Source organism: Weissella muntiaci, from assembly GCF_008107635.1.
GTDB lineage: Bacteria > Bacillota > Bacilli > Lactobacillales > Lactobacillaceae > Weissella > Weissella muntiaci.
Map to the genome: position 1 here is coordinate 1 of NZ_SDGZ01000022.1, position 44,742 is coordinate 44,742.

Genomic DNA, 44,742 nt, shown 5'->3' on the forward strand with positions numbered 1-44,742 from the left:
CAACGTCAGAATCAGAATCAGAATCAGAGTCAGAATCTAATTCTGAGTCAAACACGACAAGCGTGAGTCCTTCTGAATCAGAATCAGAATCAGAAAGTGCGTCAATATCTGAATCGGAGAGCACATCAGAGTCAGAATCAACTTCTGAGTCAAACACGACGAGCGTGAGTCCTTCCGAATCAGCATCAGAATCAGAAAGTGCGTCAACATCTGAATCTACAGACCAGACAGAGGGTGGTACATCAAACGTAGCATCTGCGACGGCCTCAAACGGCAGTGGTGAATCAACTGAGACACCGCTTGTGTATCATACGTCATCAAATCAATCTATAAGTAGCAACTTAGGTGCTACTGAAGAATCAGGAACATCAGAAAGTGAACAAGTAAATAATGCTGAAACTGCAAAGATTGAGAACGGAAAAGAGAATAGCAAGAATGATAAGACAACTAAGAAGGGCGAATTTGACACTGAAGAGAAGGATGTGACACATTCAAGCTTTGCGGGAGTTGAATTAGTATTAATTGCAATGTATGCAATTCTACGCAAGAAGAGGCGTGAAGAATAAGACATTCGGGCAAAGGAGAACGATGGTCCAAAAGGCCATCGTTCATACATACAAGTGAACATCTAAAGCGAATTCACCGATGATGATCATAATAGGCTTGGTAAGAGATTATTTAGATATGAATATTGTGAAGGTCGATGATGGATGTTTTAGGAAATACGGACATACTCTTTAAGTCCAAAAACAATATGAAATAAAATACGCCACTGAAATTATTTGAATAATTTCAGTGGCGTATTTTATTATGATTGACTTGATAACTGCAGCTATCTAAGGAGGCAGTTTCAAGTCAATTCTATATCGTTACTTGAGTTTCTTTAGCTGATTGATTTGATTAATTTGTTCATTAGAACCGTTAATGTCGCCCATTCGTCATCTGAAAGGTCACTACTTTCCGTTAATACATCTGGGAGTTTAGACATCAATTTCCGCGTTTCAACACCTTTTTGAGTTAAAGTAATATCTACAATTCGTTCGTCTGAAACGCGTCGGACACGTTGAATTAACTCAGCAGCTTCCATGCGCTTTAGCAATGGTGTTAAGGTGCCACTACCAAGATCGAGATAAACGCCGATCTCGTTCACCGTTAAATGTTGTTTTTCAAAAAGAATTATAAGCACCAAGTACTGAGGATAGGTCAGATTGTGCTCTTTAAGTAATGGTTGATATAGACGCTGAATTGAACGTGAAGCTACATACGTCGAAAAACAGACATGATCATCAAGTGATCGCATTGAATCGTTCATGAAAGACCTCCCAAAAGGGTTACTAAGGTTAATTTGTAAATCGATCACGATACTATTGATTTATTATCTAATCGTTGACGTGATTTACTTGATTGTAAAGCATTTTTACCGTTTAGGTCAATATGAGGATACCAATTGTGAAACCTAAGATTATTTTGAAATTGATTTATCAGAACTAAAAAGATGTATCAGTAGGTGTATAGATATTTATTGGAGGGTGGTTTGTTGAATTATATTCATTGATAGGTCTGCTGATCTTTCAACGTAATTCAAAAAAATAATAAGTTATAATACTGATATTGATAATATTTTTGTATATAAGAATAAAGTAGAATTAAAGTCGAATGAATTGTGAATCAATTGTGAATTTGGTTACGAAAATTGAATTATTTTGTTAACATTAATTATGTTAGGAAGTCATATATGGAACGTTTATGAATTGTAAGACTAAACGGTGTTCTTATATTATTTGCCCTAGAATTAATGATATTTAGATTTTTGAGTAGGGAAACTTTATAAATCTTTGTTCATTTACTGAATTAAAGCAGTATCAGTTTTAATCCGGTTTTGAGATCCTCTTAGAAAAGAATTAAGAAATATTCATATTGAATATTGTAGAACGGAGTAGTTTTTCTGCTTGTATGATTGCGCGGAGAGAGAGGTATTGAATGTACGTAAAATAATTAATGAATAGTTTACCTACCAATATGTTCATGTTGATAATCAGCAAATTACCTGTTAAGAGTAAGACCTTAAATGATTGAAGAGTGGGGCCACTTTGAAAAGAGTATTATCATTTGTGGGCGGTAAAAAGGACTTGAAGCATAACATGAGATCGGAATGTGAATTGAATTCAATAATTATATTTACAGATGTTTTAAAACGAGTGGTAATGAGAGCCGGATAAATCGTTAGTTCGTTTACTGATACTTACCAAATGAAGAATCAAAGATATCAAGTTGATGAATTAAACTAGTTATTTTGTGAGAATCACCCAATTAAAGAAAGCCTGAGTAGATTAATTTTTCGTCGAAGTAGAAAACTTCTTTCTAATTTCGGCGAAAAAAATTTACATGCCACCGATCGAACGGTCGTTAAAGTGATTGAAAGGACTATCGAAAATGAAATTCAAAAAATTACTATCAAACATGGATAACAAATATAAACTTCGCAAAAAAATGTACAAGTCAGGTAAGACATGGTTAGTCGCCGGAATGATATTTATGGGTGGTGTCGGTGCAATCGGGGTTGGCTCAGTAATTGCAGATAATATCCAACAGACAAGTGCGGCTAAATCAGACGATATTTCAGGACTATCTGCATTTGAGAAACAGAAGTATCAATTAGTCGGTGGTGAAACTGTTAATTTGGCATCGGATACGGCAGTTGTTTCAAGCGGTAACGAAGCAGGAAGTTGGTTTAATGCTAACGGTGATGCCACTGCTGTTGGTGATGGTGAATATTCCTTGATTGGGAGTGGCAAAAATCTTTCTGGACAAGCAATCTTTGATGGTCATCTCGATATGTCGGAAAGTTGGGAAATTTCAGGTAGTTTTGATTTTGCTGATGTATGGGGATCGGGATATAACGGATGGGAGATTGGTGATGGTGCTGGTCTAGTTATATCTGGAGCATCTCCAGCTGAATTGGCAAAGGGTGGATCGGGAAGTTCATTTGGTATTGGTGGGGTTGGTGATTCGATTGTCGCAGCTATTGATACTCACGTAAATTCTAAGAAGGAAACAGCAACTGCCGCTAATGGCGTTAAATATACGGTACCTGCTGATGGTAGTTTAAAAGCTGGTAACAACAATCCTGGAACGCTGGCACGAGCAAGCACTCTTAATAGTACTCAAGTTCTTGACGCTGGTAAATCAGCAAGTGGCGATAGTATATATAGTCGTGGTGGTAATCCGACGAATAATTCTTCTGGACAATCTGTTGTCAAGTTTATGTCTACAGATTCATCTGGATCGACGGTATCAAATAATATTGGATTAAAAGCTTACGCACCATCAACTGGAAAAGATTCTTATACATCAGGTACTGGTGAGCGATATGAGGCCAGTTGGACACCTAACGGAACAGTCACTTCTGATGGACATTTGCAAGGAACATTGAGTGTAACTTACTATGGACACTCAAACTATGCTGATGGGTTCACTATTTCAACAATTTACAATGCGCCTGCGAGTGCGTCTGTTGGAATGACCGCATCAAGTGGGGACAGTACCGGTGCAGTTACCGGAAAGATTTCCAAAATGTCTGGTACTTTGAAGAAAACGGATGTTCACGTGACTTACGAGGGATTACCTGACTCTAAGAAACTAGCAGAATCAACTGTTACTGCCAACGTTGGTCAAACTCTTGAGGCCACAGAAACTGGTGAGGGAGACTTAGATGTTGAGTTAGAGACACCTAAGATTCCTGGTTATCACGTTGAAAAAGTTACTGGATTAAAGGACAATGAAGTTTCGTCAAGTGAAGATGGAAATAATATGGTTGTTCAATACGTTGCTAATGGTCAAAGTGCCCAATTATCGGCAACTGGTGATTACAATGGTAAATATCCAATCGGTGATGAAATTGAAGAAGTGACAGGTGTATCTGATGGAGATATTGCGTTTGCAACAACTGATGATGATTTAACAATTGCGGGCTTTACTTATACGGTCGAAGGACCAGATGGTGAAGTGTATGACACCTTAGCGGATGCAGTTGCGGCTAATCCAACATTTGATTCAAATTCATTTGATGCGGAGGAATCTGAAGATCCTATTCCACAGAACTTTACGGTAAATTACGTTGCTAATATTCAAAAGGCAATTGTGAACTATGAGGAAGAAGATACTGGTAAGATTGTTGATACTGTAGCAATTAGTGGAAAATCATTGTCAAATATTTCAGATGTGTTTACGGCAGATGGTGAGACATATACGATTGTCACCGATGGAACTTTGTACATGAAGTTTAATCAGGACGATGAGACTGATCAAGAATTTACCGTCATTGTGGAACCAGATACGACATCAGAATCAGAAAGTGTGTCAATATCAGAATCGGAGAGCGCATCTGAGTCAGAAGCGTCAGAATCAGAAAGCGCCTCAACATCCGAATCGACAAGTACATCGGAGAGTACATCAACATCGGAATCAGTAAGTACATCAGAATCGGAAAGTGCATCTGAGTCAGAAGCATCAGAATCAGAAAGCACCTCAACATCCGAATCAACAAGTACATCAGAGAGTACATCAACGTCGGAGTCAGTAAGTACATCAGAATCGTTGAGTGCGTCTGAATCAGAAGCCTCAGAGTCAGAAAGTGCCTCAACATCCGAATCAACAAGTACATCAGAGAGTACATCAACATCGGAGTCAGTAAGTACATCAGAATCGGAGAGTGCATCTGAGTCAGAAGCCTCAGAGTCAGAAAGCGCCTCAACATCCGAATCAACAAGTACATCAGAGAGTACATCAACGTCGGAGTCGGTAAGTACATCCGAATCGGAGAGTGCATCTGAGTCAGAAGCGTCAGAATCAGAAAGCGCCTCAACATCCGAATCAACAAGTACATCAGAGAGTACATCAACATCGGAGTCAGTAAGTACATCAGAATCGGAAAGTGCATCTGAGTCAGAAGCATCAGAATCAGAAAGCGCCTCAACATCCGAATCAACAAGTACATCAGAGAGTACATCAACGTCGGAGTCAGTAAGTACATCGGAATCAGAGAGTGCATCTGAGTCAGAAGCGTCAGAATCAGAAAGCGCCTCAACATCCGAATCGACAAGCACATCAGAGAGTACATCGACATCAGAGTCAGAAAGTGCATCAACATCAGAGTCAATTAGCACATCAATATCAGAAAGCACTTCAAATTCTGAATCAAACACAACAAGTACAAGTGCCTCAGAATCAGAGAGTGCATCTATTTCTGAATCGATATCTACTTCGAGCTCAGAAAGTACATCGACCTCAGAGTCAGAGAGTACTTCAATATCGGAAAGCACATCAAACTCGGATTCAAATACAACAAGTTTGAGTCCGTCTGAATCGGAGAGTACGTCGACATCAATGTCTGAGTCAGAAAGTACATCAACGTCCGAATCATTGTCAATATCAGAAAGTACGTCAATATCGGAAGCAAACTCGAGCTCAGAATCAAATACTGCAAGTACAAGTTCTTCAGATGCTGAGACTACGGGGAATATAGCTTCGGAGACGGCTTCAAATAGTGGAAATGGATCAGCAGCTGGGACACCACTTGTCTATCGTACATCTGCTAATCAGGGTGCAAGTACGAGTTCTGTTGAAACTGTTGCAGATTCTTCTCCAGTGACATCAACGGAGGATTCGAGTGATAATTCTGAAACTACAGCGGATAAGAAAGATACAACAAATAAAAATCAGACCACTAAGAAGAGTGAATCTAAGGCAGATGATAAGAAAGCCAAGCATTCAAGCTTTGCGGGAGTTGAGTTAATATTGTTTGTATTGTATACAATTTTGCGTAGAAGAAGAGATGAATAAAGTATTAAGCAAATCGAGCAATGACATAATTTGTCATTGCTCATACATATAATTGATGAAGTACTGTTTTTGAAGAAAGTTTTACTGAGTAAGTTAAAAAAGCGGGACTGAAAATGAGAAAGCAAGCAGATATCTCAAAAGTCGCAAATTTATTTAGATAGCCGGTTTTTGGTGATTCTTTTGGGCTTGAAATCTAAAAAGCATTTAGTATTATAACGACCGGTAATCCTGCCTCTAAATTATATATTTATGGTTATATTTCGGATCAAAATCTTAATAAGAGATTATAAGAGCAGATAAAGGAGTTAAACCTTGCAGATAATATAACCTTTAAGGAGTATACTCTGTCTAAGGATGAAATCTATCAGGATGCACAATTGTTAATTATGACGGGTCGCAATGAAGGATGGGTACATTGTAGATTTCGGTGATTAAGAGAAGTTAGCTAAAAAAGTTAGGAATTATTATCCGATGATAATAAACGGATAAGCTTCTCTCGATATGGAATGAATGCAATCATTCGATCTTAATGCAAACAAGCTCCGCTGGGGGAGAATTGCTAGAAAAATTGTAAAAAATAGGTGGGGAAATGCATTACTTTTTGACGAATAAATTTGAGTATAACTTGTCTGGGATTGAACATGCCCAATTATATCGGTGGCGTATGTTTACTGACCTAAAGGTAGAATCCAAAATAATTACCTTTGATTTTACTCCGGAACTCGATCGATTTCTATTTAGACACGGCATCGGCCGATCGTTATCTTTGAATATGTTTGATTGCTGGCAGAATGTTTTACAATCGGCTATCCAAGAGAATGAGTTTGAAAATGATTTTCCAAATTTGAGACTTCGTTTTGAATATTACGGACCTAGAACAACGCCTAATTATTTGCTAAGTAAGAATAAGATAAAGCTAGTTCAATATTTTGATGATAATCAACAACTTATGACCGAGGATCACTGGGATATTCGTGGGTTTCGTTCACTAAGGCTTGATTTCTCGGATGGTAACATAATTAAACGAAGCTGGTATGATCTCGATGGGAACGTTGTATTAACTGAGATCAATGGGCAATTGACGATTACCGAACATAATCCACAATTTGCAAGTACTGGTAATAATACTTTTACAAGCTGGCAACAACTGAAAGTTGCATGGTTAGACTTCTTGGTAAGTCGTGATAACGATGCAGTATTGTATATTGATCGAGCTGAATATGTTACACCGATCGTACTTGCCATGGAAAATAAGGCTGTGCCGGTATATATTATTTTGCATAGTGCACATACTAAAGATCGCAATGATCCAATGGGTGCCCCCTTTAATGAGATTCGTCAATTAGAGATAGATCGTAAAGAACGATGGTCTGCATACATTGCATCAACGCCACAACAAGCTAAAGACTTCGAAGTAAGAAGTGGCATAAAGACTTACACGATTCCTGTAAGTCAGGTTTCACAAACGGCGATTCCACTAGCACAAAAACCAAAATCAATTCGAAATTTGGTGTATACTTCCCGAATATCTCGAGAAAAGCGTATTGAAGATGCCATTTATGCAGTGGAAAAGTTAGTAAAGAAATATCCAGATATAAAATTACGCATTTATGGCTATGTGACTGATGGTGAATACAATAAAGAACTTTACACGATGATTAAAAGATTGCAACTTGAGGAAAACGTTTATTTACTTCCATACCAAGTTGATCGAACGGATATTTTTTCCCAGGCGGATATTTTTATTCTTACAAGTGAATATGAAGGCTTCAATATGTCGATGTTGGAGGCGGCCGCTTATGGCGTTCCAACGGTTGCGTATGACGTGAAATACGGTCCAGCACATTTGAATGAACAGCTAAAGACTGGCGCTTTGGTTGAATCGGGAAACATTGATGCCTTGGCTAAGCAAATAAATGCATTGATTGAAGATGATGAAGGCTATAAAATTCAGCAAAGTCAGAGTCAAGCACAAGCAATTAAACAATTTGGAAGTAAAGTTGTTGGTCAAAAATGGCAAAATTTTCTTGAGAAAGAAGCATTAATTAGAGAATCTAGACGGTGGGTCTATGATTTTGATTTTTCATCGAATCATAATGCATTGGCACCTGCCAATTTGGCGATTGGACAATATGCACAAGATGAAGGTTTCAGTCCGCTCTCATATCCTGAGGTAATTAATATGGATCGAGATAGTAAGCTAGAGAATATTAATATGGGCGACATTGTTCTAACTGGTTACCCAAGTTTTTATAAAACAATGCCTACGGTCTTACAATATGATTTGGATTTGGCTCGGAAAATTAAGCAAATGGGTGCAAAGCTGATCATGTTGGTGGAAGATAGTCTTAGTCTTCGTGAATTAACAAATTTTGTGGAAAATGAATTAGCGACTTTGAATGTCGCAGACATTTTAATGGTTTTGACTGAGCAAATGAAAGGTGAGCTTATATCATTAGGTATTAAAACACCAATTTTAGTGCAAAGCCCTTATCCTCTACCAAAGGGGAATATAAGCGCAAGTAGTAATTATAGTGGTATTAGAACAAAAGAGATTTTATATTCTGGGAACTTGACGAAAGCTCCCTTTCTGGAAAGCATTGCGGTAGAGGTCGATGTTTTTGGTCCACGTATTAGTGAAAAAATGAGACAGAATTATAAAATAAGGTACCATGGGAGTGTACCATTCTCTCAATTGATGGCAAAGCTACGTGATTTTAGAGGCTTTGGTTTGGTTTGGGATGGTGGGGATGTTCCGATTAAGACAGATACGGGTCGCTACACTAGGTATAATTTTCCATATAAAGCGAGCCAATATCTGGCACTTGAGATGCCTTTGATTGCATGGTCAGGGTCTGCTATTAGTGGATTTATTCTGGAGCATAATTGTGGAATATTAATCAATAACATGTCTGAATTGAAAAACCGGATGGAACAGTTATCACAACAAGAAATATCAAATATGGCTATGAACGCAAAAAGATTGTCAAAGATGGTAACAGAAGGAACCAGTTTCAAGAGTGATCTAAATCGAGCCATAAGCTGGGTACAGGACTGATGGCTGGAACTTTATATAAATAGAATATCGTAAAAATAGCTAGCACATCTTGATGGATGTGCTTTTTGATTATCATCAAAAATACAATTTATGGAGCTAATCTGCTTGAGTTAGCTTTATCAGTTAAGAAGCGAACACCAAGCTAATTATTTGTAGGTAAGATGTCAATCTAATAAAATGAGCTTTGTAAACGGTTACTTTAAAAAATGTTTTATAGAGGGGGCTCAAAGTGATGAAGACTAAGTTACAAGATCCACGCAAATACTACTCAACGAAAGAATTTATAGAACAGGAGCAAAAGGCACCTGCACTACAGAAGAACATGACTCCTCAACCTGATTGTGGAGAGGAAACATATGTAGGGAATGGCGAGCTAGAAAATCGAAGTGTTCTGATAACCGGTGGGGATTCTGGCATTGGACGAGCTGTTGCAATTGCCTGTGCACGTGAGGGTGCCAATGTAGCGATTCAATTTTTACCTGGAGAAGAGCCAGATGCAATTGAGGTTAGAGAGTTGATTGAAAAAGCGGGTAGAAAGGCTGTTTTGCTACCATATGATTTAAAAGATGAAATGCAAGCACATGCAATGGTGGATATGGCTGTGAAAGGCTTGGGTAGCCTAGATACATTAATATTAAACGCAGCCCAACAAAAGGCCACAGAAAATATACAAGATTTAAGTTTAGCTCAGATTCACGATACTTTTGCGGTTAATTTTTTCTCGATGATCGAGGCGGTTAAAGCAGCTGAGAAGTATTTGCCTGCTGGTGCATCAATTATTACAACTACTTCTGTGCAAAGCTTTAATCCGACTGCGTATTTGATTGATTATGCCGCAACTAAGGCGGCGATTACTAACTTTACGATTAATTTATCTCAGATTATGATTGATAAAGGAATTCGAGTAAATGGTGTTGCTCCTGGTCCGATTTGGACGCCCCTTCAGTTGGACCACGGACAGCCAGCAGGGAAAATCTCAAAATTTGGGCAGTCATCAATTATAGGGCGTGCAGGACAACCGGCAGAATTAGCTAGTGTTTATGTGTTCTTAGCTTCAAATAATGCTAGTTATGTTACAGGGCAAATATATGGTGTAACAGGTGGCGAAGCGATCAATCCTTGACGATTAGATCTTGTATGAGTTCTGGTAAAGCATGAGCTTGATCTATTCATTAGACAGATGATAGGGTAATTGACTTTTACTTACTTTTATTCTATAATCAGATAGCTAAAGTGAAACGGGGTAAGAACGTGATGAAAAAATTTGAACGTGCAATTAAGAACCCAGGTAACGAAGCAATTCTTACTAAATGGTATGAGGAGAACGGCTACACAGTATCAAATATGATCCGCAAGACTGGTGCTAAGAATGGTACAACGCTTGAAGAACATTATTTGCTTGTTTCTGCTGGTTAATAAATATTGAATGGATTTAAAAGGCGTTGGGGTGATTTAACGCCTTTTTTTGTGGAGTTGAGGTTGTGTTCTTTCAAAAAGCGTTTGATTGGCTTGGTCTTTGATACTCCAAAATTGAAGGTTATTGAAATGTTGTTTGTAGAATATATTATTGGTCAGCCTGCTCTATCGGTTTAATATCACGTTGCTTTATCTGAACAATTAAGGCATTTGGGAAACTTAATCGGTAGCTCAGAAAAAGAGTTTGACGAATAGGTTATTCTTGATAGAAATATCGAATTTGGATCGTAGTTTAACTCATGGTATGAGATCATAAAGGTTCTTTAAATAGGAGAAGAGGTTAACAATGTCTTTGAATTCAGTTCAACGAGAAAATACAAAAATGGAATTTGCTCAAAATATCAGATTGGCAGGTATAGAAAAGGTTCAGATTGCTAGTGAGCTAGGTATTAGTATGGTCAAACTTGATCGAATCCTAAAACTTGACCAAAGTTCGCTGAATGATCCGTGGATTTTACGGAATTATTTGATAAATAAAATTCAGGAGGTTGGTGAAGAACCGGTTCCTTTTACCGCTCTAGTGGGGGACTGGCATGATTACTGGTTTCTGGATTCAGATATAATTGATCAAGGTAAAATAACACGGTGAGGTTTTTGATAGATAGGAATTTTATCATTAAAATAAAATATGAACCGAAGAAAAAAACTTCTGAAATTTTTAAACATTTCGGAAGTTTTTTTGTTCTTAAAAATATGGCTTGAGTTATTCGTGTAGTGCACGTTTGGCCTTTAGTATTTCACGGCATTTATTATAGATTTGTTGATGATCGCTATCAGTCATATGAACATGCGTATATATTCGCTGTGCGGTAGCACTGCCCGTGTCGTTGACAGCCAGATTGACATTGATAATTAGGTCGCAGGACGATGTAACCAGTTTCTTTTGTTGTCTGATGTTGAAAGAGCGGCCCAATAATTCTTCTAATTCATGCCAAATTTGGACTTCAATATAGATCGGGAAATCGGTTTCCAGATATATAGATATAAGCGGTTCAAAGGTATTGATTGGTAGTACTAGCGCCAAGGAATTTGAATAGCGGAAAGCTAAGGTACTCCGTTGAAGTGGGGTTAGTGAACTATCTTGCTCTAATAAGGTGCTAATCGTTGGTATTAAGGCTGGAGCGAAACGACGTTTGTATTCGTTGATGTTCACACTAGATACAATGAATGTCAAATGTGGAAACAAATCGACAGAAATACGTGAGCTAATCACTGTTGATAGGAACAGAGTATTTCTAATTAATTCGTTGTTTGAAGATTGCTCTTGAACGGCATTCACAAAAAGATTGATGCCACCAAAAACTTGAGCATTTGCTGATCGAATTGAGTCATACATGGCAAAGATTGAATTATCGAATAGATAAAAGTCGGATAATGATAGCAACCACATGAACATGAAAGTAATGTCATTACCACCAGGCCTAATCACGTTCCTTAACGCCTGTTCAAAGTGGATATAGATATCAGGAAAAGTATCATTGATAATAGCCATGGAATATTCTGGAATCTCACCATCTGCAATTGCTTTCATACCATTTGATCGAGAAATATTTACGGCGAGCATATACATTAGTTTAGCGCGTTTGCCATCGTTAATGCTTACCCCAAGATAATTGATAAGCGTATCAATTATTACTCGGACACTGCTCTTTGATACGTTAGTGAAAGGCCAAGTTGTTCCACGATAGACGCGCCATAGGAATCCTGTGATTATATATCTTATTTCGCCTTCATTACCATCAATTGTGAGCATACCTTGTTTACTTCGTAAATGAATACCATAAGAGACAAAGTAAGCGTTTAACTTGTTGATCATTTTGAAAAAATATGTGCTACTGATGTAATTCTCAGAAACAAAGGTTTCGATTTCAACAATGTCTTGGTTGACAATGCTGAGACTGAGTCTTACCACGCTAGATTTGCTAAGTAAATGCAAAATCATTTTTTGTGCATCAAAACTATCTCCATTGAAGAAGTGTTGATTTCTGACTGTCGAGATTCCATTGACAGCCATATTTGACTCAGTTAAATAATCATTAATATTATTTATATGTTTTACCACCGTCCGTTTATCAATTGATAACAGATTGCTAATACCAGCAGTGCTAATACCATTCTTTTCAGATTGTATCATATCAACAATTGCTACCTGGGTAATAATATCTTTGTTAAAAAGGTTTTCCATTCGTGCATCAAAAACTGTATTGAAAAAGTCCATATTCTCGTACCCCCCTTGATTATTAATTAATAGTAATTTATTTTTAAAAACTATTTGACCCATAAAATGCTTAAATCTTAAGCAAAAATTGGGAAGATGAAAATTTGATGATATTTCTCCATATGTAATGTGTATTACTTGAATATGATATATAAAGATCTTCACTAGGGCATTGAATTTTTAATAGACTTGGAAAAGAAGTATTAGAATTTGATATAAATCAATTTTTAAATAAATATGGTTGTGCTTTAGTTATTGAGCGTTACGACTAAGGTGTTAGAAATACCCATGAAAAGTTATTTGAATGAATCGTCAGACTATGGCGGCATTAATAATGTGAAGGAGTCAATTGTATGGTGATTGTGCTACCAATATATGCTTAGGACGAAATGAATTCTTGAATATGATGAGATGGATGCTAGTTGATCTTTTTTACAGAATAAAAGCCACACTTGTTGTGGAGTCGGCTTTGTTAAATAAGGAATGTATAATCAGGTGCTATGAGAAATATTTGATGATTTTTTGAATTCTGTGTAACCCTAAATAATTAATGGTGAAGGAAGTTTAGATTCAGCTCTGATAGCTGAAAATGTTATTTTCTTGAAGAAATCTAAAAATTTTATTGGTTAACAAAATTGTATTCTACTTGCCGAAGAATTAGACTCTAGGTGTGAGAATTTAGGCTTGGATTTAGATCTGAATTGTTTTTTCTTATGAAAGCAGGTTAACTTATTAGTCAATTTTGAAGGAGAGAGAATATGAAAATTGCAATTATAGGTGCATCGCATGGTGGACACGAGGCAGCGCTGGAACTGCTAACACAATATGATGATGTGGATCTCACAATTTATGAAGCAAGTGATTTTATTTCATTCATGTCTTGTGGAATGCAACTTTATCTGATGAATAAGGTAAAAGATGATACTATTGTCAGAAATTTTAAGGCGGAAGATATCGAAAAACTAGGTGGCAGAGTATTATCGAATAGCGCGGTGAATAATATTGATGCAGATCATCATCAGCTGACATTTGCTGATTCTGCCGGTGAGAATCATCAAGACGGCTATGACAAATTGATTCTCAGTGTTGGCGTTTCACCCGCTAGGTTAAATATTCAGGGTTGTAACCTTGATAACATTTTTCTAATGCGAGGGCATGATTGGGCGCTTTCACTTAAGGATAAGATTAATGATCCTTTAGTGAAGGATGTGGTTGTGGTAGGTGCAGGTTATATCGGTATCGAAGCGGTTGAGGCATTTGTGAAAGCCGGCAAAAATGTTACAGTTTTGGATCTGTTGCCTCGGGTGCTGGGATCCTATCTTGATGCTGATATGACTAACTTGCTTACAAAGGAGTTGATTGATAACGGTGTCCATGTGGCAGTCGGCGAACAGCTGGAAGAATATATTTCAAAGGACGGTAAAGAAGTTAGTGCGGTCAGAACTGATCAGGGAAATTATCAGGCAGACCTAGTAATTGAGGGGATTGGCGTTAAACCCAATACCGAATGGTTGAAAGATATTGTTGCATTGGACGATCGTGGTTGGATTAAGACAGATGAGTACCTTCGGACTAATCAAAAGGACATTTTTGCGATTGGTGATGCAATTTTGCCGTACAGTATTCCAGCAAACAAGCCACTGCCAATCGCATTAGCGACAACAGCGCGACGCGAAGCACAGTATGTTGTTCAGACCATGTTCAACGACATCATCCGACCATTTAAAGGTGTCGTGGGTACTTCGGCACTGCAAGTATTCGATTATTCTTTTGCAACTGCTGGACTTAATGAGACAACCGCCAGGCGAGCGGGAATTGAGATAGCGTCAGTAAGTTACAATGATACACGACGGCCAGCATTTGTTTCAAGAGCAACAGGAAATGGTGATATTTTCGTACGGCTTGCATTTGCTCCAATGACTCACGTAATTTTGGGTGGTGCTATCATGGCGAAGAATTTTGATATAACACCACATGGCAATACTTTGGCACTTGCGATTGCCCAAAGATTAACGATTGAAGATCTAGCGGAAGCTGATTTCTTCTTCCAACCGGGATTTGATCGGCAATGGAGCGCGCTGAATTTGGCGGCACAGAAAGCACTTAGTTTCGGAACTTTTACAAAATAAATTGAATATAGAGCAGTTATTAATTTTATTAAATGGAAGCAAGGACGTTGAATGACGGGCCTATTGCTTCCTTTTTGTTTTGGTTCACCAAATTATGACGATTTGTGCGCACTAGTGACAACGATAAAACTGTTTCGAGTAGATGAACTCTTGAAATCGCCTGTTTACCTAATTGATACTTCCATTCTGCGATGTAAATTGTGAAGGTAATTTGAAAATGATATATTTGCATTAGGATACGCCTGTACAGCTATGAATAATTCTTAGTTGATTGAGTTCGGATTTACCGCAAAAGACTTACACTGATTAATTTATGCCTTCCCCTCCATTTCAACTGCAATTAAAGGCAATTGTAATGATTGGAGTCGAGTGAATATTGGTTGGCGCCATTGAGGTATGATCCAGATGCGGTAACGATTTTAACTTACAGAATAATTATTATGAAACGTGAAAGACTCCGGAAATTATCAGATTCCCGGAGCCTTTTTAAGTTGAAAGAAGCTAATAGGAGTAAATGTTGACATTAACTGTATCAGAAGGATATCTATTTTTGTTTGAATTTATTACAAAAATAAAGTATTTATTTAATAAATTGTCAGCTCTTAGCTATGACAAATCGTTCAGGGATGGTTATAGAACCGAATTAAAGAGGAGGTTGTACACTACGACTTTTAATTCTTATATGTTATATGGAAATTGCTTGAGAGGTCAATTTGAATAGCAAAGAATGAATATCTAGATATATTGGGTGTTCGAAAGTTGGCAAGCTAGAAAAGGAAGATTATTCAAGAAATGGTCGAATATCCCATGCTGGAGAAGAACAAAGATAAGGTAATAGCATTATTGGAGCTCATGGTAGTCGGTTGTTTCTTCTCAAATGAACTGAATGACTTCAATCTCACGTTATTGGCAAATGTATTTTTTTCCAGTTAATGTTACTACGGTAAGTATGGATCATTGACTAATATTGGAATCAATTAGTTAATGTCGGATATCAGTACGAGCTAGGTATACCTAACTAAAAGTTGACCATTGATCAAATAGGAGTAATGGTAACTTTTAGCCTATCTGCCGTAAAAAAATTATAACTGTTATATTTTGAATCAATAAAGGATTCAGATGAAATGACAATGAAGGATGATACGTTTCCGTAAACGACTGCCTTACCATAATATAAATTGACTTTTTTAAGTTAGGTCGGTACTATAAATTACTAAGTAAACTGAGGGTTTGAGTCGATACGAGGGGAGTAACTCGTGAGATATGGTTTGGGGCTCTGATATTGGTTTAGAAAATGGGGTAGGGTAAAGTTATATGGATCCTGAAAATTGGGAGAATGAAGCTGTATTGGCAGCCTTAGCAGCGTACCAAGAGGATGAAAATGCTGAGAATGAGCAAGAGTTATTCGACATGATACAACGGGCTATTTTTATAGCGCCTGTACAGATTTCGAATATGCAGAAGGAAATATTAGAAAATAAGATGGAGCTTACATCAGATTTGCTTCCCAATTTAATAACGTTTGAAACCAAAGATGGAAATAAAGTTTTTCCAATCTTCACTGATATCAACGCAATGAAGGAACGTGGGTTTGATAATGAAGATGTTGTTTATAGTTGGCCGATAACCATTTTTGAATACGGGTTGATCTTATTACTGTCTAGTAATGTGGAAGGGCTGGTACTAAACCCATTTTCTGACGGCTTTGTTTTGACTAAGGATGAATTATTAACGATGCTTCAGCATTTAAACGGTAGTATTGCACGAACTACTGAAAGAACCGCGATTCAAGGAGCTGAGAACTCACAACTAGTGTTGGAAGATATTAAGGCGAATAAGTTACCGATCTCGCTCTTTATTAATCTGATTGCAATCGCTGATGATAAGCGCGGCTTGGTTCAAACTGTGTATATTGTGTGGTTAACCAATAAGACTACAGGAGTCTCCAACTATTTAGTGGTGCTAGATGGGACGGATGATGAAAAACTTGAAGCGTCTTATAATGAGTTTGCACTTGTCTTTGAACGTTATGCTGACATTCTACAAACGACTGTTGACATTGTGACTCTACAAAAATCCGGATTAGACATGTCAAGTTTCACACCACAATATACGTTTTACGTCTAAGATATTGAAGTAGCCGTTAAAATAAATATTCCCTATTATTGGGCGGTCAGCTATTGGTATCAAATCGATAATTGATCGTCTATTTTTAGTGATATTTGTTGGCCTTTGTGTAACTGATTCAGTATGTGTGAATACACAAGATTAGCTCTGTCTGAACGAGAGATATATAGCCAGCTCAATTCTAAATAGAAAATTATTAAAGTGAGATTCTCGATAACTGCAATATCTAAGGGCAACCTTGGAAATTGCAGTTTTTTTGGCTTTCAAGGCTATGTTCTAAATTGGCTAGAGCTTTTTGAACAGTAGGTTCGTGGTTTTCTAAAGATTTTGATCTCAAATAGATTGATAATAGCTTTTATTGATTTAGATCTTTAAATTTGAATATGGAATTATATTTATTCTGTCGAGCATTGAAAAACACGTAGATTAAACTAACCTTAAGCATAATGGGAATGTTTGTGACTTTTTTATATCCTTTTTAGGTCCTTAAACGATCTAAGAGAAATATATTCATGATATTAAAAAGTTATTTCCTTTCGATGTTTGTATGGATTTGTATTTCGAATATTTTGGTTAGGAAATTTGTGCACAAAATAAATATATTATTTGCGAGATACAAAAGAGATGCCTAAAAATTTCTAATTATGTACTAATTAGATACAAAACAATACATTGAATTCCGAAATTGGTTGTATTAAATTTTCTTATGTAGATGTTGAATGTAATCTACTGGTATAGAACTTATTTTTTGTGCTTAAAGAATTAATTTAAGAGGGAATTCGGGAATGCAAAATTATAACGGTAAAGAGAAAGACGTTGAAATTAAACGTACAAATTTCAAAAGTTATAAAGCTGGTAAACGCTGGCTTTATACCTCAAGCATTATTGCGGCGATTGTTGGAGGCGTTTCACTAACGCAGACGACTGCTTCGGCGGATGTCAAAGCTGACAGTACAACCAATACTGAGCAAGCAACAGAAACCGAGGCAGGTAGCATTAGTTCTAAAGTTGCGGCCTCTGAAGTATCTGTTGGTTCTACTGTTGCCAGCTCGGATGAAGCAAACGTACAGAATGCTAGTTCAGAAGTTGCAACAGCACAAGTGCAATCAGCAACCAGCTCGGAGGATACGGTCAGTTCAAATGTGGCGATCACATCAGCTGATACAAATACGGTACAAGAATCAACCGATTCAATGACGACTAATGTAGTTGATACGGTTAATGCACCAGAATCTGTGGCTACTTCAGAGACGGGATCATCAGAGACTTTGGCCGCAATTGCGGATTCGACTTCACAAAACTGGCCTGATGTTCTCGGTGATGGCAACGTTAATATGAATGCTGTTAACGTTACTATTAAGACCGGTGATACGTCATTGAATGAACTGGGAACAGATGGATTTATGGTTGCCGGGAGTGGTACTCCTGGGGCTGCAACCTTCGTACCTGCTCCTGGTCTTTCGATCGTTCTTGCTACAAAGAGTAACGACATTGACTACACTAAGCCATATACAGGAACTCAGCTCACAGGACCTGTATGGTTTGTGAACGCTGGTAGTGATAAAACGTTGCCAAACAACATGATTGTTGACGGTCACGGAGCTGGGGTACCCATTTGGAATGGTACTCAATATAATAAGCCAGGAACTTATGCGGTTGAGTATCAGATTACTGGAAATCAACCAAGTATTGCAGGCAGTATTGATGCCTTTATCCCAGGATACTTTTTGATTACTGTGACAGATGATACTGAAGCAACTTCTTCAGAAGCAAGCTCAGCAAGTAGTGCTGCTAGCTCAGCGAATGTAGTTGCTAATTCGGCCAGCACCGTTGCTAACTCAGCAAGTAGCATTGCAAGTTCAGCAAGCAGTACTGCTAGTTCAGCAAACGTAGTTGCTAGCTCAGCAGCTAATGCCTATCCATCAAACAGTGCTTTGCAAAGTATCGCTTCGAATGCATCAAGCGCTAACAGTGTTGCTGGTAGTTATGCTAAGGATGCTAGTTCAGATGCTTCTGCCGCAAGTAGCCATGCGACAACGGTAAGCTCAGCAAATGTTGAGGCGTCAAAGGCTGCCTCGATGGCCAACAGTGCTATTGAGGTTGGAAACCCAGACGCAGCTAAATCGTATGCCGATCAGGCGTCAAATGCGGCCACAAAAGCCAATTCAGAGGCCACTTTGACTAGCTCAGCTGCTAGCCAGGCAATGAGTGAAGCTCTGCAAGCAAGCTCAGCTGCACAAATTGCTGTTTCAAACGGGAACATTGCTGAATCTATTGCTTCAAGTGCCACTAATGAGAGTAGTAATAATTCTCAGGCCAGTTCAGAAGCTAGTTCAGCAAGTAGTGTTGCAAGTTCAGCGAGTGTAGTTGCTAACTCAGCAAGTACCGTAGCTAATTCAGCAAGCAGTATTGCTAGTTCAGCAAGTAGTACGGCTAGTTCAGCAAACGTAATTGCTAGCTCAGCGGCCAGCGCATATCCATCAAACAGTGCTTTGCAAAGCATTGCTTCAAATGCGTCAAGTGCTAACAGTGTTGCTGGTAGTTATGCTAAGGATGCTAGTTCAGATGCCTCTGCAGCAAGTGATCATGCAACAATGGTAAGCTCAGCGAATATTGAGGCGTCAAAGGCCGCCTCAATGGCTAATAGTGCTATTGCAGCTGGAGATCCGGTCGCAGCTAAATCATATGCCGATCAGGCGTCAAGTGCTGCCACAAAGGCCAGTTCAGAGGCTACTTTGACTAGCTCGGCTGCTAGTCAGGCAATGAGTGAAGCATTGCAAGCAAGCTCAGCTGCACAAATTGCTGTTTCGAATGGGAGTGTGGCTGGATCAATAGCCTCAAGCACTGCCAATGAGAGTAACAGTTCACATGCTAGTTCAGAAGCAAGTTCGGCAAGTAGTGTCGCAAGCTCAGCGAATGTGACTGCCAACTCGGCAAGCACTGTGGCTAATTCAGCAAGCAGCATTGCAAGTTCGGCAAGTAGTACAGCCAGCTCAGCCAATTCAGTTGCAAGCTCAGCAGCCAACGCATATCCAGCAAATAGTGCAATTCAAAGTGCTGCAAGTGCCGCTGCAAGTGCTAATACTGTTACATCAAGCTTTGCTAATGATGCAAGTTCACATGCGACAATGGCTAGTTCATATGCTTCAAATGTAAGTTCAGCTAACATTGAAGCATCAGCAAACGCTTCAATGGCTAATAGTGCTAATTCTGCTGGAAATCCGGATGCTGCTAAGTCATATGCCGATAAGGCATCAAGTGCTGCTTCAGTTGCTAGCTCTGGTGCAGTCTTGACAAGTTCAGCTGCCAGTCAAGCAATGAGTGAAGCACTTAAGGCTAGTTCGGCTGCTGCAATTGCTAGTTCATTCGCTAATATTGCTTCAAGTGGTGCTTCAAGTTTGGCAAATGATCATAGCTATGCCAGTCAAGCAAGTTCAAGTGCCTCAACTGCTAGTTCAGCCGCAAGTGAAGCAGGTGTACAGGCAAGTAGCCATTCTAATAACAGCTCTCTATCAAGCTTAGCATCGAATGCCTCAAGTGCTGCTTCGATCGCATCATCAGCCGCTTCAGTTGCATCATCGGCAACGAGCACGGGTGATACTTCGACAGCTTCAAGCGCAGCATCAACAGCTTCAAGCGCAGCTAGTGAAGCCGTTAAGGACAATAGTGCGGCTAGTTCGATTGCTTCAAGCTTGGACAGCGCAACCAGTTCAGCCAGTTCATCCGAAGCTAACTCAGCCAGCAGCGTTGCTAGCTCGGCTAATGTTGTGGCCAGTTCAGCTAGTGCTGTGGCCAACTCAGCTAGCAGCATTGCTAGCTCAGCTAGCTCAGTTGCTAGTTCAGCCAACTCTGTCGCTAGCTCAGCAGCTAGCGCTTATCCAGCAAACAGTGCTATTAAGAGCGCCGCAAGTAATGTGGCCAGTGCTAATAACATCACATCAAGCTACGCCAAGGATGCTAGTTCGCATGCTTCAATGGCAAGTTCATACGCTAACGTTGTAAGTTCTGCTAACAGTGAAGCATCAGCAAATGCTTCAATGGCGAATAGTGCCAATGCGGCTGGTGAACCTGATGTTGCTAAGTCGTATGCTGATAAGGCATCAAGTGCTGCCGTGGTTGCTAGTTCTGAGGCCACATTAACAAGTTCAGCTGCTAGTCAAGCAATGAGTGAAGCAATTCAGGCTAGCTCAGCCGCATCGATTGCTAGTTCCTTTGCTTATATTGCCTCGAGTGGCGCTTCAAGTTTGGCAAATGATCATAGTAGTGCTAGCCAAGCTAGTTCAAGTGCTTCGACTGCTAGCTCAGCGGCTAGCGAAGCTAGTTCACAAGCAAGCAATTATTCTGATAATAGCTCACTTTCAAGTTTGGCATCAAACGCTTCGAGTGCTGCTTCCGTAGCTTCAAGTGCAGCTTCTGTAGCATCATCAGCAATGAGTACAGGTGATACTTCAACAGCTTCAAGTGCAGCTTCAACGGCTTCAAGTGCTGCGAGTGATGCAGTGAAAGATAACAGCGCCGCAAGTTCAATTGCTTCAAGTATCGCTAGTTCAGCGAGTTCAACATCAAGCTCACAGGCCAGCTCAGCAAGCAGCGTTGCTAATTCAGCAAATGTCGTAGCTAGTTCAGCCAGTGTTGTTGCTAATTCAGCAAGTAGCATTGCCAGCTCAGCAAGTAGTGTTGCCAGCTCAGCAAACTCGATGGCTAGCTCAGCGGCTAATGCTTACCCTTCAAACAGTGCTATTAAGAGTGCGGCTTCAACAGCATCAAGTGCTAACAGTATGGCATCAAGCTATGCAAAGGACGCCAGCTCGCATGCTTCAATGGCCAGTTCAATGGCAACGACTGTGAGTTCAGCTAACAATGAAGCTTCGATGAATGCTTCATTGGCTAATAGTGCTAATGCTTCTGGTAATCATGATGCAGCAAAGTCGTACGCTGATAAAGCTTCGAGTGCTGCATCAATTGCTAGCTCAGTTGCAACTATGACGAGTTCAGCCGCTAGCCAAGCAATGAGTGAAGCAATCCAGGCCAGCTCAGCTGCGTCAATTACTAATTCGTTTGCCAACATTGCCTCAAGTGTTGCCTCAAGTTTGGCAAATGATCATAGTTATGCCAGCCAAGCAAGCTCAAATGCTTCAGTTGCCAGTTCAGCCGCTAGTGGAGTTGGATCACAGTCAAGCAAATATCCTGACAATGACTCACTTTCAAGCTTGTCATCGAATGCCTCAAGCGCTGCATCAGTTGCATCGTCAGCCGCATCGGTTGCTAGCTCAGCAACGAACACTGGGGATACGTCAGCTGCTAGTTCAGCCGCATCGGTTGCTAGTTCAGCTGCCAGTGAGGCTGTTAAGGACAGTAAGGCTGCTAGTTCAATTGCGTCTGAGGTTGCCAATTCAGCAAGCTCAAATGGGTCGGTAGCTAGCTCGGCAAGTAGTGTGGCAAGTTCATCAAATGTGAAAGCATCATCAGCAAACGTTGTAGGAAATGAGGCCAGTTCACTAGCTAGTTCAGCTAGTTCAACTGCGTCATCAGCAAACAGCGTTGCTAGTTCAGTTGCTAATAACTACCCATCTAATTCGGCTGTACAAAGCGCTGCAAGCAATGCTTCTAGTGCCAACAGCATTGCTGCAAGTTATGCTAGTTCAGCTAGTTTGCATGCATCAATGGTCGATTCACTTGCTAGTCAAGTTAGCTCAGCTAATACTGACGCGGCTAAGAATGCTTCATTAGCAAATAGTGCCAATGCGACTGGTAATTCAGATGCAGCTAAGTCATATGCTGATAAGGCCGCCAGTGCGGCAGTAATCGCTAGTTCTGATGCTACATTGGCTAGTTCGGCAGCTAATCAAGCAATGAGTGAGGCACAAAAGGCTAGTTCAGCCGCCAAAGATGCTGTGGATAATGCCAACTTAGCTTCGAGCTTAGCTGATAGGGACAATGGTTATGCTAGTGCAGCAAGCTCAAGTGCTTCTGTTGCTAGTTCAGCCGCACACGAAACAGGATCATATGCAAGCAATTACCCTGATAATAGTGCGCTATCAAGCTTAACATCAGACGCTTCAAAGATGGCATCAACTGCCAGCTCAGCTGCTGTAGTGGCATCATCAGCTGCGAAGTCTGGCGATACATCTAAGGCGTCATCAGCTGCATCAACTGCTAGCTCAGCCGCTAGTCAAGCGGTTAAGGACAATAGTGCTGCTGGTTCGATTGCGTCAAGTATTGCTGAATCAAATGCAAATCATGACTATGGTAAGGATGCAAGTTCAAGTGCTTCATTGGCCAGCTCAGCTGCCAGTCATGCTGGTTCGATCGCTAGTCACGCCTCATCAAATAGTCAAATTTCTAGCCTAGTGTCGGATGCTTCAAGTGCTGCTTCAGTTGCCAGTTCAGCCGCCAATGAGGCATCAAAGGCTACTAGCAATGGTGATACTTCTAAGGCTTCAAGTGCTGCTTCAGCTGCCAGTTCAGCCGCCAGTCAAGCAGTTAAGGATGACAGCTTAGCTAGTTCAATTGCCTCTAGTCTTGCCAGCTCAGCATCAAGTAATGGTAGCGGATCTTCAAACTCAAACTCTTCGAATAGCAGTTCGAATAATGGTTCAGGTTCTTCAGTAAACAACGGATCAAATAGTAACGGCTCGAACGGTAATAATGTTGATCCAAACGGCAATTATACTGGCTCAAATGGCTTGAATACAACAAATGGCGGTAGTGCAGGCAACAGCACTGGAGTTAATAAAACAAATGGCTCAGGTGTGACAACAAGTGCTGTTACAGCCGCCAACCAGAACGGTATTAAAAAGTCAGAAGCGGGGGTTCTTCCGGAAACAGGATTCGAGGATTCACCAGAAGCTCTCGTTGGTGGGCTAGCTTTGCTTGGCGGATTGGCCTTGCTCGGTGGAGCTCGTCGACGGAAGCATTTTTAAGAGAATTGGTTATTAGGTAAAGGAAGTATTGATTATGGGTAATTATAAGAATCGCGTAAGCGCGCTCTTTGAGAAAACACAAGTTGAAAAGAAAAATACAAATTTCCGTTCATGGAAGAAGGGTAAGAGCTGGTTGTTCGCATCAGCTTTAGTTGCCTCGGTCATTGGTGGTGGTGCCACAATGATTGGTGGAGCTTCGGATGCCAGTGCGGATACAGTAACGCCAAGTACAAGTGAGACAACACAAGCTGATACAGATAGCACATCGGCCGTTACGAGTGAAGTTGCGGTTGGATCAACTGTTGCGACTAGTAGTGCTGCAATGTCAATTAGTACGTCCGAGTCAGCAATGACTAGTGAGATTAGTTCTGCTTCAAGCGAGAGTACAAGCATTGCTTCAGGGGCTAAGAGTGTTGCTAATGAAAGTTCAACTGCAACCAGCGTAGCCGCAACATCAGTTCAGGCACAGCCAGTAACGTCATCATCTGTTGAAGCTCCAACAGCTCCTGTGGGTACTGAAGCGAGATTTAACACCGCCGCGGCTACTAGTCAAATGACGACAACGCCAGCTTTGATCACGAAAGACGTTACGGTTAATAAAGGGCAAGCCTTCCGACAAGCAGCCGGTTTCGTGGAAGCCACAGACAGTACTGGAAAGACCGTGGACAAATCAGCTATCTCAATTACGGGAGTAGTTAATTCGAATATTGCAGGAACTTACTTTGTTTTGTACAGCTTCGTGGACGTAAACGGGGCGACGGTAACTGGTAAGACGCAGGTTAATGTACGTGATACAACTAGCCCTGTAGTAACGACCTCTGATGTTGCCAATCAAACTACAACAAGTTCGCTAGCCGTTAATGGTGGAGCAGGGATGACTTTGTCATCAAATGCCGCGAACGCCTTGCAAAGTTCAGCGGTTCAATCACTTAGCTCGCAAGTAGCTACAGCTATTTCAAATGGAGATATGAGTTTGGCGTCATCAGCAATGAATTCATTTGCAAATACTGATGCTGGTAAGTCATTTGCATCAAATGCTGTTGATATGATTAATTCAGCAGCTTCATCAATGAACTCATTGGGTTCGTTGATGGCTGACTCGCAAGTTCAAGATTTCAAAAATCAGCTATCAGCGGCAGTTACATCATCTGACACAGCATTAGCTAAATCATTAATTGCATCATTTGCAGCTACTTCTCAAGGATCAATCTTGATGTCAATGGCTTCGAATATGCCAACTACAATCTCCAACGCAACAATTTCGTCTATCATGTCAGTTGCGTCAAGCATGGCAACGACAAGCGGGTCTGCATCTACAAATGACGCAACAAGTGTTGCTAACGCATTCATAGCAACTTCTGAGGGACAAACTCTAATCTCGAATGCTAATTCTGCCGCTATCCTTGCTTCGAATGCTAGTTCCGCAGCAGTTTCAGAATTTGCTCAAACTTCTGAGGGACGAGCAATGATGTCGGCTTTGGATTCCTATGCCTCAAACGCTCAATATAAGGAATTTAATGAGGCAATGTCGGAGGCGGTTGCAGAATCGAATGCTAGTCTTGCATCTTCGTTAGCAAATTCATTCTTTGCAACGTCGCTTGGGGCACAATTTGGGGACGATATGAAGTCTTATGAGGCAACGGATGCTTATAAATCAATGATGGCAAGTATTTCATCTTCTGAGGATGCACTTGGAAATTCCATTAAAGAGTCAATGACACTGGCAGGGCTGTCACTTAATCCATCTGATTTGTTGAGTGGAGCCTCCAAGTTATTCTCTGGTCTAAATCCATTAAGCGGAGCCAACAAATTACTATCTAATTTTAATCCAATGGATGTTTTAAAGAATATTACAGGAACAATTTGGAATGTAGTTAGTGGCGTAGTCCAAACGATTAATCCAATTCGAATATTACCAGATTGGTCAGGGTCAAGTTTCGGTGAATTTGCAGAATCTTGGCTTGGTGGTGTTCTTGGTGCAACGTTCTATGGCACGGCCGGCTCAGCACTTGCTGGATTTGGTGCTAATGCAATTGCAGTTATCCCAGTAGGATTAACTAGTACGTTAATGGGGTTAATTCCAATTCTAGGCTGGGCAGGTGGACTTCATCCTTGGGTAGCTATGGGATGGATCGGTGGAATCTCTGCATGGTTCGGTGGAACTATCTCATCAGGTATGGGTGCTTATTATGGCTCAACTATGGGCAAAGGTCTCTCAAAAGATGGACATGTGGATAATATTGTTAGCGGTACTGCTATTGGTGCAACTCTGGGTGCAATTGCAGGCACGACAATTAATGATTGGTTAGTAGGGTATGTTGGTGCCCATGTTCTAATGATGATTCCAACCGTTATTACGACTATTGTAGGAACAATAGGTACAATTACTGGGGTGATTGCACCATTTACAACGGCGATTGCATCTATTGTTACGCCATTGCTCGTTACAGCGGGAACTTTTATTGGCGCACCAATTGGCGCGGCAATCGGTGGAGCAATCGGTGGAGCAATCGGTGCTCTAACTAAGGCTATGGGAATTAGTTTAACCCTCCCAGATGCCAGTCAACTCGTTAAAGATATTGCAGCCCTACCGGGGATTTCTGATTTGTTGTCAACTATTAAGGAAGTTACTGCAAAGGCGGGTACTGTTGTTACCAAGGCAGTTACTGTTGCCAAGGGTGGTGTATTCAATCTGAAGAGTGGATTTGATAAGGCCACGGATAGTAATGGTAAAGATGTCGCTGCTTCATTGATCACTGCAACTGGATCGGTCAATACAAAGGTCCCAGGTGTTTATATTGTGGATTACAGTTATCCAGATAGTGGCACGAATACGATTACACATGGCTATGCTCAAGTAACTGTTACGGCCTAAATCGTCCAATTTTGAAGCAAATTTAAGTGAGGAAATTATGTTTGGTGAAATTAAATTAAAATCGTTAGAAATAAAAAAAGGAACAGCTTTTCGACTGATATCGCTCCTTGAATCTGCAATTGATTCGCAGGGGCAAACAGTCGATGCTGCTCAAATTTCATCGGTTGGTAATGTACCTGTTAATGTTCCAGGAGATTATCCAATGATGTTTTACTTTATTGATCCTCATTCAAAGATGCGAGTTGAAGGAATGACCGTTATTAAAATAACTGAATAGTACGTTATATCACCAAGATTGTACTTTGAGGGTAGTTGGTTTCTTAACGGGAGGCCAACTACCCTTTTTACAAACTTAATCATAGATGGGTTATGTTAAAGAATTATGGGCTAAATTTGAAGAAATTTAGAATAATTCTGAATAATATATAGGGGTAGGGAAGGCATGAAAAATAGTTTGGTTAAATCGAAAGAAGATTATAAGCATGTAAATTTCCGCCGATGGAAATCGGGAAAGAAATGGTTGTATAGTTCGAGTGTGATTGCGTTTATCGCAGGAGCTGGAATGACAATGGCGGATACGAACCTTGTCGCTCATGCGGACGACGAAAACTCTAATCAAATCCAGTCAGATATTGGTAGCTCGGCACAGACAGTGGCGCCTACACGAATGATGGTTAACGTTCAGAGCGAAACGAGTACCGTGGCTTCAAATAGTATTGAGCCGGACAAAAGTACGCCCCAAAGTGATGCTGTGGTGGCATCAGCTGGGGCTATGGTAGATAACGTAGCTGAAGAAAATTCGAGCAGCGCCGCAGAGGTCGATTCAGCGACTGCGGTAGCTAGCAGTGTTACGGGAAGCACTGTTAGTGTCGCAACAGAAAATTCAAATAACGTACAGAATGTGGATGTCAGTAGTGTTGTCCCAAATAGCGATATGGGCGCCACGTTATCTAGCGTGGCAATAGCATCCGCAGATGACATAACATTAAATATCTCTTCAAGTAGTGATGCATTAAGCTCTGCACCAACTTTTGACGTGCATAGTACGGCTGATAGTAGTGACACTAGCCTAAGTCCAGAAGATTCAGCGATGTTGGAACAATTGGCCGAGCGGCTTAGAACAGACTCAATCTCGCTGGATAGTATGTCTTTGAGCGCTTTACCTACATCTTTGGCTAGTATTGATTTAAATAGTATGGCAAACTCGCTGGGATCATTGTACAACATGAGTTTTGGCAGCGCCATGGCCCAGTTGGTAGGTACTTTTGGCATTAAAAATCTTACCAGTGCACTTTCAACAATCATGAATAAGGCGGGTTCATTAGTGCCCGAAATTAACACGATTGCGCCAGTCGTAAATGGGATTTTAGGTGCAATTTCGGCCGCTCAAAATATGGGTAGCGCAATTGGAATAGATTCAAATAAGATGATTGCGGATATCATTAACAATGGTGTTAATCTACTAGGGAAAACCTTACTTAGAATTACAGAACCAATTGTTAAGCAGATTCCGTTGATTGGTAGCAACATATCAAGTGTCATTACACCAATATTGTCTGATCTATCCAATATTAGCCCCGCTTCAATTGTTAAGACTTTGGCGACGGGTGTAGGTTTGGGCGGATTGCTTGATAAAGTCACTCAAATCACTCAGACGGTAACGCCAGTTGTAATTAATGGCTTGCAAAAAGCCATCAATGCCGCGACTGGCATAATTAATAAGATCAAGCCAATCGTGACGGGAATTGCTGATAAAGTTTCTGGGCCACTATTGACGACGATTAAGAATCTTGCGAATGGAATTTTAGCGCCAATCAAGAATGTAATTAACAATGTGATTGGAAAGCTTACCGGTAAAAATGATTCTAGCTCTAGTGCTGGATCGATGTCATCAAGTGCTAGTTCCGTAGCATCAAACGCCTCTTCAAATGCTAGCTCCACAACATCAAGTGCGACAACAAATGTTTCTGCTCAATTGGTGACGCGAGATGTGACTGTGCAGAGAGGAAACGCTTGGCGACCAATCACCAACTTTGTTAATGCCAATGATTCTACTGGTAAATCGATTTCGGCAAGTGAAATTTCAATTACAGGTACGGTCAACTTGTCGATTCCTGGAGTTTACTATGTGATGTACAAGTTTAATGATTTAACCACAAAGCGTGTAATTCAACAGGTTGCATCAGTGACTGTTTCGAGTAGCAACCTATCAAGCTCAAACGCCAACTCGAAAACCCTAGCAGCAATTTCGCGGGTTACCAGTTCAATTGCTGCTTTGCCAAATTCGAGCAGTAATTTGGCAAGTAAATTCAAGGCAACCTCAAATTACCCAGGGTCAGATACGGTTTATCTAGCGGCCGAGGAAAATTTCACACCTGATATTGAAAAGATTAATGGATACTTTTTAGAGTATGTAAATGAGTTGCGGGCGAATAATAATCTACCGTCATTGACTTATTCGGCAGACGAACAGTTATTTGCTCAGCAGCGGGCGCAAGAAATTGTCAATAACTTTAGCCACAGTGGATCAAATGGCTCAACAGAAAATATTGGTACCACTCAGGGAATTATAAGCAAACTCCAATCAAATCAAGAAATTGCTTACTATATGGTAATGAACTGGTATGACGAATCAGATAACCTGGAGGGACTAGGAGTGGGACATTATGGTCATCGTGCCAATCTATTGTTTGGAGGTCAAAAAATGGGCATAGGCTTGGTGCTGGTAAAATCGCCTGGCGCAAGATTTGATGAATATCATGCCTTTGAAGCTCCACAATATACAGATGAAATAATCTATAAAAAGGCAGATGCAATGGCTAAAAGTATTGTTGATCCAAAGACGGTTCCTCTAGCTAATAAAACTTTTGTTTATGTTAAGTCACCTGAGTTTGCGGCTCTCAATAAACAATTGCAACAATATACGGCTCAGTTAAAAGAGGCATAGTCGGCAAATTTATAAGTGAGACGGGGGAGATTTAGATGCAAAGAAATAAGAAACGAGTTTCAGGATTACAGATTATTATCAAAATTTTCGTGGTGTTGATGTTGTTGCTTTCCTTATCGGGAATCTTGATTACGCTAATTCAAGTAATTGCAAAATAAGTAAGGCAATCTTATTTGAAATAAGTTACTGATATTATTTTTGATTATATAGGGGGCTATAGTGGCAACTACTCAAAGGAAAAAATATGATGAATTTCTCGATCTATCAAACGAGATAGTGACGGATGTATTTGATGTTAGTGAAAGAGAGAAACAGATGAGCCGTGAAGGACAAGATGGTCGACTAAATGGTATTGATATTGCTGAAATAGAGAATATTTTAAGTGCAGGTACGAGCAATTTTAGCCTTAGACGTGAGCAAGACAGCACCGAGGTAACTGAAGATGATATAACCGAATCTACGGACAAAGTTGAGGAGGAGCATGATGATTCGAATCGTGTTGTTACTCATGATGATGAGGAAAGTACCACGGATGAATCGGAAACGGTGACCAAGTTTGAGGAAACGGAGTCAACTGTAGTGAAGGAGAAGGATAACCTTGCGCCAATGAAGGCAGCGAGTCAAGAATTTATTAGCGAGTCACCAAAAACTGCAGAGTCAATGTCTGAAGGAAGTGCAAACCAGATTGACTTAGACCAAAGCTTATCTGAACTAGAGGCCGTTGCCGATAATATTGATGAGACGGTTCCTGATCAAATGCCAATTCTAGACACGACAAAAAATGACCATCAAGTCGAGTTAGCGGGCTCTGACGGAAATGAAAATAGTACTTCAATTAACGTGCTGTTAGCAGAACAATTAAATCGAGTTGTGACGCAGAATAATTTGATGATCGCTCAGGTTGATCAATTACAGAAGTACAACGATGAGTTATACCGCAAGAATAATAAATGGCAAGAATATCGTAACGAGGCCACGGTATACATTCATAATACTAATGAAAAATATGAACAGATAATTAAGGATCTGAAGAATAGTCATGCACAGGAACTCGATACAATTGAAAATGAGTGGGCAAAGCAATTCGAAGATAAATCAACCGAAGTTGAAAAACGATATATGGATTTCGAGCAGAAAACGAAAAGCATCACTGATGCAGGACGTAAAGAGCGTATTTCACTCGAGGCACGGATTAAAACACTGCAGGACAACGAAGCTCAACTTCGACAAAAGTATGATGACGAGAAAATTAATCGACAGCACTTGGAAACTAGACTTCGAAATGCGGAACAAGAAATTGCCAATTTCGACGAAGAGCATGGTCGAATTGAAGAAACTAGCAATAAAAATCTTGTTAAGGTACAACAACAAACCGAACAAGTTGATTTATTAAATGAACGGATTCGTACCTTGATTGAACAAAATAAAGCTTGGGAGCATCAGGTTGATGAGCTAAAGCAAAAGTCAATTGATGATTTTAAAAATACACGTAATCAAATGGATCAGATTATCGCTGATTTGACTGACAAAAACGCGGCTTTAGATGCGCAGAAGCAAACGTTAGAAAATAAATATGCAGCCGTCCTTCAAAGGACGCGTAGCTTGGAATATACCACAAGAAACTTGCAGGAACAAAATAACGATCTTATCAAGAGAGTTAAGCAAAATGATGACCAAGATTTGAAGTTGGATGCCGATGGGGTACCCGACTTTAATAATGATTTCCCCTTTTCGACGCAAGACAGGAGTGACAAGTAAGTATGAATTATTTTGTGAACGAAAATATTTTTACGATGAACTCTGGGACGGAGTTTTCGGCGATTCGCCGACTAAAAATGTTCTTGGATAATCAAATTGAAGCTAAAATTATTACACGTAATTATAATTCACAGCTGGAAGGTGACCTTTTAAATGCAGATGTGAGCCCGGAATACGTCTTAAATATGTATGATTATTTTCAAGATGTTGTAAATGTGCCAAGCAAAGATGTAAATGTGCGTTATACGGAGATCATCGATAAGAATATGTATCATATTGAGGGTGTTGATGCAAATGAAACACTTATCAAACATGCGGGGAAAACGATTGCCAAAGTACATATCGCTCCGGGGACGATTGGGATGATTGGCTCAATGGATTTTCTTAATGATATGAATGAGCTTGTGACTCAAGATATTTGGGATCGACGTGGGTTTAAGTCATCGACAAATTACTTCCATCCTGACGGCACATTGGGCGCGCAAGTTTTCTTTGACCGGAATGGAAGAGTAAAGATTGAAGTGACCCATATGAATGTTGGTGATACGTTACAACCAACAATGTATAAATTATTAGACTACAAGGGACAAAACTACCGTTTTAATACAGAGAATCAACTATTTACTTTCTTTATGAACGAGTTGGCTGCTGAAAAGCCAAGTGTCTTTATCAACGATCGGCCTTCGTTAGTCAGTGCCGTTGTAGCAGTTTCAAATGCCCAAGGTAAGTGGCAAGCGCTACACAATGCACATGCTGAAAATAATCGTCAGGCGGGCGGTGCACCAGGAGTAGTAAGCTACTTGGATGAACTGTTTACCAAATATAATCAAGACTTTGATGGTTTGATTGTGGCAACTAAACAGCAGCGAGATGAGATTATGAAGTTTCATAACTTTAAGCAAGTAGTTGTCTTGCCCGATACATTTGTGGAAAATGTTAGGCTACCTGCTGTTAGCAAGCGGAATAAAAACAAAATTGTCTATGTAGGGCGACTGTCATATGATAAGAAGCCAGCCGATGTCTTAGAGATTTTACGACAAGTTCATCAAAAGAATCCAGCTGTTGAAGTTGACTTCTATGGATACGCGACACCATCAACGGTGCAAGAAGATATGAACAAACTTGTTGAGAAGTATGATTTAAAAGATACAGTACATTTTAAGGGTTATCAAAAGGCAGATGAATTAGATCAAGCACTACGTGAGGCGGCCTTATTAATTAGTACTTCTGAAAGTGAAGGTTTCGGGATGTCGATACTTGATGCAATGAGTTATGGGCTTCCCGTAGTAGCTTACGACGTGAAATACGGACCGAGTGTACTAGTTGAAAATATGGTTAACGGTCGTCTTGTACCGTACGGTAGCATCCAAACAGCTGCGAACGCGGTTTTGGAGATTCTTGATGACGAAGAAAAATGGACCCGTTTCTCGAAGTCGTCTAAAGAGCGTGCCAAAGAGTATTACGAAAAGTCAGTTTGGTCAAAGTGGAAAGAGACGCAACGTAAAGTCAACACTTTATTTATAGATTAGGTAGGATGTATGATATTTTTTATTAATTCAACGTTTAATCGCAAAAATTCTGGTATTGAACATGCGCAATTAAAGCGTGCAAAGTTATTTCGCGATCATGATGAGCCATTTAAATTAGTCTTTCGAGAATGGAATCCATCATTACATCGTTTCTTAGATGAAGTGGGAGTGCGAGTAGACGAGACTCTAGCAATGTTCGATTATTTCCAGAAGACAGAGGATGTGGAGGAAACGATTGTTACAGTTGGTAATCTAGATTTTGGTGTCAAAGACGCGGTCTATACTAAAGAAGCTGGTCAAGATTTTTATGCTGTGACTAGTGGCAATCAGCTGCTGGCACGCGTCAGATATTTTACTGATGATCCAGATGAACGTGTTAGCGCCGTCGAATATTTTGATGGGTTTAATAATCTCTATCGAGTAGACTTCTATGATTACCGTGGATTTATTAGCTTAGCACAGTGGTATACTCCGGATAACAAGATTGGTACGGAAGTCTGGTATGATCTTGCTGGAAGACCAGTCCTTGAAACGTTTAACAAGTATGATGGCGTTCAAAACTATACTAAGGCAGGTTGGCGGTTAACAGAAACAGATGGGAAGGTATATGTGTTCTCAAACATTGATGAACTGACCTTACATTTCTATAATCGATTGAACGAACAGTATTGGCAAGATGATAGTGCAAATATATTCATCATGGATCGAACCCATCTGGCCGATTGGGCATTGCTTGAATTAGACCGGCCCGCTTATAGTGTGCTACATCTGCATAATTCACACGCCGGAGACGCACAAGATCCAATGCATTCTGTAATGAACAATTTCTATGAATACTCACTAACAAATGCAAATAGTTACGATGCGATTATCTCGGCAACGAAGAAACAGACGCATGATGTACGTATGCGCTTTAAGCCAACGGCCAAGTTATTTACAATTCCCGTTGGAGTTGTGCCAGATGCCGATTTTGTGACAAAGCAAATTCCCATGAGCCAACGAAAAAAGCATAGTATCTTGGTAACGGCGCGAATTGCGCCAGAGAAGCGAATTGATCATATTATTCGTGCCATGGGAATCGCCAAGCAACAAGTGCCAGATATCTCAATTGATGTATATGGCTATATTGATCATCGTGATAACGATGCGGCCATTAAAGCGATTAATGCTGTGATTGAGGAGTATGATCTAAACGATGCAGTCTCAATTAATGAATATGCTAATGACGTTGCAAGCATTCAAAATGGCAGTCAGATTTATGGACTTGCATCCGTGATGGAAGGGTTCAATCTTTCGATGATGGAAGCGATTAGCCATGGAATGGTCGGAATAACCTATGATGTTAATTATGGTCCAAATGAGTTAATTGTTGATGGCGAAAATGGGTATGTTGTTCCTTACGAGGGAATCGATGCGATGGCAGATAAGTTAGTGGAATTATTTACTGATGAAGCTGAGTTGCAAACAATGTCAACACGTTCATATGAACTAGCTGAACGATATTCAGAAGAGAATGTTTGGAAGGCTTGGAAGAAATTACTAAATGATGCCAAGAAGAAGAATATTGAATTTGTACCAAGAATTACAAACGGTTTGGGAAATCTAATGAAAAAATAATTTGGATTTGTAGTGCTTTTGTTATTAAAGGTTAGTTTCAAGACTGGCTATATCAAATATCTGAATAAGATGTACCTCAAGATCTGTAGTAAATACTACTTATTTTGAGGTCTTTTTTTGGATTTATATCTATGTGTCACCATGACGTCTCCATCAAATAAGTCTATTATTTGCGACCAGGAGGCCGAACATTCCAAGTTAGTATATATATTAATGAAATGGTCCTTAAATGATTTTGCTATTCTTGGAACGCATTTTCGATTGGTTGATATATCAAAATGGAATGGAATTATAGGTACAAATTGTAAATATTGGCTTTAAATGTCAATAATTGAGTAATTATTAAGCATAATATGATAAAGAAATGTTTTTTTTGTGGGTTATCATATAAATGTATGTTAATCACCAAGCAGCTCAATATTAAGGATTCAAGAGCTGGTGATCTTGAAGGGGGTTCATACGATGAATGAAGTTTTGATTATAAGGGGACAATTTAATCATAAAATGATTTGAACTTTGTAATCATTAACTTAAAATCTTTGGGGTTTAGGAGAATTGGTTATGACAAAGGAAAAATATGATCGGGCAATGGCTCATGAGTCGAGAGAAATTGCAAAACGGTTTAAGATGTACAAAAGCGGTAAACAGTGGTTGTTTGCTGCGTCAATGTTTCTAGCAATTGCTGGTGGTGGAGCACTAAGTGCACATGCTGACACTGTTTCAGCTGATGCAGAGAGCCAGCCAGAAGATGTTGCTGTTAATTCAAATGCGCCCACAAATGGGAATAGTTTAGTGCTTTCGAAGAATGATGAAAGTGTAAATTCTAATACAGCAAGTTCAAGCAACAATTCCGAAGCAGTTGCACAAAGTACCTCATCAAGTAGTAACATTGCATCAAGCGTTAACTCAAATGATAGCTCCGCTAAGCCAACGGAGGCTAATAGTACCGAAGCAAATAATTTAGCAACAATTAGCACTTCGAGCACAGAAACTGGTTCAGTTAATGTTAAATATCAAACGGCTGATGGTACTGATATAATTCCCTCAACTACTGTATCTGGAACTGTCGGCGACCGGTATTCAACCAATCCAGCTATAATAAAGAACTATCATTTGGTATCATCACCGTCAAACAAAAATGGAACATTTACTAGTACTAATGCTGATGTGATATACATTTATACACCTGATACTCAGTATGCATACGTTAGTTATGTTGACGACAATACGGATGTTGAATTGAACAACGTAATGTTAAGTGGTGTTGGAGGTACAACCAGCAGTTACCTAACAAATGAGGAAATTGAAAAGTGGAGGACACAAGGATATGAAGTTGTTTCACAAGATTATCCTAGTGGCGGTGTTACATTTGACATCAATGATGCTGTAAATCAATTATTCACTGTACACTTTAAACACGCTTTGAAGACAGTGACACCTGATCAACCAGGGACGCCCGGAACGCCAATTGATCCAAGTAATCCGACTGGACCAAAGTGGCCAGATGGGTCTGATAAAAATTCACTGGATAAACTGATTAATGAGACTGTGAAGTACGTTTATGCGGATGGGTCAAAGTCACCAAGTTATGCGACCGATTCTATTGAGTTCACTCGAACAGCAACAATTGATGAAGTAACTAGCGAGATAACTTATGCTGATTGGATGGCCAAGAATAACGATACTTCTTTTGACAAGAAGGTAACGCCAGTTGTTGATGGGTATTATGCCGATAAGGCGCAAGTTAACCAAATTGACGGTCTAACTGCAGACAGTAAGGACGTTAATGAGACTGTTACCTATAACAAACTTGGTAGTCTTGTACCAACACCAAGTGATCCAAATGATCCAAGTTGGCCAAAGACCCCAAGTGTAACTTATCCAAACGATCCTACGGATCCTACACAACCTGGCAAGGTTACTGTTCCTGATGTACCAGGATATACACCACAAGATGGTAACGGTAATCCATTGAAGCCAGGTGATACAATCACCCCAGCAAACCCTGGAACTGATACACCAATCAAGTATGTAGCCAATGATGAAAATGCAACAGTTACATTTATTGATGATACAACTGGTAAGACGTTGACGGATGGTACGAAGAACCTAACTGGTAAGTTCGGTACGACGGATAGTTATACAACGGCGGGGGATATTACGAACTATGAGAAGCAAGGCTATGAGTTGGTTTCTGATGGTTATCCAGCTGGTGGTGTTGTTTATAATCAAGATGGAACTGTCCAAAGCTTTGAAGTACATTTGAAGCACGCAACTAAGACAGTTACACCTGAGCAACCCGGAACTCCGGGAACACCAATTGATCCAAGTAATCCAACCGGTCCTAAGTGGCCAAATGGTTCAGACAAGGATTCATTAGACAAAAAAGTTAATGAAACCGTAAACTACGTTTACGCTGACGGTTCAAAGACGCCTACGTCTGTTAATGATTCTGTTGAGTTTACGCGGACGGCTACGGTTGATGAAGTTACCGGTGCAGTAACTTATACTGATTGGTCAGCCAAGGATAACGATACTTCCTTTGATAAGAAGGTAACACCAGTTGTTGACGGGTATTATGCCGATAAGGCGCAAGTTAACCAAATTGACGGTCTAACTGCAGATAGTAAGGACGTTAATGAGATTATTACCTATAACAAGCTTGGTAGTCTTGTGCCAACACCAAGTGATCCAAATGATCCAAGTTGGCCAAAGATCCCAAGTGTAACTTATCCAAATGATCCTATGGATCCTACGCAACCTGGTAAGGTTACAGTTCCCAATGTACCAGGATATACACCACAAGATGGTAACGGTAATCCGTTGAAGCCGGGTGATACAATCACTCCAGCAAACCCTGGAACTAATACACCCATCAAGTATGTAGTTAATGATGAGAATGCTACGGTTAAATTTATTGATGATACAACTGGTAAGACGTTGACAGACGGTACGAAGAACTTAGCTGGTAAGTTTGGTACGACGGATAGTTATACAACGGCGGGGGATATTGCGAACTACGAAAAGCAAGGCTATGAGTTGGTTTCTGATGGCTATCCAGCTGGTGGTGTTGTCTACAATCAAGATGGAACTGTCCAAAGTTTTGAAGTACATTTGAAGCACGCAACTAAGACAGTTACACCTGATCAGCCAGGAACTCCAGGAACGCCAATTGATCCAAGTAATCCAACTGGTCCTAAGTGGCCAGTTGGAACAGATAAAAAATCTGTTGATATTATCATTACTGAGACTGTTACCTATGAATTTGAAGATGGTACAACAGCATCTAATACTGTTGTTGATCAAGTAGAGTACACTCGTACAGCTATAGTAGATGAAGTAACTGGTGAAGTTACGTATACTGATTGGGTAGCTAAGGATGGCGACACCACTTTTGATGCGAAGATTTCACCAATAATCAATGGATATATTGCTGATCATGCATCAATTGACGCAGTAAGTGGCATTACTATTGATAGTAAGGATCTGGCATATAAGGTAATCTACAGTAAAGTTAGTGTACCAAACAATCCTGGCACACCAACTGATAACGGAACCGACAATAATGTTGTGAATCAAAATAACAACACAGGTGATAGTCATAAAGTAGTTAATACATTGTTAGATACTGCTACTAATAAGGGCGCAAGTGTATTACCTGATACAGGTATGCAAAGTGCTTCTGAGCTATCAGTCATTGGTGCGTTGATTTCAAGCTTAGGTATCTTTGGATATTATCTATCAGGAAAAAAGCATAAGTAAGAATTAGGGTGATTTTATGAAGGATGTCTTAGTACAAATTCGTATTGATAAAGATATTAAGACTAAAACTGATGAAATATTTAGTCGAAGTGGCATATCTACTCAGAATGCAATTAAAGTGTTTCTATACTTAGTTGCTAAAAATAATAAAAGTCCATTTAGCGATCTTTTTAGATAGGTAAAAGTAAAAGCTCCTCATAGATTTGAGGAGTTTTTATGTGCAACAAAATAAATTGGATGAGAGAATTCTAAATTATGATTTTGGATGTTTAGATAAGTGCCCATGGTGAGTCAAAATGGGGATGTGTAGGAGCACACAAATATATGAAGATGGCAAACAGTACATTTAATGAATCTTCTAATGAGCTCAATGAAAGAAAGTTAGGTAACTCAATTATTTTAAAATTATGACAATATAGATCACTTTTAAAGTGATATAGGTTTGGTGAAGATTCGCATTGGGACATGAGTTTCATGTATCAGCGGCGAACCTTTTTAAATAGGTACACGAGAACAAGACACCTAGAGGTGAAAAGCAGCGTGAATCTAAAAATATTTAAAAATGTAAGATATATGAGCATTTTTAGGCAGTGTATCTCGTCTGTCAAAATGATATACTTTATATGTTTTAAAGGTTCGTGATTCAATGATCCCCAAAATTTCATTAATCAACTTATCAAGGATATAAGTTACCTAAAAAACAAATATCAGTGGTCGGTCCCTATATTTTGGCCAAGATAAAGTATTAGTCATTAATACTTATTCTAACTGATAGTGATTCATAACAAAGCACCTAGCGTTCGCTAGATGTATTCCTATTTAATTTTTCTAACTCACTGAATTAGAGTGAACAACATGCATATCTGTCTGATTTGCTAGTTCATACTGAGCGAGAAAAAGTTTGCTACTGGCCCCTTTTTTGAGAGACTGAGGTAAATGGGGTCAGTAGTATTCACGGAGATATACTCAAGTTGGCTGAAGAGGCGCCCCTGCTAAGGGTGTAGGTCGGGAAATCGGCGCGAGGGTTCGAATCCCTCTATCTCCTTATTTTTAGGTATCTAATATCTGTTAGTTGCCTTGTATTTTACTCAATGGATTATGCTGGTTGTGTGTGGAGGTTGGTTATGAATTTTGTGAAGGTTAAGAAGGAGAACGTTTTTATCGTTTTGCTTTTTTTATGGATATTGTTTCCGATATTCATTGAGTTCAATATCTTAAACCTTCCTAGCAGAAGTGGGGGATGGCTTGGATTTTGGGCACAACATCTCGGCGTTATATCGGCTGGAATTGTGAGTTACCTAGTTATTTCCTACCAAGAGAAAAAGGATCAGAGACAGCTTGATAAAGACCTGAAGAGAAGGCATCAGGAATTTATATTTGAAGTCAAATACGAAATGATTAACTCTTTCAAGAAAGTTTGCCAGGAGAATTATATTGAACTTTCGAAATTAGTAAGTCGGGTCAAACGTAATATGGATGACAAAAATAATTTTTTATCTGAATATAATAAACTCGAGACAGAAATCATAAATTTTAAAAATGATTTATATGTTTGGACTAATAAGGAAATAACCTATGCCAAGGAACTCGGTACGAATCCAGAGGTTCTTGATAGGTACATGGATATTCAAAAGCAACTGCAGAGCAAATCATTTGAAATGAATAATTCAAAAATTGAATTTATTGATAACTCTCAAGGATTCAATGATTTATTGTTAAATATACTTGGTGACTTGAGTGAGATTCAAGCATGTATGGAAATAACGTCTGCTTAAGTTCAGACGTTTTTTTTTGTGAAAGATGAATGTAACTAAGTTGCGCATAATGAAAAAAAGCATAATAGATGAGATAAGATGGGAAAGTTGGTTTAATTCTTGGAGTACACATCATTATCAATCTTTTTTAAACAGCTGGTTTTATTGAAATTAATAATTCAATTATTTTAAATACTATTAACTAGCCAATTTTGAACATCGTATAATGAGGCATCTAGCATAGGTTATCCTAAAACTTGGTCAAAAAGACCACAAGCAATAATGAATACTTGTGGCTTTTGATTTCTATATAATTTGTTGAGATTTTTTTCTAATCAATATTTTTCTACATTGTTCAAGAATTTGATTTTTTTCGCCATCACTCATATGAACATGAGTATAAATCCTTGGTATGCCTTCACTATCACTTGAATTAGCAGATAAATTGAAATTGATTGCCAGATCACATTCGGGTAATTTAGGAGATTCTCGAATGGCGATATTATAAGTTGTGCTTAAAAGTGCATAGAGTTCTTTCTTGATTTGGACATCAATGTATATTGGAAAGTCAGTTTCTATATAAATGTTAATCTTTGGCTCAAATATGTTGATGGGAAGTACAAGAGCAAATGCATTCGAATATTTGAATGCTAAAGTATGTTTTTGAATATTATCCAATGTTGAATCAGTTTCGAGAAATCGTTGAATGACAGGAATCAGGGACGGTGCAAATCTGTCCTTATATTCGTAGATATTTACACTTGAAATAATAAATGTCAACTGCGGGAATAAATCAGCTGCTATACGTGAACTAATAATAGTTGATAAAAAAAGCTTCTCTTTGTATAAATTAAGATCATTTTTTATTTTTTGAACTGCATCAATAAAACTATCAATTCCTTTAACAATATCTGGCTCTACATGAGTGAGAGCTTCGTAGAAGGAAAATACTAAATTATTCGATAAATATAATTCAGGTAAAGACGCTAACCAAATAAATATAAAGATTAAATCGTTGTTCTGCTCGTCCATGAGCGGTGTCATTAATTTTTTAAACTGAGTATATTGTTTATTCAGTAATGAATTGATCAATTTGTTCGAATAGTTTGGAAGTTCTTTGTTAGAAATTGTCGAGCCATTTCTATGTCGTAGGATATTAACCGCTAAAATGTACATTAATTCATCGCGTTTTGCGTTATTAATATTTATTCCCAATGATTCGATTAATTTATTGGTAACAGCCTTAACCTCATTTTGCGTAATTGACACAAATGGCCAAGTAACACCTCTGTAAATTCGCCAAAGGAATCCTGTAAGGATATACCTAATTTCTCTCTCATTCCCAATAACTGTTAAAATACCACGCTTATTTATTATATGTATTCCTAAAGGTGTCAAATAGTCATTTAATTTTTGTAACATTCTGTAAAAAGCTGCGCTACTTATAAATCTTTCCGCCATAAATTGCTCAGTAGATACTGATTTCTGATTGACTATACGAATGCAAAGATTTGCTAAGGTCGACTGACCAATTAATTGCATAATAATCCTTTGTGCATCAAGACTACTACCTTCAAAGAAAAATTTTTTCTCGACTTTTATTATTTTAGGAATCGGAATAGAACTTGAAATTGTGTCAATTATAGAGTTTATCTTATCTACATTATTTAGAACTGATCGTCTTTCAATTAGAAGCAAATCACCTAATTCTGAACTGCTTACTCCATCACTTGCAGATTGAATTGTATCAATCGTTGCTACTTGATTAATTAATTCTTTACTAAAGAGCTTTTCAACTCTCGAGTTGAAAACTGTATTAAAGTACTCCATAAATTTCTCCTACATAAAGTGTAACGTAAGTAAAGTCCATATTAAAAACGCCTATGAGTAATAATAAAGTCGGATTCATTAAACAACTAATTCAGAAATAAAAGTAAATTTTATTCTACCGTTGCATAATTTATCGATGGCTTAAACCTAAATGTAACAAGTTTCTGAAAAAATCTCAATAAGTGCTTAATTATTAGACAATATGTGAAAATGTAATTCACCGACTGGTCAGTTAAAATATAATTATGTTTTTATTTTGCTATTAAAAGGATTTAGTTGCTAGAGTGATGGCTGAAAGAAGCGTTGGCATTCTGTTTCCGGCCATTACATATTCTAGAATTTATCTTAATTAATACATTCAGATATTATGCGGAGGACAATGAACTTATTTGGATTTAAAAGAAATGATAATGTGAAAAACACTAATTTTAAAATGTATATGAGTGGAAAAAATTGGGTTTTTGCTTTGGTATTTTTAGTTTCCATTGGAATTGCAAAGAATCAAGACATTAGCATTCCAGATCAAAGGGCAAATATTAATTCTGAATGGAGCGTATATGCTAGTGAGGCGTAAAGTACTGGACCATTGTCAATAGAGTAGACAACTTTTAGATTGTTATTGAGTGTAGAATTCTAATTCTTTTTGATTTGGAGACATAAATTTGTTCGCGGAATGTGGCCTGCGTGTGTTGTAGAAGCCTTCTATATAATTAAATGCAGCTTTTCTAACTTCAGAGATATCATGAAATTTTCTGCGATTATATTCTTCTTTCTTTGTGTATTTAAAGAAAGACTCAGTGATTGCGTTATCCCATGGATACCCAATTTTTGAAAATGAATGATTAATTTGATTAGGATACAGAAACTGGCGCACGGCGTGCGACGTATACTGAGAACCACGATCTGTATGAAGAATAAGATTTGAAGATGTTTTTCGTTTTCTTAAAGCATTGGAAATTAACTCCACAATAAATTGACTGGTCATTCTTGGACTGATCTTCCAGCTGATTATTTTCCGAGAAAATGCATCAATAATAATATCTAGATACACATTTACGGTTATGGTTCTTATGAATGTCATATCACTAGTCCACTTGCGATTGGGTTGTTCAGTAAAAAACTGTTGATCTAGGATATTTGGTAGTTGTTGATTCTCAAATTTTTTTCGATATCTAAATTTGGGTTTTACAGCACTCATTCGAGGAAGGTTCACAGATTTTATGAGTCTATAGATGCGACCGGAAGAAATGGCGTAGCCATGTTCACTGTTTAAATATGAGTTATTTTAGTAGAGTCAATACGAAAATCTACTTGATAATAAATATCAAAAATAATTTTTCTTATTTTCTGATTCTCAAGAATTCTAGGAGCGACCTTGCCATTAAGATACTTATAATAGCTGCTTCGATTAATATTTAAAACACGACATAGTTTAGTGATTGAATGTCCAAAGCGTAAAAATCGGGAGGAAAAATATTTAGAGATGTCTTATCTTTTGTAATGTGTATGGCTTGATTTTGATATTTAAAAATATTCATTGAACACATTTTAGTGATTTGGAGGCAGAAACGCTAGTTTTTAGTACAGTTCGAATTTTATTGTGGGTTTGTCTTTGGTGAAACTACTAGCGGAATTTATCCGACAAGGTAAGGATAGTTTTTGAAAAGATGATACTAGTTGAAGTATGAATTCGCAGAAGTATTTAGAATGCTGTATCGCTTTATTGTAAGTCGATTATACCAGTTAGTATGTGTTTAATTTAGAATGAATCTTCGAATTTAATAAGAGAGATTTTAGGCAAATTTTTGGCTAGAAAAATATGGTTATACTTTCAGAAGCCGGCTTTATTCGACGGAGAAAGCATAAATTAACATTGTGAGAAATATCATAAGGGGGCTTGCTTGGGAAGCAAGTTTATATATTTAATCGGGTGTTATTTAAGGGGATGTATAGATGAATTTATTTAAAAACAAAAATGTGAAGAACAGTCACTTCAAAATGTATAAAGTTGGAAAGTTTTGGGTCTTTTCATCAATGGTTTTGATTGCTTTGGGAGGGGCTAGCATTGCTGATAATTTGAATCTAGGCGGTGTTCATGCACAAACTTTGATACAAAGTATAACTCTCGGGAATCAGACAACAACATATGCCACTATTGATGGAGTTAAATTGCACGATGATATTGTTGTACAAAATGTACTTGGGGCAACTCAGTCACAATTAGGCGATCCAATAAAGTTTCCAGGATATGTTTTGAACGCGGGAGAAAGCACATATACATCATTTTCGGCGACTTACAAGTTTAAAGAGTATTTAACATTTGTTAATGGGATGGCTGATGCGCTGGGACACCCCAGAGTTGCATCGGCATATGATCTGATTGAGTTATTTCGGAGTCTTGGAAGTATTCCGAATGATACGTATGCTGAAAATAGTATTACTTTAAATTATGTTTATGAAAAAAAACTTGACCAAATAGACTTACAAACGCATGATGTCACAATTCGTATTGGTGATCCACTTAATGTGAGTTCTTTTATTACATCGATTAAGACATCAGATGGAACTGACGGTTCAATTGCAGATGTTGTCAATAATCTTAAAGATATCAATACATCTGTACCAGGTAAATATAATGTGACACTCACTTATTTGGATCCAGATTCACTTAGTTCAGTAAAAAAGGTTTCTCAATTAACAATTCTGCCGAAAGATAACGTCGGCTCAGATAATTCTGGAGACAATAATACTGGAAACAGTAATGTAGGTTCAGATAATTCAGGAAACAACAATACTGGAAACAGTAATGTAGGTTCTGACAATTCCGGCGATCACAATACTGGAAACAGTAATGTGGGTTCTGACAATTCAGGAAGTAACAATACTGGAAACAGTAAT

At 38.9% G+C, this 44,742-nt stretch carries 23 protein-coding genes, 1 tRNA gene and 2 pseudogenes; 22 read left to right on the plus strand and 4 right to left on the minus strand.

The genetic code is table 11. The annotated features are described in order from the left end of the window. Window positions 1-566 (plus strand): annotated as a pseudogene (locus tag ESZ50_RS11935) (hypothetical protein); the annotation flags it as partial. Between the two features lie 317 nt (window positions 567-883). On the opposite strand, the gene ESZ50_RS09035 reads toward ESZ50_RS11935, so the two are convergent. After that, complete coding sequence (locus ESZ50_RS09035; RefSeq protein ID WP_222860809.1) at window positions 884-1,312, minus strand: MarR family winged helix-turn-helix transcriptional regulator; 429 nt, start codon at window positions 1,310-1,312, stop codon at window positions 884-886. A gap of 1,121 nt (window positions 1,313-2,433) precedes the next feature. Here ESZ50_RS09035 and ESZ50_RS11940 point away from each other — a divergent pair. From ESZ50_RS11940 to ESZ50_RS09055, 5 genes are all read left to right on the plus strand, one after another. Then, entirely contained in the window at window positions 2,434-5,841 is a 3,408-nt protein-coding gene (locus tag ESZ50_RS11940) for a KxYKxGKxW signal peptide domain-containing protein (RefSeq protein ID WP_148623242.1), read from the plus strand. Between the two features lie 589 nt (window positions 5,842-6,430). Continuing rightward, window positions 6,431-8,899, plus strand: coding sequence for a glycosyltransferase (locus ESZ50_RS09045; protein ID WP_148623243.1), 2,469 nt, complete (start codon window positions 6,431-6,433; stop codon window positions 8,897-8,899). 229 nt (window positions 8,900-9,128) lie between these two features. Beyond that, on the plus strand, window positions 9,129-10,022 hold the full coding sequence (locus ESZ50_RS09050; protein WP_187387606.1) for an SDR family oxidoreductase: 894 nt from the start codon (window positions 9,129-9,131) through the stop codon (window positions 10,020-10,022). Window positions 10,023-10,153: 131 nt separating this feature from the next. Continuing rightward, window positions 10,154-10,315 (plus strand): hypothetical protein, encoded by a 162-nt coding sequence (locus ESZ50_RS11760; RefSeq protein ID WP_187387607.1) that lies wholly within the window; start codon window positions 10,154-10,156, stop codon window positions 10,313-10,315. A 346-nt stretch (window positions 10,316-10,661) separates the two neighbouring features. Further along, on the plus strand, window positions 10,662-10,964 hold the full coding sequence (locus ESZ50_RS09055; protein ID WP_148623245.1) for a DUF2316 family protein: 303 nt from the start codon (window positions 10,662-10,664) through the stop codon (window positions 10,962-10,964). A 114-nt stretch (window positions 10,965-11,078) separates the two neighbouring features. Here ESZ50_RS09055 and ESZ50_RS09060 read toward each other — a convergent pair whose 3' ends face one another. Next, window positions 11,079-12,593, minus strand: a complete 1,515-nt coding sequence (locus tag ESZ50_RS09060) for a helix-turn-helix domain-containing protein (RefSeq protein WP_187387608.1) — start codon at window positions 12,591-12,593, stop codon at window positions 11,079-11,081. A gap of 758 nt (window positions 12,594-13,351) precedes the next feature. Here ESZ50_RS09060 and ESZ50_RS09065 point away from each other — a divergent pair. From ESZ50_RS09065 to ESZ50_RS09130, 14 genes are all read left to right on the plus strand, one after another. Next, window positions 13,352-14,722, plus strand: coding sequence for an FAD-dependent oxidoreductase (locus tag ESZ50_RS09065; protein WP_148623247.1), 1,371 nt, complete (start codon window positions 13,352-13,354; stop codon window positions 14,720-14,722). A gap of 1,314 nt (window positions 14,723-16,036) precedes the next feature. After that, window positions 16,037-16,849: an SseB family protein gene (locus ESZ50_RS09070; RefSeq protein WP_148623248.1), complete on the plus strand. Its 813-nt coding sequence runs from the start codon at window positions 16,037-16,039 to the stop codon at window positions 16,847-16,849. 785 nt (window positions 16,850-17,634) lie between these two features. Further along, window positions 17,635-23,772 (plus strand): Ser-Ala-175 repeat protein, encoded by a 6,138-nt coding sequence (locus ESZ50_RS09075; RefSeq protein ID WP_148623249.1) that lies wholly within the window; start codon window positions 17,635-17,637, stop codon window positions 23,770-23,772. Between the two features lie 34 nt (window positions 23,773-23,806). Next, window positions 23,807-26,647 (plus strand): bacterial Ig-like domain-containing protein, encoded by a 2,841-nt coding sequence (locus ESZ50_RS09080; RefSeq protein WP_148623250.1) that lies wholly within the window; start codon window positions 23,807-23,809, stop codon window positions 26,645-26,647. A gap of 37 nt (window positions 26,648-26,684) precedes the next feature. Further along, complete coding sequence (locus ESZ50_RS09085; RefSeq protein WP_148623251.1) at window positions 26,685-26,924, plus strand: hypothetical protein; 240 nt, start codon at window positions 26,685-26,687, stop codon at window positions 26,922-26,924. Between the two features lie 165 nt (window positions 26,925-27,089). Next, a complete protein-coding gene (locus ESZ50_RS09090; protein WP_148623252.1) occupies window positions 27,090-29,594 on the plus strand; it encodes a CAP domain-containing protein in 2,505 nt (834 codons plus the stop codon). Between the two features lie 35 nt (window positions 29,595-29,629). Beyond that, on the plus strand, window positions 29,630-29,752 hold the full coding sequence (locus ESZ50_RS09095; RefSeq protein ID WP_148623253.1) for a DUF4044 domain-containing protein: 123 nt from the start codon (window positions 29,630-29,632) through the stop codon (window positions 29,750-29,752). Window positions 29,753-29,813: 61 nt separating this feature from the next. Then, window positions 29,814-31,352, plus strand: coding sequence for a hypothetical protein (locus ESZ50_RS09100; RefSeq protein ID WP_148623254.1), 1,539 nt, complete (start codon window positions 29,814-29,816; stop codon window positions 31,350-31,352). 2 nt (window positions 31,353-31,354) lie between these two features. Continuing rightward, entirely contained in the window at window positions 31,355-32,881 is a 1,527-nt protein-coding gene (locus ESZ50_RS09105; protein WP_148623255.1) for a glycosyltransferase, read from the plus strand. 9 nt (window positions 32,882-32,890) lie between these two features. Then, the gene (locus ESZ50_RS09110) at window positions 32,891-34,498 is read left to right on the plus strand and encodes a glycosyltransferase family 4 protein (RefSeq protein WP_148623256.1); all 1,608 of its coding nucleotides are present in this window, start codon (window positions 32,891-32,893) and stop codon (window positions 34,496-34,498) included. A 561-nt stretch (window positions 34,499-35,059) separates the two neighbouring features. Beyond that, window positions 35,060-38,260: a mucin-binding protein gene (locus ESZ50_RS09115; RefSeq protein WP_148623257.1), complete on the plus strand. Its 3,201-nt coding sequence runs from the start codon at window positions 35,060-35,062 to the stop codon at window positions 38,258-38,260. 16 nt (window positions 38,261-38,276) lie between these two features. After that, on the plus strand, window positions 38,277-38,438 hold the full coding sequence (locus tag ESZ50_RS09120; protein WP_148623258.1) for a type II toxin-antitoxin system RelB/DinJ family antitoxin: 162 nt from the start codon (window positions 38,277-38,279) through the stop codon (window positions 38,436-38,438). Window positions 38,439-39,216: 778 nt separating this feature from the next. After that, window positions 39,217-39,305, plus strand: a tRNA-Ser gene (locus tag ESZ50_RS09125). Window positions 39,306-39,384: 79 nt separating this feature from the next. After that, on the plus strand, window positions 39,385-40,035 hold the full coding sequence (locus ESZ50_RS09130) for a hypothetical protein (RefSeq protein WP_148623259.1): 651 nt from the start codon (window positions 39,385-39,387) through the stop codon (window positions 40,033-40,035). Between the two features lie 285 nt (window positions 40,036-40,320). On the opposite strand, the gene ESZ50_RS09135 is transcribed toward ESZ50_RS09130, so the two are convergent. Further along, window positions 40,321-41,844 carry a helix-turn-helix domain-containing protein gene (locus tag ESZ50_RS09135; RefSeq protein ID WP_148623260.1) on the minus strand — a complete coding sequence of 508 codons (1,524 nt, stop codon included), beginning with the start codon at window positions 41,842-41,844 and terminating at the stop codon, window positions 40,321-40,323. Window positions 41,845-42,223: 379 nt separating this feature from the next. Here ESZ50_RS09135 and ESZ50_RS09140 point away from each other — a divergent pair, with 379 nt between their 5' ends. Further along, entirely contained in the window at window positions 42,224-42,418 is a 195-nt protein-coding gene (locus ESZ50_RS09140) for a KxYKxGKxW signal peptide domain-containing protein (RefSeq protein ID WP_187387609.1), read from the plus strand. A gap of 42 nt (window positions 42,419-42,460) precedes the next feature. On the opposite strand, the pseudogene ESZ50_RS09145 reads toward ESZ50_RS09140, so the two are convergent. Then, window positions 42,461-43,105, minus strand: a pseudogene (locus ESZ50_RS09145) (IS3 family transposase); the annotation flags it as partial. Window positions 43,106-43,797: 692 nt separating this feature from the next. Here ESZ50_RS09145 and ESZ50_RS09150 point away from each other — a divergent pair. After that, a partial coding sequence (locus ESZ50_RS09150; RefSeq protein WP_187387610.1) for a KxYKxGKxW signal peptide domain-containing protein occupies window positions 43,798-44,742 on the plus strand: 945 nt, incomplete at its 3' end.

Bases quoted from the DNA above. Each gene is read 5' to 3' on its own strand.
- ESZ50_RS09080 (WP_148623250.1), top strand. From the start codon at position 23,807: ATGGGTAATTATAAGAATCGCGTAAGCGCGCTCTTTGAGAAAACACAA.
- ESZ50_RS09095 (WP_148623253.1), top strand. From the start codon at position 29,630: ATGCAAAGAAATAAGAAACGAGTTTCAGGATTACAGATTATTATCAAA.
- ESZ50_RS09130 (WP_148623259.1), top strand. From the start codon at position 39,385: ATGAATTTTGTGAAGGTTAAGAAGGAGAACGTTTTTATCGTTTTGCTT.
- ESZ50_RS09110 (WP_148623256.1), top strand. From the start codon at position 32,891: ATGATATTTTTTATTAATTCAACGTTTAATCGCAAAAATTCTGGTATT.
- ESZ50_RS09135 (WP_148623260.1), bottom strand. From the start codon at position 41,844: ATGGAGTACTTTAATACAGTTTTCAACTCGAGAGTTGAAAAGCTCTTT.
- ESZ50_RS09070 (WP_148623248.1), top strand. From the start codon at position 16,037: ATGGATCCTGAAAATTGGGAGAATGAAGCTGTATTGGCAGCCTTAGCA.
- ESZ50_RS09115 (WP_148623257.1), top strand. From the start codon at position 35,060: ATGACAAAGGAAAAATATGATCGGGCAATGGCTCATGAGTCGAGAGAA.
- ESZ50_RS09045 (WP_148623243.1), top strand. From the start codon at position 6,431: ATGCATTACTTTTTGACGAATAAATTTGAGTATAACTTGTCTGGGATT.
- ESZ50_RS09090 (WP_148623252.1), top strand. From the start codon at position 27,090: ATGAAAAATAGTTTGGTTAAATCGAAAGAAGATTATAAGCATGTAAAT.
- ESZ50_RS09140 (WP_187387609.1), top strand. From the start codon at position 42,224: ATGAACTTATTTGGATTTAAAAGAAATGATAATGTGAAAAACACTAAT.
- ESZ50_RS09035 (WP_222860809.1), bottom strand. From the start codon at position 1,312: ATGAACGATTCAATGCGATCACTTGATGATCATGTCTGTTTTTCGACG.
- ESZ50_RS11760 (WP_187387607.1), top strand. From the start codon at position 10,154: ATGAAAAAATTTGAACGTGCAATTAAGAACCCAGGTAACGAAGCAATT.
- ESZ50_RS09075 (WP_148623249.1), top strand. From the start codon at position 17,635: ATGCAAAATTATAACGGTAAAGAGAAAGACGTTGAAATTAAACGTACA.
- ESZ50_RS09105 (WP_148623255.1), top strand. From the start codon at position 31,355: ATGAATTATTTTGTGAACGAAAATATTTTTACGATGAACTCTGGGACG.
- ESZ50_RS11940 (WP_148623242.1), top strand. From the start codon at position 2,434: ATGAAATTCAAAAAATTACTATCAAACATGGATAACAAATATAAACTT.
- ESZ50_RS09065 (WP_148623247.1), top strand. From the start codon at position 13,352: ATGAAAATTGCAATTATAGGTGCATCGCATGGTGGACACGAGGCAGCG.
- ESZ50_RS09085 (WP_148623251.1), top strand. From the start codon at position 26,685: ATGTTTGGTGAAATTAAATTAAAATCGTTAGAAATAAAAAAAGGAACA.
- ESZ50_RS09060 (WP_187387608.1), bottom strand. From the start codon at position 12,593: ATGGACTTTTTCAATACAGTTTTTGATGCACGAATGGAAAACCTTTTT.
- ESZ50_RS09120 (WP_148623258.1), top strand. From the start codon at position 38,277: ATGAAGGATGTCTTAGTACAAATTCGTATTGATAAAGATATTAAGACT.
- ESZ50_RS09055 (WP_148623245.1), top strand. From the start codon at position 10,662: ATGTCTTTGAATTCAGTTCAACGAGAAAATACAAAAATGGAATTTGCT.